Below are 49383 nucleotides of genomic sequence, written 5' to 3' on the forward strand. Positions count from 1 at the left end.
CAGCGGCGGCAGCGCCGCGAGTTGCAGCGGGCCAGGCCGCATCCAGTGCAGCACGTCGTTGGCCTGTGGCGCGCCCGTGGGCTGCGCCGGCTGGATCGGGAAGACCGTGGCCATCTGCGGCCTAGAACCAGCGCTCACGCATCAGCGCAAGCATCGCCTGCGCCGCGCGGCCGCGGTGGCTGTTGGCGTTCTTGACCTCGGGGGTGAGCTGCGCAAAGGTCTTGCCGAAGGCGGGCAGGTACATCACCGGGTCGAAGCCAAAGCCGTTGTCGCCGATGGGCGCCAGTGCGATCTCGCCGACCACGCGGCCGACGGCGATGAGCGGCTCGGGGTCGTCGTGACTGCGCAGCGCGACCAGCGTGCTGACGAGCGCGGCGCGGCGGTTGACGACGCCATCGAGTTGCTCGAGCAGCGCCTTCACGTTGTTCGCATCGCCCTTGGCGTAGCCGAACTGCGTGGCGTAGTACGCGGTGTCAACGCCCGGCAGGCCGCCGAAGGCATCGACGCACAAGCCCGCGTCGTCGGCGATGGCCGGCAGGCCGGTGGCGGCGCTGGCGTGGCGTGCCTTGGTGAGCGCGTTTTCGACGAAGGTGCGGAAGGGTTCTTCAGCCTCGCCCACGCCCAGCGCCGACTGCGGCACCAGGGTGACGGACAACGCCGCGAACAGTTGCTGGAGTTCGGCGAGCTTGCCTTGGTTGTTGGAGGCCAGGACCAGTTTCATGGATCGATCAAAGTGGCTGTGACGCCCGGCTGGCGGACGTCAGTAGCTGGGAGGATTTCAGTTCGACAGCAGTGCCTGCTTCTGCAGCGTCACGAGCTCGCCGATGCCCTTCTCGGCCAAGGCGAGCAGCAGGTTCATTTCTTCGCGCGTGAAGGCCACGCCTTCGGCCGTACCCTGCACTTCAACGAAGTGGCCGGCACCGGTCATTACGACGTTCATGTCGGTGTCGCAGCTCGAGTCTTCGGTGAATTCGAGGTCCAGCAGTGGCGTGCCGCCGACGATGCCCACCGAGATGGCTGCCACATGGCCCTTGATCGGCGATGCGGCCAGAGTGCCCGCAGCGATCAGCTTGTTGACCGCATCCTGCGCGGCAACGAAGGCGCCGGTGATGGCCGCGGTGCGGGTGCCGCCATCGGCCTGCAGCACGTCGCAGTCGAGGTGGATGGTGCGCTCGCCGAGCGCGGCCAGGTCGAACACCGCGCGCATCGAGCGGCCGATGAGCCGCTGGATTTCCTGCGTACGGCCGGTCTGCTTGCCCTTGGCGGCCTCTCGGCTGCTGCGGGTGTGGGTGGCGCGCGGCAGCATGCCGTATTCGGCCGTGACCCAGCCTTCGCCGCTGCCCTTCTTGTGCGGCGGCACACGCTCTTCGACCGAGGCGGTGCAGAGCACGCGGGTCTGACCGAACTCGATGAGCACCGAGCCCTCGGCGTGGATGGTGAAGCCGCGGGTCATGCGCACGGGGCGCAGCTGGTCGGCGGCACGGCCGCCGCTTCGGGTGAAAGCAGTCATTGTTGAAACTCGAAAAAGAAAAAAGGGAACCGCGCGCTCAGGTCTTGCGTGCAGCGGAGCGGCGGATGGCTTCGTTGATCTCGGCGATGGAGCGCTCGATGGCGTCTTCATCCATGTCCTCGATCTCGCCGTCCGACGGCATGCCGGCCTGGATGGTCGAGGCGAACACGCCGTCGTCGATGGTTTCGGTGGAAATGCCGCGGTCTTCACCGGGCGTTTCGGACATCTCCCACTCGAGCGCGATGAGCGTCACGTTGTCGCTGTGAGCGCCGCCCTTGCGCAGCGCCATCTCGGCGAGGTCGGGGGCCGCATCGGACACGGGCTTGCCGGAGGAGAGCGTGTGGACGATGAGCGCATCGTCGAGCACGCCCCACACGCCGTCGGAGCACAGCATGATGCGGTCGCCGCGCTGCAGTTGCAGCGGGGGCGAGATGTCGAACAGCGGCGTGGTCGGCGAGCCGAGGCAGGTCAGCAGCAGGTTGCGGTTGACCGGCATGTCCGAGCCATGGGGCTTCGGGCGCTCGGCGTGCGAATGGTCGCGCGTGCGGGTCAGCAGGCGACCGTCGCGCACGACGTACAGGCGCGAATCGCCGCAGTGCATCCAGGTAGCGGTCGTGCCCTGCAGCAGCGCCGCGACGACGGTGGTACGCGGCGTATCGAGCATCGCCTTGTGGCTTGCGTACCGCATGATCTGCTGGTGCGCAGCCATGGCCGATTCGGCCAGGAAGCCTTTCACGTCCTTCACGGTCGGGCGTGCCTCGCGCTGGTAGAGCGCGGCGATGGTCTGCAGGGCCAGCTGGGCCGCCACTTCGCCTTCGGGGTGACCACCCATGCCGTCAGCCAGCACGAACAGGCCCGACTCCCGCGTGTAGCAATAGCCCATGCGGTCTTCGTTCTTGAGACGTCCGCCTTTGCGGCTGACCTGGAAGACAGAGAATTTCATGTCGTCATGCGGGGCGCGTGGTGGGGGCAGCAGCCCGGGGCAGACTCTTCTTGTCGAAGGAGCGGATGTTGTCGATCGACAGCCGCACCTTCTCGCCGACAGTGAGCTTGGTGTAGCGGCGCTCGCCTTCGCGGCTCAGTTCCTTCTGCAACGCGAAGACCGACTGGGGGCGCGAGAGCGGATCGAGCGACATGCACCACTCGACCACCTCGATCAGGTTGTCGGAGTACACGCCGCGAAGGCGCGAGAGCGACAGGCTCAGGCGGTCTTTCTCGATGCGCTTGGGCGCGTCGTTGGGCGGGTAGCCCTGCATGCAGGCGTAGATGCAGGCGCCGATGGCGTAGATGTCGGTCCAGGGGCCCATCGACGAATCGCGGCGGTACATCTCGGGGGCGGCGAAGCCCGGGGTGTACATGGGGCGGATGAAGATGCCCTCTTTGCTCAGCACTTCGCGCGCGGCGCCGAAGTCGATCAGCACGGCGCGGTCGTCGTCGGTGACGAAGATGTTGGCCGGCTTGATGTCCAGGTGCAGCATCTTGTACTGGTGCACGATGCGCAGGCCGCGCAGGATCTCGTCGAAGAGCGATCGGATGGTCGACTCGCGGAAGACCTTCTGGCGCTTGAGGTCGCGCGCGGTGACCACGAAGTCCTGCAGGGTCGCGCCCTCCAGGTAGTTCATGACCATGTAGACGGTCTCGTTCTCGCGGAAGAAATTGAGCACGCTGACCACCGAGGCGTGCGAGATCTGCGCGAGGGAGCGGCCTTCCTCGAAGAAGCTCTTGAGCCCCAGCCGGTAAAGGGACAGTTTTTCGGGCGGCACCTGCGGATGCAGCTCGCCGGGCCCACGGGTGGCCAGCGAGGAAGGCAGGTATTCCTTGATGGCCACCTGCTGTCCGCTGGGGTCGATGGCGAGATAGACAACGCCAAAACCACCCGCCGAAAGCCGGCGAACAACGCGGTAACCGCCAATGACCGTATCGGGCAACAGGGGCGAAGGCTTGACCTTTGACATAATCCGGGAGTTTCGCCCGAAGGCGATGGTGCGGCAAGCGAACGCTGTACCGACGCCTCGGTGCATGCAAGCAAAACCACAGTGAGGCGCAATGCCAGTTTACAGCATGACCGGCTACGCCAGCGGCCAGAACGGGTCCGCAGGCAGCCACTCCGAAGCCGAGGCACGGCCTTCCGCCGCAGGTCGGCTCGGGGTAGAAATCCGCTCGGTCAACAGCCGCTTTCTCGACCTCACCTTCAAGTTGCCGGAGGAACTGCGCCAGCATGAGACGGCGCTGCGCGAGTTGCTCACGGGCAAGCTCAAGCGCGGCAAGGTCGAGGTGCGCGCGGCCATCGAGAACACCGCCCAGGCGGGCGTCGTCGAGCCTTCCGTCAAGCTGCTCCAGCGGCTCAACGGGGTTCAGGACGGCATCAAGGCCTGGCTGCCCGGAGCGCGCGAACTGAGCGTGGCCGACGTGATTCGCCTCGCCGGCGGCGACGGTGCCACCCGCGGCGACTGGGGGCCCGACCTGCTTGAGGTGGCCGGCAAGGCGCTCGAGGCGCTGATGTCGGCTCGCCAGCGCGAAGGCGCCCGGCTCGCCAAGATGCTTGAGGCGCACCTGGCCCAACTGCGCACCCTGGTGCAGCAGGCCGGTCCGCTGGTGCCGCAATTGGTCGAGCAGCAGCGCAACCGCTTCCTGGAGCGCTGGCAGGAAGCCATGGGCCTGACCGCAGGCACGGGCGGCACGCTGCCCGAAGCCGCCCAGGACCGCGCGCTGACCGAAGCCACCGCCTTTGCGATCCGCATCGACGTGGCGGAAGAGCTCACCCGGCTGAACTCGCACCTCGACGAGATCGAGCGCCTCCTCAAGAAGGGCGGCGAGATCGGCAAGCGCTTGGACTTCCTGATCCAGGAACTGCATCGCGAGGCCAACACCCTGGGTTCCAAGTCGGCAGCCCTGGAACTCACGCGCATTGGCGTGGACATGAAGGTCCTGATCGAGCAGATGCGCGAACAGGTCCAGAACATCGAATGACGACGACGAGTGAAAGAATGGACTACCCCGGCAACATCTTCGTGGTCGCCGCGCCCAGCGGGGCCGGCAAATCGAGCCTGGTCAAGGCGCTCATGGAACTCGACTCGGCGGTTCAGCCGTCGGTGTCACACACCACGCGGCCACCGCGCGGGCAGGAAAAGCACGGCCGCGAGTACTTTTTTGCCTCGCCCCCCGAATTCGACGCGCTGATTGCGGCCGACGGCTTCGTGGAATGGGCCCATGTGCACGGCCACCGCTACGGCACCTCCAAGAAAGCCATCGAGGAGCGGATCGCTCAAGGTGCCGACGTGATCCTCGAGATCGACTTCCAGGGCGCACTCCAGATCCGCAAGACCTTCGCCAACGCGGTGATGATCTTCATCCTGCCCCCCAGCTGGGAGGAACTGCGCTCCCGGCTCGAGCGGCGCGGCGAAGACAGCGCCTCGGTGATCGAATTGCGTCTGAAAAACGCCGCCGAAGAGATGGCCCGGGCCGGGGAATTCGACTTCGTTATAATCAACGAGTTATTTGAGCGGGCGCTTTTTGATCTCAAGGCGATTGTCCACGCTCAGCGGCTTCGGTATTCCGCACAGCGCCGTGCACGTGCCGACACCTTTGCCGCACTGAACATCCCCTGATCTCCTGCTCACCGACCGAAAGATACTCATCATGGCCCGCATCACCGTCGAAGACTGTCTGCTTCAGATCCCCAACCGCTTCCAGCTCGTGCTGGCCGCCACGTACCGTGCGCGCATGCTGAGCCAGGGCCACGCGCCCAAGATCGAGAGCAAGAACAAGCCCGCTGTCACGGCCCTGCGCGAAATCGCCGAAGGCAAGATCGGCATCGAAATGCTCAAGAAGGTGCCGGGTTGATCTGACGCAGCCCTGCAACGAAAAGGCACCGCAAAGCGGTGCTTTTTTTATGTCTGGACGCGTCCATGGAACGGTCACGCTAAAGTGGTAGCCATGAGCGCGGTTGCCAAACATCAGTCCCAAGCCCCTACGGGCGTGCCGAAGCCGAGCCCGGCGGCACTGAATGCGGCTGCCGCAAGCTTCGCTGCATTGACGGCGCGCCTCGACTACCTGGGCTCCGAAGACACCGAGCTGGTACGCCGCGCCTACCGTTTTGCCGATGAGGCCCACCTGGGCCAGCTGCGCAACAGCGGCGAGCCGTACATCACCCACCCCATCGCCGTGGCGGCGCAATGCGCCGAATGGAAGCTCGATGCCCAGGCGCTGATGGCGGCGCTGCTGCACGACGCCATCGAAGACTGCGGCGTCACCAAGCCCGAGCTGATCGAGCGCTTCGGCGCCCCGGTCGCCGAACTGGTCGACGGACTCACCAAGCTCGACAAGCTGCAGTTCAACACCCGCGAAGAAAACCAGGCCGAGTCGTTTCGCAAGATGCTGCTGGCCATGGCGCGCGATGTGCGCGTCATCCTCGTCAAGCTGGCCGACCGAACGCACAACATGCGCACGCTGGCCGATGCGCCGCGCGAAAAATGGGCCCGAATCTCGCGCGAGACGCTCGAGATCTACGCGCCCATCGCGCACCGCCTTGGCCTGAACCAGACCTACCGCGAGCTGCAGGAACTGTCGTTCCGGCACCTCAAGCCCTGGCGCTATGCCACGCTGTCCAAGGCAGTGGCCAAGGCACGCGGGCGACGTCGCGACCTGATCCAGAAAGTGCAGAAAGAAGTCGAGACCGCCTTCTCGGCCGCCGGCATGACGCTGCGGATCGCGGGCCGCGAGAAAACGCTCTATTCCATCTACCGCAAGATGGAAGAAAAACACCTGAGCTTCGCCCAGGTGACCGACATCTACGGCTTCCGCCTGATCGTGCCGAACGTCATCGCCTGCTACACCGGCCTTGGCATCCTTCACCAGATGTACAAGCCGCTGCCCGGCAAGTTCAAGGACCACATCGCGATCGCCAAGCTCAACGGCTACCAGTCGCTGCACACCACACTGGTGGGGCCGGCTGGCGTGAGCGTCGAGTTCCAGTTGCGTACCGAGGCGATGCACGTTGTTGCCGAATCCGGCGTGGCGGCGCACTGGCTCTACAAGGCGGCCGAGCCGAACGGGGCAAGCAATGATCGACTGGGCACCAAGTGGCTGCAGTCGCTGCTCGACATCCAGGACGAGACGCGCGATGCCGCGGAGTTCTGGGACCACGTCAAGGTCGACCTGTTCCCCGACGCGGTTTACGTCTTCACGCCCAAGAGCCAGATCATGGCGTTGCCGCGCGGCGCAACGGTGGTCGACTTCGCCTACGCCATCCACAGCAACATCGGCGACCACACCTCGGCCGCGCGCATCAACGGCGACCAGGTGCCGCTGCGCACCGAGCTCAAGAACGGCGACGTGGTCGAGGTGATCACGGCGCCGGTGTCGACGCCCAACCCTGCCTGGCTCGGCTTCGTTCGAACCGGCCGGGCGCGCTCCAAGATCCGCCACTACCTCAAGACGCTGGCGCATGCCGAATCCGAAGGCCTTGGCGAAAAGCTGCTCGCCCAGGCGCTGCGCGCCGAAGGCCTCGGCAAGCTGCCCGAAGACGACGACGAGCACCAGGCCCTGTGGGAAAAGCTGTTGCGCTTCACAGGCAACCGCACCCGCTCCGAATTGCTGACCGACATCGGCCTGGGCAAGCGCATCGCGAGCATCGTCGCCAAACGGCTCATGGCGCTGCTCGCCGAGCTGGGTGAGCGCCCCGATGCACTGCTGCTGAGCCGTGAACGCTTCATCCCGCACGAAGCCGTATCGCAGGGCGCGGTCACGCTTGATGGGAGCGAGAACTCGTCGGTGCGCTTTGCGCTGTGCTGCCGCCCCATTCCGGGCGACCAGATCGTTGGGTATCTCGGGCATGGCGAAGGCCTGGTGGTGCACACCGAGGACTGCGGCGTCGGCCAGCGGCTGCGCCACAAGGACAGCGAACGCTTCTTCGCGGTCGAATGGGCGGACGAGCCCACACGCGCCTTCGAGACCGGCGTCGTGATCACTGTGCGCAATGACAAGGGCGTGCTGGCGCGCGTAGCCGCCACGCTGGCGGACGCGGAAGCCGACATCACGCACGTGGAAATGGCCGACGAGACCCCGCAGGATTCGACCGACCTTCGTTTCGTGATCGCGGTGCGCGACCGCGCGCATCTCGACGCCGTGCTGCGTGCCGCTCGACGAACTGCGTCGGTGCTGACCGCAGCGCGAACAGTTCCGGCGCCCTGAAGAAGAACAGGCCGCGCGGCGCGTCAGTCTGCCACCGGACGCGGCGCCGGATAGCTCACCGACAGGATTTCCACCTCGTGCGCCCCGCCCGGCGTCACGAGCTTCACCACATCGCCTTCGCGTGACTTGAGCAGGGCCCGTGCGATCGGGGAGATCCAGCTGACCTGCGACTGGGCGCTGTCCGCTTCGTCGATGCCGAGAATCGTGATGATGCGCTCGTCGCCGCTCGTCTCGTCGACATAGCGAACCGTGGCACCGAAGAAGATCTGATCGCTGCCGTGGTGCACCGACGGATCTGTGATTTCCGCGATCTCGAGACGCTTGGTGAGAAAGCGAATGCGCCGATCGATTTCGCGCAAACGCTTCTTGCCGTAGAGATAGTCGCCATTTTCCGAGCGGTCGCCATTCTTGGCGGCCCAGTGCACCGCCTCGACGACCTTCGGACGCTCCTCGTCCATCAGCTGGAGCAATTCGTCGCGCAACCGTGCGTAGCCCGATGGCGTGATGTAGTTCTTGCTGCCGGTCGGCAGCGCAGGCGCAGCGCCGTCGGCGGTGTCGTCATCCGCGTCGTTGTCGGTTTCCTTGGTGAATGCCTTGTTCAACGAAGAACCTCTTGAATAGGAAATGCGGGTGGCACGTATCGCATCAGCCCAGGTCCGAGCGCTTGCAGTCGAAGGTCATGTTCGCCTCGACACCGCGCAAGGCGGGCACCTTGTTGACGAAGACGACCCCTACTCTGGCCAGTTGCCACTCTCCGGCCTTGAACAGCCTGAAGAGGCTCGTGACCTCGTCTCCGGCAGCGGGAATGGCGTTGAAGAGATAGACAGGCTCACCGGAGGATGTGCCGTCCATGCTCACCAGCTCGGCGCGCATCTTGCCCATGGTTTCCGTGTCCTTCGTTCTCGAGCGCACGATGTCCACGTTGACGGTGCGCGAGTGCTCGTCGATCGAGATCCTGCGGATCCAGTTGAATGAGCCGGCGGCGCCGCCTGGGCTCGGCACACAGGCAATGGTTCCAGCGAATGCCGATCCCGCCGCAGAGAGCAGCAACAGCAGTTGGAACGCGCGTCGCGCTGTTCGAATGTTCATGGTCGCCCTGCTTCGTTGACTTGAACGGACTTTAGCGCCCAGGCGCCAGGGCAGCAGTCGCCGCCGCTTGAGCGCTGGCTTCCGATTCACGACACCCAAAAGAAAATGGCCTAGAAGGTAAACCTTCTAGGCCATCAAGAGAGTGGTGCGGCTGGCAGGAATTGAACCCACGACCCCTTGGTTCGTAGCCAAGTACTCTATCCAACTGAGCTACAGCCGCACAGCTTGCAATTATAGCATGCGTTTTTTGACCTTCTGGACTTGCACGATCGAAAGTTGAAAATGCAGCGTTGGTAGGCCGTGATGGGCTTGAACCATCGACCAACGGATTATGAGTATACGGCTCGGCCCATCCCTCGGATGCCCGGGAGTTCTCAATCCCAATCTCCACGCCAACTGCAAGCGAAGTGACGCCTGCGGCAGGTTCCCGACCCTTCTCGATTTCTGAGCTCTTTTCCAGGCACGATTACACAGGAACTACACGACTGCCGGCCTTTGCCGCCCAGCAATGCCGCAGCTCAGTGAACCAAGCGCATCTGCATGCGAAGGCGGAGGAAATGTTCATCCGCCGCACTTTCATCGTCGTACTCAGCTACGCACCGGCCGTTCACGTACACGCAGAACGGTGCAACCATATCCATGGCGACGGTTGAGCCTGTACGGTTGAAGGCCTGCCCCAGGTCAGCTGGACTTGCTTGCCTAGCGGTGGCGGAGTGCGGTGCTTTAGCCACGGGCCACCTCCGCGCCGCTGATGGTATTGCGGGCCGTGTAGACCTTGTCCACGTAGCCCATGATCTGGACACCACCAGGCAGCGGACGCCATTCGTCGATGTCCAGCACCATCGGCCCCTCCAAGGTGTCGGCGAAGCGGCGCACGCCCGTCCAATTGCCGAGCTGCAGCACGTAGAAGCCGTCCTTCGACACCTGGTGCTGATCGAAGTCGATGCGCAACAAGTCGCCGGCCTCGATCTCGCCGCGAACAGTCGACGTCTCCACTTGAACCAGTTGCACGCCGGCCGTGGGTACGGAAACCATCTCGACCAGATCACGCACAGTGTTGTGATTGGTCATTGCAGTTCACCAATCTCGATCGCAAATTGGCGCTCCGCCGTGCGGCGCGATCGCATGCGAGAGACGATCAGGTCGCTGTTTCGGGTGATGTGAAACGAAGGCTGGATGGTCATACTGCCGCCCCTCTTCACACGGGAAGACCACAGACGGACATCGCAGCAGTGCCGCTCCAGAGTAAACACCACTCCGTCATCCAGTCGAAAGCCCTGTGCCAACTCAGCAGGTGGTACTGAGAAGAAGTGATCGACGATGCGATCACGGTCGGCATTCGGCAAACTGTCGAACAAGCGATCGGAGATGTCCTCGAGATCCAGTACGTACATGGGCCGGGCGCGACCGTCGCTGAACTCCACAATGACCAGGGGTCCGTGGTCTCCGACTTTGCAGTTGACGAGCCGGACGGCCAACAGTTCGGGCATCAGCGCCCGATAGGTTCCGGGGTAGAACAGGGAACGTTTCAAGCGCAACTGCCGCACCTGCTCAAAACCGTCAGGGATGGGCTCGCCGGGTTTGCCGACGTGCATCACGCCAGGTGTCGAATCGATATGATTGAAGGTAGCCATGATGTGCGTTTCCTTTCGCGGGTTGCACGTTGCGGTCTAGACGGCTGCGGAGTTCGTACCTCCGTGGCCGTCGCCTTTAGTGCCTCAGATCTGTACTGCAGATCGCAGTACTGGCCCTGAGGCGCGGCGCTCATTCCTTCGGCACCTTCGCCTTGTCGATGCGATCGCGCACCCATGGGGGGCCACCCAGCTTCGCCAGCTTGCCACGCTGCGTGGCCGTGAGCCTTAGCGTGATCGGCACGGTTTGATCGTCTTGCGCAAGCGCCGGACGGCCAGGACGCTTTGTAGGAGGTGTCTTGCTAGTCGCCATGGGAATAAGTGTAGCCGTTTACTCTTTCTTCGCAAGCATTATTCGTAGCCGTAAACCCTTAGAGCTACGATTCCTCCACAAACAACTTGGGGATCGGCAATGGCGGTAGAAAAACTTGAAGACGGAACTTACGTGGTCGGGAGCATCACTTTTGCCACGGCAGAGGAAGCCTTTGCATATGACTCCGCAAGAAAAGCGCCCTCAAATCTCCCAGCCCAGTCGGCACCTGATCCCCTCGCTGCGGCAGCCGCCGGTCGACGAGGGGCAGGAGGCAGGTCGACTCGTCCTGCGCCGAAGGCCAACTTCTTGCCGTATGCGATTGCTTTGGCAGTCGCTGTCATTGCCGCGACGCTGTACTTCGGCCCTCATTGGACTGTCTATCGAATGAAGGCAGCAATCGATGCAAAGGATGCGGCTGCCTTCTCGGATCACGTCGACTTCCCGTCACTGAAGGAGAGCGTCAAGGCTCAGCTTCTGGTGAAGATGGGACAAGTCATGAAGTCGGACGGAATGAAAGACAACCCCTTCGCGGGCATCGGCCAGATGATCGGCATGGGAATGATCAACCAGATGGTCGATACGCTGGTGTCACCTGCCGGCGTCATGTTGATGATGGAGCAAGGCAAGGCGGGAGCCCCCAGTGCCGCAGCGTCCGAGCCCACTTCGACTCCTAAGGGCTCGCCCAACTTTGCGATCGATTATGTGAACTACTCAACGGTGCAGATTCGATCGAGGGATGGCACGCCCGGTCGCTTCATCCTTCGTCGCGATGGCATTTTTGCTTGGAAACTCTCCGCGATTGAGATCCCGCTGTGACACGGCATGCCTTCATCAAAGTTCGGGAGCGCAACTAACCAACGATTCGCTCACGCAAGGTGTCGGACCAGATCGAATGTAAGGTCAGCTAGGATCGGCCGATCCTTTACGTTGACGCCAATCATGCGAACGTCCAAACCCGAATCGTTGCGCGAGAAACACCTGCGTGAAGCAGGCGACTTCACGAAGGGGTGGTCATGGGACCGCTTCTTGGACGACTGGCGTGAACGACTGGATGACTTCGGAGTCGACACCCATCCTATCTTCCGCGACGTGACCGCCCGTGATCCCGCAAGCTCGGGACAACGCGAACCGGCGCTCTCATGGTGGCCGAACAAGGATTTCGACAGCCTCCGCGCGAATATTCATCAGCACTTCGAACGCCATCCTGGGACCATCGGTCCGGTCCATCCTCAGCAGAAGATGCGACGTGGGGAGATCGAAACGCTAGAGCACCTCTGGGCGGTCAAGGACGATGCAGACAAGGTGGCGGCCGTATTAATTTCGGCGTCGCTCTTCTCACGGTTCGAAAGTCGGAGGGGCCCCAAGCCTGAAAAGTGGCCCCATTGGTTGAGCGTTGAATCTCCTCAGGAATGGGCCTACGCCTGTTGGCGGGAGCCTGGCCGTCGACGCGGCTGGCACTACGCCTGCACGTCCGTGCTGCCCTATGAGAGTCAGGACTATGTCTACACCATCGACAGCATGGACGCCCTGGTGCGATACATCGCTGAAGAACATGCCGCCCTCCTCCTGAAATACCGCCCCGTGGTCATCAATTTCGTGGCCGATTCCAAGCCTGCACTGCGCGCGATCTGAGGTTTCCCGGGGCCGGAATCGAACCGGCACATCTTCGCTGCGGGACATACGGGTTCGCCCCCCGTTCCGGGCACCAGGCTCCCGGCATTTCACCTTACGATGCCGGCACAACCGAGGAGAGAGAGATGCCAATTGAATGGCTGAAAACAGCAGAGACGGCCGGGCGCTATCTGATCGACAACCCGACCATCATTGCTGCGACGATCGCCGGAAGCCGTGCAATCGTCTGCTCTTGGGCAGCGACCTGCGAAGCGGTGTTGGAGTCCAGCAGCGCTTTCTTCTGCTCGTAGTAGTCGCCCTCTTCGACCAGGCCGGCTGATCGCATCGCCGCCAAGATCTTCTCGTTGTTCGAATAGGCGTAAGCGAAGGCCTCTTGCGCGTTCTTGATCGCGTCAAGGTCAGAGGCCAGTTGGGCTTTGGCTTCCTGCTCCGCGGAGCGATCTGTTTTTCCACCGGCCTTGGTAGTGGTGGTCGCAACCAGGTTCGGGCGATCAGCTGCAGCATGTCGCGTGCGGGATCGAAGGGAACCACCTCGCCGTTGATGCGGGCTGTACCCGCACCTCCTCGGCATCGTCGAACAGCGATTGGTACGTGCAGCCCGGGAAGCAAGCCAAATCCTAGGCGCACATCTCCGGACCCCTGGGAAAGATGAGAGAGAACGCGCCGAGCATGAAGCCGACGCGCTGCGCCCGTACTGGGACTACCTAAAAGAGGCCGCAGAGGAGGACCTTCCGATGGACCAAATCCTGGCGGAAGTGCTTGCGATAAAGGAAAACTTGAACGGAACCGGCCCGCTCACGGCGGAACGAATCGACAAACGGATCAACGCATTGCAATCCGACATCAAGAAGCTGCAGGCGATGAAAGAGGAGCTTAAAAATCCCAAATCGCCTGAACCGGCTGCCAAGGTGACGCCGGCGCTTCGGTTCCCAATGCCACCCAAGTAGAGGCGCCGTGGCCAAGTCTTTCGTCAAACTGGATCGCCGTGAGTTGCGCAAGCTCAAGGCCGGCGAAAAGGTGATGGAACGGGGGATCGAGTTCCAACGCCTGGCGGACGGCGATGGCCTCTATGTTGTGAACATCATGGTCGACGGAGTGCGGATCCATAGAGTCATCGGCCGCGAATCCGACGGCACGACGCGCACTCAAGCCGAAGAGTTCATCGAGAAGGCTCGAACTGATGCTCGCCATGATCGCCTCGCGCTTCCGCGCGGCCGAAAGATCGCTCTCTCCTTCAAGGATGCCGCCACCAAGTACCTCTTGAAGTTGAAGGAGTCGGGAGGAAAAAACCTCGGCGCCAAGCAACAGCACCTTGACCATCACTTGGTCCCGTTCTTTGGATCGACGCCCTTTTCGAAGGTGAGTTCGTTCGATGTGGATCGCTATAAGAAGCATCGTCTGGGCGAGGTGTCACAAGCCGGCGGCGCACGACGGGGCGCCGTGCGAGCCCCGCGCACTGAGGGCAAGAAGACCGCCCCAGGAACAGTGAACCGCGAACTCGCCACCTTGTCGCACCTGTTCAGCCAGGCGATCGAATGGGAGTGGATCACCACCGCAAAGCCCAAGATGCGGCGGATGAAGGAAGGGGATGGCCGAATCGTCTACCTGACCACAGATCAGGCTCAGCGCTTTCTTGCGGCCTGCGCTGATTCAGACAACGCGCAGCTGTATGCCTTCGTTTTGGTCGCCCTCGAGACCAGTATGCGCAAGAGCGAAGTGCTGTCTATCGAGTGCTCGAATGTCGACGTCGAGCGCCGCGTGATCTACGTGCCGAAAGCCAAGGCCGGCGCTCGTGAGCAGCCCATGACCGAACGGCTGGCGACGTTCTTGGGGAGGTACATGAACGAGTCCGTCAAGTCGACGGACATATGGCTCTTCCCTTCTGATCGATCCAAGACCGGGCACACCATTGCCATCGAGAAACCATATCGCAAGGCCGCCATCGCCGCGGGTTTGGACCCTACCCAAGTTGTGCGACACACGCTGCGCCATACGGCCGTGAGCCACCTGGTTCAATCGGGCGTGGATCTGCCCACCGTCAAGCGCATCAGCGGGCACAAGACGCTCCAGATGGTTGAACGCTATGCCCATCAGAACGGGCTGCATATCCAGGCTGCTATGGACAAACTGCAGGAGCGCTACTCCGACTCGAAGGCCGGCTGACCGCATCACCCTTTTCGGCCGTCCGCTGATTCGGCAGAATCACCTAGCAAACTCCATAAGGCTGCGATGAAGCAACGTGTTCCATGGTCAGGCCATTACTCTGTCACAGGCGCGGGGATGGGGACGATCACCGCATCACCAGGCCCACTGAAACGGCTTCAAGAACCAAAAGAAGGCGAGCCCCATATCCTGCACAACCTTGCCGGCGAGCAACTGGCAGCGATTGTTCAGGAGCAGCGTGAGCGCGACGCAAAGCTCATTAGCCCTGTAGGGAAGCTTGTGCGCGAGTGACACGATTACACGCAAACTACACCGAAGCAAAAAGCCTGCTATCTTATCGATAGCAGGCTTTCCTTATGATGCTTGGTAGGCCGTGATGGGCTTGAACCATCGACCAACGGATTATGAGTCCGCTGCTCTAACCAACTGAGCTAACGGCCCACTGGGTCACGATTCTATTCGCCGCCGCAGCCTACTTGCGGTGGCTCAACGCATTGCTGACCAGCCGCGACGTGATGTCGACGATCTGGATCATGCGCTCGTACGGCATGCGCGTCGGCCCGATCACACCCAGCGTGCCCACCACCTGCCCGTCGACTTCATAGTTGGCGCTGACGATGGAGAGCTCCTCGAACGGCACCACCTGGCTTTCGCCGCCGATGAAGATGCGCACGCCCTCGGCCTTGCTCGACACGTCGAGCAAGCGCATCAACTGCGCCTTCTGCTCGAAGAGTTCGAAGGCGCGGCGCAGCTGGCCCATGTCGCTGGAAAAGTCTGTCACCGCGAGCAGGTTGCGTTCACCGGAGATCACGACGTCGTCTTCCTGCGACTCGGTCAGCACTTCCGAACTCACCTGCACCGCCGCCTGCATGAGCGCGGCAATTTCGCCGCGCAGCTTCTCGACCTCAGACTGCAGGCGATCGCGTACCTGCTCGATCGTGAGACCCGCATAGTGCGCGTTGATGTAGTTGGAGGCCTCGACCAGTTGCGACTGCGAATAGTCGGCCTCCGGAAAGATCACCCGGTTCTGCACGTCGCCATCGGGCGAGACGATGATCACCAACAGCCGGTTCTCGGACAACCGCAGGAACTCGATCTGCTTGAACACCGAAGCGCGGCGCGGCGCCATCACCACGCCGACGAACTGCGAGAGGTTCGACAGGATGTTCGCCGCGTTGGCGATCACCTTCTGCGGCTGGTCGGGAGCCAGGCTCGGCGTGCTCATCTGCTCGCGTTGCGCGGTCAGCATGGTGTCGACGAACAAGCGGTAGCCGCGATGGGTCGGGATGCGGCCGGCCGAGGTGTGCGGGCTGGCAATCAGCCCCAGCGCCTCGAGGTCGGACATGACGTTGCGAATGGTCGCCGGCGACAGATCCAGCCCGGAGGAGCGCGACAGCGTGCGTGACCCGACGGGCTGCCCGTCGGCGATGTAGCGCTCGACGAGCGTCTTGAGCAGCAACTTGGCACGGTCGTCCAGCATTGCAAGATTTTAGTGTTGTAATTTGTGAGATATGACCTCTCGCTTCCGTCACGTCGCCCTGATCGGCAAATACCAGGCTTCCGGCGCCCGAGCGCAGGCCGATGCGCGCGACGGCGTCATGGAGACCATCGGCACTTTCCTTGAATCGCAGGGCTGCAAGGTCTTCGTCGAGCGCTCGACCTGCGAGGAGGAAGACACCGATGCCCCCGCCCACGCGCGCTACGAAGCCCTGTCGGTCGAAGAAATCGGCCAGCGCTGCGACCTCGGCCTGGTGGTCGGCGGCGACGGCACCATGCTCGGCATCGGTCGGCAGCTCGCCAGCTACGGCATCCCGCTGATCGGCATCAACCGCGGACGGCTCGGCTTCATCACCGACATTCCGCTCGACAACTTCCAGGCCACGCTCGTGCCGATGCTGGCCGGCGAATACGAGGAAGACCACCGCAGCCTGATGCATGCGCAGGTCATGCGCGACGGCGTCTCGGTGTTCGATGCGCTCGCCATGAACGACGTGGTGGTCAACCGCGGCGCCACCTCCGGCATGGTCGAGCTGCGCGTCTCGGTGGGCCGTCATTTCGTGGCCAACCAGCGCGCCGACGGCTTGATCATCGCCACGCCCACCGGATCGACCGCCTATGCGCTGTCGGCCGGCGGGCCTTTGCTTCATCCGGCGGTGCCCGGATGGGTGCTGGTGCCGATCGCGCCGCACACGCTCTCGAACCGCCCGGTGCTGCTGCCCGACGCCGACGAGATCGTGATCGAGCTGGTCGGCGGGCGCGACGCCAGCGCCAATTTCGACATGCAGTCACTGGCTTCGCTCGCGATCGGCGATCGCGTGGTGGTGCGCCGCTCCGACTTCCGGGTGCGCTTTTTGCATCCGAGGGGCTGGAGCTATTTCGACACGCTGCGCAAGAAACTTCATTGGAACGAAGGGGGCTCCTGACATGGCGCTGCGACGCATCGCACTGCGCGACTTCGTGATCGTGCGATCACTCGAACTCGACCTGTCCGGCGGCTTCACGGTGTTGACCGGCGAAACCGGCGCGGGCAAATCCATATTGATCGACGCGCTCCAACTGGCGCTGGGCAACAGGGCCGATGCGGGCGCCGTGCGCGAAGGCGCCGAACGCCTGGACGTGAGTGCCGAATTCGACGCCGATCCGGCCCTGGGCAGTTGGCTCGACGAAGGCGGCTTCGAAGCCGGCGACGCGCTGCTGCTGCGCCGTACCGTCGACCTGCAGGGCCGCAGCCGCGGCTGGATCAACGGCAGCCCGGCCACCGCGACGCAGTTGCGCGAACTGGGCGACCGCCTGCTCGATATCCACGGCCAGCACGCCTGGCAGAGCCTCACGCGCCCCGAGGCCGTGCGCGGCCTGCTCGACGCCTACGCAGGCGTGCGCACCGATGCGCTCGATGCCGCCTGGCAGGGCTGGCGCCAGGCCCTCTCCGCCCTCGAACACGCGCGCTCGGCGCAAGACTCGCTACAGCGCGAACGCGAACGGCTGCAGTGGCAGATCTCCGAGGTCGCCAAGCTCGCGCCGGGCGCCGACGAATGGGAAGAGCTGTCGACCAACCATTCGCGCATCTCCAATGCCCAGGCGCTGATCGACGCAGCCCAGGGCGCGAGCCAGGCGCTCGAAGACGACGACAACGGCGCGCTTTCCGCGCTCACGCGCGCGGCCACGCTGCTGCAGAACTGCGAGCACATCGAGCCCCAATTCCGCGCGCTGGGCGAAGTGCTGGCCTCCTGCGTGGCGCAGGCCTCGGACGCCGCCCACACGCTGCATGGCTACCTGCGCAACGCCGAGGCCGATCCGCAGAGCCTGGCCGAGCTGGACGAACGCATGGGCCTCTGGATGTCGCTCGCGCGCCGCTACAAGCGCACGCCCATCGAGCTGCCCGCGCTACTGGCCGGCTGGCAAGCCGAGTTGCAGGCGCTCGATGCGCAAAGCGATCTCGACGGCCTGGAACGCGCCGAGCAGAACGCTCAGCAGGCCTACCTGAAAGAAGCCAAGGCACTCGGCAAGGCCCGCAAGCAGGCCGCACCGCGCCTGGCCCAGGCTGTTACGCAAGCCATGCAGGGCCTGGGCATGCAGGGGGGGCGCTTCGAGGTCGAGCTGCAGCCGCTGGCGCAGCCCAGCCGCGCGGGCCTCGAAGACATCGCGTTCCTCGTGGCCGGCCACACCGGCAGCACGCCGCGCGCGATCGGCAAGGTGGCATCGGGCGGCGAGCTCTCGCGCATCGCGCTGGCCATCGCCGTGACAACCAGCCAGCTCGGCGCGGCACAAACGCTGATCTTCGACGAGGTCGATGCCGGCGTCGGCGGTGCGGTCGCCGAAACCGTCGGCCGCCTGATGAAGCAGCTCGGCCGCGACCGCCAGGTGCTGGCCGTGACCCACCTGCCGCAGGTCGCCGCCTGCGCCGACCATCACCTCGTCGTGGCCAAGCGCCAGACGGCGGGCGCCGGCAAGGACGGCCCGCGCACCGAGAGCGGCGTGTCGCGGCTGGACGACGACACCCGCGCCAACGAAATCGCCCGCATGCTGGGCGGTGAAAAAGTCTCGCAGACCTCGCTCGCGCATGCCCGCGAGATGCTCGGTCACAAGACCTCGGCGGCCACGTCATGAACCTGGACCTTGTGCTCATCACCGGCATGTCGGGCTCGGGCAAGTCCGTGGCGCTGCATGCGCTGGAAGACGCCGGCTACTACTGCGTCGACAACCTGCCGCCCGAACTCCTGACCTCGTTCATCGCCTTGCAGCACGAGCAGCAGGCCACGCGCGTGGCCATCGCGATGGACGTGCGCAGCGGCGTGTCGCTGCCGATCGTTCCGCAGCAACTCGAAGCGCTGCGCCACGACGGCGTGTCGTTGCGCTCGCTGTTCCTCGATGCGACCACCGACGCGCTGCTGCGCCGCTATTCGGAAACCCGACGTCGCCATCCGCTCTCGCGCCAGGAAGGCCGCACCGACGTGCCCGAGCAGCACCGCGTGCTGGTACAGGCCATCGAACTCGAGCGCGAGCTGCTGGCCGACCTGCGCGACGGCGCCGACGTGATCGACACCAGCCTCATTCGCCCCGCGCAATTGCAGAGCTACATCAAGGCGCTGATCTCCGCGCCGCAGAGCGCGCTCACGCTGGTGTTCGAGTCGTTCGCCTTCAAGCGCGGTGTGCCGCTGGATGCGGACTACGTGTTCGACGTGCGCATGCTGCCCAATCCGCACTACGTGCCCGCCCTGCGCGCGCTCACCGGCCGCGACACACCGGTGATCGAATGGCTGCGCGAGCATGAGGACGTGGCGCGCATGTACGACGACATCGAGCAATTCCTGTCGCACTGGCTCGACGCGCTGGCACGCGACCATCGCAGCTACGTCACGGTGGCCATCGGCTGCACTGGCGGGCAGCACCGCTCGGTGTTTCTGGTCGAGCAACTGGCGCACACCTTCGGGGCCCGCTGGGGTGCGCTCAAGCGGCACCGCGAGCTGGACGCCAGCTAGATCGCGCTGCGGCTCTCCAGCAGCTTGCGCACCGGCGCGGGCAGTCCTAGCCGGGCCCATTCTTCCGCTTCGACCCAACGCGCAACATCGCCCTGCGGCTGCACGCCTTCCAGCAGCACCGGGTGCAGGTGCAGGTCCTTGTGGGTCAGCACGTGCATGAACGGCGGGAGGTCGTGCGCGCCGCGCTGTGCAGCCGATGGCAGCGCAGCGAGCAGGTCGTCGCGGCTGTCGAACACCGGCAGGCAATGCAGCCCCGCCCAGATGCCCTTGGCCGGCCGCTTCTCCAGCCAGATGCGGCCCTGTGCATCGCGCGCCAGCAGCACCCAGAGGGACTGTGCACTGCGCTTGAGCTTGCGGGTCTTGACGGGATAGCGCTCGGGCGCCCCTTCGCGCAGGCCCACGCAGGTCTTGTCGACCGGGCAGATCATGCAGCTGGGCTTGCGCGGCAGGCAGACGGTGGCGCCGAGGTCCATCACCCCCTGCGTGTAGCTCGCGATCGCTTCGCGCTCTTCGGCGGGAGGAAGGAGTTGCGTCGCCCGGTCCCACAGCGCGCGCTCCTGCGCGGACGAAGACATGTCGCCGCCGAAACCGAGCACGCGCGTCAGCACGCGCTTCACGTTGCCGTCGAGGATCGCCACGCGCTCGCCGAAGCAGAACGCCGCGATCGCCGCCGAGGTGGAGCGGCCGATGCCGGGCAAGGTCACAAGCTCTGCTGCGGTGCGTGGAAACTCGCCGCCGAATCTCTCGACCACTTCCTGCGCGCAGCGATGCATGTTGCGCGCGCGGCTGTAGTAGCCGAGGCCGCTCCAGAGACCGAACACCTCGTCTTCGGTGCCTGCGGCCAGCGCCTTCACGTCGGGAAAGCGTTCGAGAAAACGTGCGAAGTAGCCGAGCACCGTCGTGACCTGCGTCTGCTGGAGCATCACCTCCGACAGCCACACGCGATACGGATCGCGGGTGTTCTGCCACGGCAGCTCGCTGCGCCCGTGGCTGCGCTGCCAGCTCACGATCTGCGCGGCGAAATCCGGCGGCATCTGCTGCGAACCGGCTGCCGCCGCGGAAGCGGAACGCTCAGGCCGCACGCAACTCGCTGACGGCGGCAACCGCGGCTTGCGGCTTGCCTTGCTGCGTGATCAGCGAGGTGAACTCACGCAGGCGGGCATGCAGTTCGGCCAGGTTGGTCTCCTGCGCAGCCAGCTCCAGCAGCCGCTCGTCGAGATTCCCCGCCGCGTTCTGGATGCGTTCGATTGCCTCGATGCGCTTGCTGAAATTGCGGCGACGCTCCTTGAGCTGCGCATCGATCTGCGCGCTCGCGCCCTTGCTCCAGCGCTCGACCTCGGTCATCGCGGCCTCGTTGACCAGGCGCAGGCGGCTGGCCAGCGCTCGAACCAGCTTGTCGCAGAAATCGGCCTGCGCAAGCTTCAGCAGATTGCCGACGCCCAGATAGTGGATGTGGCTGCGCTCGATCTGGCTGAGCTCCTGCTCGAAGCCCGTGAGATCGGGCTCGGCCGGCGCCTGCAGGGTGAAGCCCTGCTCGGCATTGAGCTGGCGAAAGGTGGCGTGCAGCATCGACTGGATCTCGGCCGTCGTCGCCTGCACTTCGCGCAGGTTGTTGCGCAGCGAATCGAAGGTCTCGCCATACACCTTGCGCACATTGAGCTTGATGCCGGGGCGCTTGAGCGCTGCCGACAGCCGCACCATGTCGGCCTTGAGCGCGGTGCGGCCCAGCACGGCGTACACCTCGCGCAGCAGCTTGCCCTGCACCGAGCGCAGCGCCAGGATGCGGGTGTTGCTGCCTTCGAACTCGGCGTGTTCCTGGTCGATGCGCGAGCGCATGTGGCGGATCACCGAGACGTTCTTGCCGCGCAGCCCCTGCAGTTCGAGCGCCTGCTCGGACAGGTCGCGCTGGCGCACCTTCAGGATGCGTTCGGCCTCGGTGCGCAGCGCGGTCATGCCGGCATCGACGGCCAGGCGCAGCATGGTCTCGCGCTTGCCGAGCACGCCTTCGCCCAGCAGCGCTTCGAGCGCGGGCAGGCGGCTGGCTTCGAGCAATCGAGGGTCGTGCTGGATCTTCGCCTGCAGGCCCTTCTGCGCGGACACCGGCAGCACCTGCGCGAGCGGCACTTCGAGCAGCCGGGCCGCACTGTCGCGCTGGCGCTCGATCTGCATTTCGATCTGCGCGTGGGTGCTCAGCGAGTCCCACATCGTGTCGATCTTGTTGAGGACCACGAAGCGCGTGTCGCCGCCTTCGTCCTCGGTGATCAGGTGTTCGCGCCAGATCGAGAGGTCGGAGCGCGTCACGCCGGTTTCGGCGCCCAGGATGAAGACCACGGCGTGCGCCTGCGGGATCAGGCTCACCGTCAGTTCGGGCTCGGCGCCGATCGCGTTCAGGCCCGGGGTGTCGAGAATCACCAGCCCCTGCTCCAGCAAGGGATGCGGCATGTTGAGCACGGCATGGCGCCAGCGCGGGATTTCGACGCGGCCTTCGGCGTCCTGCACCGGGTTGTCGTCGGGCGTCTCGGGATTCCAGAAGCCGAGCGCGCGGGCCTCGTCCTTGCTCACCCAACGCACTTCGGCCACCTTGCCCATGGCCTGGGCCAATTGCTCGGCATTGCCGACCTCGATCGGAATCTCGGTCCAGCGGGTCGACTTTTCGCGCCAGTGGGTCAGCGAATGCGGCTCCAGGCGGGTTTCGATCGGCAGCAGCCGCAGCTTGGGCGCGATGGCGGGGTCGTAGCCCAGCTCGGTCGGGCACATCGTGGTCCGCCCCGCGCTCGCGGGCATGATGCGGCGCCCGTAGTCGGCAAAGAAGATCGCATTGATCAGCTCCGACTTGCCGCGTGAGAACTCGGCCACGAACGCGACCATCACCTTGCTGGTGCGGATCTGCAGTTCGAGGCCCCGCAGGCGCTCGGCCACGGCCTGGTCGAGCAGCTCGTTCTCAGTCAGCCAGCGGGACAGCCACTGCAGCCGATGGGCGAAATTGCTCCGCCACGCACCGTGCTGATCGAGTTGTTGGTTGAAAGAGCGGCTCAAGGGAAATATGTAAGAAAGAGCTTACAAATATAGCATCGCAAACCGCACAGCGGCTGTTTGCAGGGTATTCATTCGAAGCCGCAACACGCTACTTTTGACAATTAGGACAAAAATATGTGGAGCGCTGCCCCTGGCGGAGCTGCTTGATCGGCGTTGCGCAGACCCGACACGGCTCGCCGGCCCGGCCATAAACGGTGGCTTCGAGCTGGAAATAGCCGTTTTGCCCGTCCACGTTGGAGAAGTCGCGCAGCGTGCTTCCGCCCTTTTCCACCGCCCTGGCCAAGATTTCGCGCACCGCCGCATGGAGCTTCGCCGCTCTCGGACGGCTGATGCGCGCGGCCGACAGCGTCGGGCGGATGCCGGCTTGGAACAACGCCTCGGACGCATAGATATTGCCGACCCCCACCACCACGTCGCCCGCCAGCAGCACCTGCTTGACAGCCGTCTTGCGCTTGCGCAGGCCCGCGTGGAAGGCATCGAGGTCGAAGGCGTCCCCCAGCGGCTCCATGCCCAGGCCGCCGAGCAGCTTGATGGCCCAGGGCGCGGCCTCGTCGTCCACGTAGACCACGGCGCCAAAGCGGCGCGGATCGTTCAGCCGCAGGGTGCCGCGATCGGTGACGAGGTCGAAGTGATCGTGCGTGCCGGGCGGCGGCAGCGCCGCGTCGAAGCGCAGGCTGCCCGACATGCCCAGGTGCAGCAGCAGCAGGCCCCGGTCCAGGTCGATCAGCAGGTACTTGCCGCGTCGCCGCACCTCGCGCACATGCCGCCCGACCAGTGCCTCGGGCACGACCATCAGAGCCCATCGGAGCGGTTTTCCGATGCGCACGGATTCGATGCGCGCGCCGGCGATGCGATCGGCAAATCCGCGGCGGGTGACTTCGACTTCGGGTAACTCAGGCATGAAAGTAAAACTCCGGCGAAGACGAAGCCCCACGCAACGCTCGTTCAAAAGCCTCGATTATCATGATTCGATGATTCCATCGCCCCGCCGACACCGCCTTGCGGCGGCCGCATCTCTCGTGTTGCTGGCTTGCGCGGTGCATGCGCAAACCTCTGATCCCGCCGCCCCCAACAGCCCGGCACCCATCATCGAGCGCAACGCGCCGCCGAGGCCGGCGGTCCGGCCCCGGGTCACAGCCCCGAAGCCCGCCAGCGAACCTGCCGCGCAGCCCTCGGCGCTGACCGCCGACCTGTTCTACGAAATCCTGATGGGCGAGATGACCGCCCGCTCCGGCGACCCCGGCTCCGGCTATGCGCTGGTGCTCGACGCGGCACGCCGGCTGCGCGACGGCAAGCTGTTCCAGCGGGCAGTCGAGATCGCGCTGCAATCGCGCTCGGGCGATGCTGCGCTGGCCGCAGCCCGCGCCTGGCAAGAGGCGCTGCCCACCTCGCGTGATGCACGGCGCATCGAATTGCAGATCCTGATCGCGCTGAACCGCATCGGCGAAACGGTCGAACCCCTGCGTGCCGAAGTGGCGGCCACCTCGCAGATCGAGCGTCCACTCCTCATGGCGGTGATCGCGCGCAACTATTCGCGCGCCTCCGACAAGAAGCTGGCCGCCTCGGTGGTCGAACGCGCACTGGTCGACGAACTCAAGAGCCCGACGACTGGCGGTTTGGCCTGGGCCACCGTGGGCCGGCTGCGCCTCAATGCCGGGGACAACTCCGGCGCGCTGGAAGCCGCGCGCAAGGGCCAGGAAGTCGATCCGGCCTCCGACGCCCCGCCCGCGCTGGCGCTCGAGCTGATCGATCCCCGCCAGCCGCTGGCCGAGCCGATCGTGACGCGCTACCTCGCGAGCAACACCAAGGCCACGCCCGATCTGCGCATCGCCTATGCGCGCGTGCTGGTCGAGAACCGCCGCTACAGCGACGCCCAGACGCAGCTGCAGGCGCTCACCACGGCACGGCCCGAACTGGCGGAGCCCTGGTTGCTGCTCGGCAGCCTGCAGATGCAGGCCAAGCAGGACGGCGCGGCGGAGACCTCGCTCAAGCGCTACATCGAGCTCTCCTCCAGCCAGAGCAACAAGGACGCCGACGCGGCCGATCGCAAACGCGGTGTGACGCAGGCCTACCTCGCACTCTCGCAGTTGGCGGAACGGCGCAAGGACCTCGTGGGCGCGGAGCGCTGGCTCGCGCGCATCGACAGCACCGAGGACCTGACCATCGCCCAGACCCGCCGCGCGGGCCTGCTGGCACGCCAGGGCAAGCTGCCCCAGGCACGCGAAATCATTCGTGCCCTGCCGGAGCGCACGCCCGACGACAAGAAGCAGAAATTCCTTGCCGAAGTGCAACTGCTGCGCGACGCCAAGCAATACCAGGCCGCCTACGACATGCTGGCGCAGGCCTCCGCGGCCGCACCCGACGACGGTGACCTGGTCTATGACCAGGCCATGGTGGCCGAGAAGTTGAACCGCCTCGATGACATGGAACGGCTGCTGCGCCGGCTGATCCAGCTGAAGCCCGAAAGCCAGAACGCCTACAACGCGCTGGGCTACTCGTTCGCCGATCGCAAGATCCGGCTCGACGAAGCCCGCACGCTGATCCAGAAGGCGGTGCAGCTGGCACCAGAAGACCCGTTCATCGCCGACAGCCTGGGCTGGGTCGAATTCCGGCTCGGCAACACGGCCGAGGCAATCCGCATCCTGGAGGCCGCCTACAAGACCCGGCCCGATCCCGAGATCGGCGCGCACTTCGGCGAAGTGCTGTGGAGCATCGGCCAGAAGGATCGTGCTGTGACGATCTGGAAGGAAGCGCTGCTGAGCGATGCGGAAAACGAGACGCTGCAGGAAACGCTGAAACGCCTGCGCGTCAAGCCGTGACGATGCTCGCCTCCGGACCGCATGCCGGTCGCCGGGCGTTTCTGTCGGCAGGCGGGGCAGCTCTTCTTTTGATAGCAGGTTGCGCCCAACTGACGGGCGGTTCATCAGCGCCGAGGGGTACGGACAGCTGGAGCGGCCGGATGTCGTTGCGCATCGACAGCGAACCGGTCCAGACCTTTGCCGCGCTCTTCGAGCTGCGCGGCTCGGCCGATACCGGCGAACTCACGCTGACGACCCCGATCGGCAATACCTTGGCCCAATTGCACTGGTCGCCGGGCGAGGCTCTTCTGAAGAACGGCAGCGACACCCGCCGCTACGAGTCCGTCGACGCGCTGATCGAAGCCGCGACCGGCGCGGCGATACCGGTGGGCGCGCTGTTCGGCTGGCTCGCCGGGCGCAACGAAAGCGTGCCCGGCTGGCGCCCCGACTTGGGCCAACTCGCAAGCGGGCGCCTGCAGGCCACGCGCGAGTCCCCGAGCCCCCGGGCGGACCTGCGCATCGTGTTCGAGCGGTCATGAAGGCCCTCTACGACCTTCCCGCACCGGCCAAGCTCAACCTGTTCCTGCACATCACGGGCCGGCGCGACGACGGCTATCACCTGCTGCAGTCGGTCTTCATGCTGATCGACTGGTGTGACACGCTGCATGTCGAGCTGCGGCGCGACGGCCAGCTGACCCGCGAAGACCTCACGACCGAGCTGCCTGCCGACGACCTCGTCCTGCGCGCCGCCCGTGCACTGCAGGCGCACGCCGCGCCCGGCCAGGGCGCGCACATCGGCGTCGCGAAGCATGTGCCGGCACAGGCGGGCATGGGCGGCGGGTCGTCGGATGCGGCCACCTGCCTGCTGGCGCTCAACCGCCTGTGGAACCTGAACCTGCCCTTGTCCCGTCTGGCGCAGATCGGACTGAAACTGGGTGCCGACGTGCCTTTCTTCCTCGGTGGCCATCACGCGTGGGTCGAAGGCATCGGCGAGGAAATCACGCCCGTCACCCTGCCGCCGGCGCGCTTCGCCGTGGTCAAACCCACCGAAGGATTGGATACCCGTCTAATTTTTTCAGCTGATGATCTTGAACGCTCAACTCCTGTTGCTATAATCTCGGGCTTTGCTGCAGATAGCGAACAGCTTGAAGCCCCAAACCTCGATAACAAGGTTTTCGACTTCGGCCACAACGACCTGCAGCCGGTTGCCCAGCGACTTTGCCCCGCGGTCACCGATGCCATCGAATGGCTCGGCGCCCAAGGATTGAAGGCCCGGATGACCGGCTCCGGAAGTTCGGTGTTCGCAAAATTGCCGCAAGGGCCGCATGAAGCGGAACTGGTCGAAGCCCCCGCGGGCTGGCAGGTTCGTCAATGCAGCAACCTGGCTGTTCATCCTCTCGTAGGGTGGGCAACCTGAAAATGGTCAGATCGCTTTTGTGGTCCGACGCGACATATATCGGTTGATGGTGCAAACCGTCGACCCGTGTAGGGGAGTCGCCAAGCTGGTTAAGGCACTGGATTTTGATTCCAGCATGCAAAGGTTCGAATCCTTTCTCCCCTGCCAAATTTTCTGAAACTGCGGCCTGATGGCCGCAGTGTTTCTTCTGCAGCACACCCGCTGCAATAATCGGCAGCCCACGGGCCGCCACGACTCAAAACCTTTTGGCGGCTTCCTCCAAGCCAATTTCGCACTGCCGGGACGCGCTCATGCAGGCTAATCACCCTGACTTCATGGTTTTCACCGGCAATGCCAATCCTGGCCTCGCCGCAGAAATCGCGCACAACCTCGGCACCTCGCTGGGCGCCGCACGCGTCGGTCGCTTCTCCGATGGAGAAGTCACTGTCGAAATCAACCAGAACGTCCGAGCACGCGACGTGTTCGTGGTGCAGTCGACCTGTGCACCGACCAACGAAAACCTGATGGAACTGCTGATCATGGTCGACGCGCTCAAGCGCGCCTCGGCCGAGCGGATCAGCGCCGTGATTCCCTACTTCGGTTATGCCCGCCAGGACCGCCGCCCGCGTTCGAGCCGCGTGCCGATCTCGGCCAAGGTGGTGGCCAACCTGCTGGAAACCGTCGGCGTCGAGCGCGTGCTCACGATGGACCTGCACGCCGACCAGATCCAGGGCTTCTTCGACATCCCGGTCGACAATATCTATGCCTCGCCGGTCCTCCTGGGCGACCTGCGCGCCAAGAACTACGAAGACCTGATCGTGGTCTCGCCCGACGTCGGTGGCGTGGTTCGTGCCCGTGCGCTGGCCAAGCAACTGAATTGCGACCTCGCGATCATCGACAAGCGCCGCCCGAAGGCCAACGTCAGCGAAGTCATGAACGTGATCGGCGAGATCGACGGCCGCAACTGCGTGATCATGGACGACATGATCGACACGGCCGGCACGCTGGTCAAAGCGGCCGAAGTGCTGAAAGAGCGCGGCGCCAAGAGCGTCTACGCCTACTGCACGCACCCGATCTTCTCGGGCCCGGCCATCGAGCGCATCACCAAGGGCTCGGCCCTCGATGAAGTGGTCGTGACCAACACCATTCCTCTTTCCGATGCGGCCCTCGCATGCGGAAAGATCCGCCAACTCTCCGTGGCACCGCTGATCGCCGAGACGATCCAGCGCATTGCCAAGGGCGAGTCGGTGATGAGTTTGTTCTCGGACCAGGACAACCTGTTCTGACCCGAGAACCAAAGAGCGGGCTTCCTTCCGGAAGCCTTTTTGAACCGGAGTCGCACTGGTCGCGGTGGACTCTCACAGGAGCTAGTTATGAAATTCGTCGCTTTTGAGCGCGCCAAGCAGGGTACGGGTGCGAGCCGCCGTCTCCGCATCTCGGGCAAGACGCCCGGCATCGTCTACGGTGGTGAAGGCCAGCAGCCCCAGCTGATCGAAATCGATCACAACGCGCTGTGGCATGCCCTCAAGAAGGAAGCCTTCCACTCGTCGATCCTCGAAATGGAACTCGGCGGCGCCTCCAGCAAGGTGCTGCTGCGCGACGTGCAGTACCACCCGTTCCGCCAACTGGTGCAACACATCGACTTCCAGCGCGTCGATGCCAAGACCCGCCTGCACATGAAGGTGCCGCTCCACTTCAAGGGTGAAGAAGAGTCCGAAGCCGTCAAGACCGCGCACAACCTGGTGAACCACGTGATCACCGAGCTGGAAATCAGCTGCCTGCCGACCGACCTGCCCGAGTTCATCGAAGTGGACCTCTCCGGTCTCACGAAGAACGCCACGCTGCACGTCAACGACATCAAGCTGCCCAAGGGCGTGAAGTACGTGAGCCACGGCAAGAACAACCCGGTCATCGTGTCGGCCGTGCCGCCGCTGGTCGCCGAAGAGCCGGCACCCGCCGCCGAAGGCGCAGCTGCTGAAGGCGCCGCACCGGCTGCCGGTGGCAAGGCTGCCGCCAAGACGGCCAAGCCCGCCGCGAAGAAGTAATTCTTCCCGTCCCCTGCAAAAGGCCCGCCTCGTGCGGGCCTTTTGCTTTGGGGGCGGCGAGATAATTCCAGCCATGATCAAGCTGTTCGTCGGCCTCGGGAACCCAGGCCCTGAGTACGAAGCCACGCGCCACAACGCGGGCTTCTGGTGGATCGACGCCCTCGCGCGCGACTGGAAACTCAACCTCGTGCCCGAGCGCGGCTACCACGGCCTCGCGGCGCGCGCCAGCATCGGCGGCCAGAGCATCTGGCTGCTGGAGCCGCAGACCTTCATGAACCTCTCGGGCAAATCGGTGGCCGCGCTCGCGCGCTTCTTCAAGATCGCGCCCGAGGAAATCCTCGTGGTGCACGACGAGCTCGACGTGGTGCCCGGTCAGGCCAAGCTCAAGTTCGGCGGCAGCCATGCGGGCCACAACGGCCTGCGCGACATCCACGCGCAGCTGGGCACCGGTGACTACTGGCGGCTGCGCCTGGGCATCGGACATCCCGGCGTGAAGTCGGAGGTCGTCAATTGGGTGCTCAAGAAACCGCTGAAGGAGCAGCGCGAGCTGATCGAGGACGCCATCGTCCGCACGCTGCATGCCGCGCCCGCGCTCGTGGCCGGCGAGATGGAGAAAGCGACCATGCTCATTCACACAAGCAAACCACCTCGGCCCAAACCGCCGCGGCGGGAGCCCGGCGAAGGGGGCACGCCTGCCGCCACCTAGCCGGCAACCGGAGCGCAGGAGGGAGAGAAATAAAAAATGAAGACGAGAAAAAGAGAAAAGAGGGCGGGGAAATTCGGACTGGCTATATTTTTAATAGCAGCCTGCGCGTATTCCAACGGCGTGGCCGCCCAGGGCTCCGCAAAGACCTGGCGATGCGGCAGCACCTACTCGGACCGCCCCTGCGAAGGCGGCAAGACGGTGAAGGTCGACGACCCGCGCAGCAACGAGGATCGGCGCGCTGCCGAAGCCAGCGCGAAGCACAACAGCGCACAGGCCGACAAGCTGGAGCACTCCCGCCTGTCGCTGGAGAAAGCAGCCTATGACCGCGATCGCCAGTCGGCGAGGGAAGCCAGGAGCGCCGCGCTGGCCGAAAGGCGCATGGCCCTGTCCGAGCAGCAGGCCCGCGAGCGCGCAAGCAAGGCGCTCGGCGATCCGCGCAAATCCACCATGAGCTTCAACAGCGGTGGGTCAGGCAGCAAGTCGGCCGGCGACGCCCCGGCGAAGAAAAAGAAGCGGAAGTCCCGCGACTCAGACGCCGGCTGAAGAAGGCGAAACCGCCGTCACCTTGATCGCCGTGAGGCGCTGGTACTTCTGCATCAGCGTCTCGCGGCTTTCCACGTGCTCGGGGTTCAGGGGAATGCACGCGACCGGGCAGATCTGCACGCACTGCGGCTCATCGAAGTGGCCGACGCATTCGGTGCACTTGTGTGGATCGATCTCGTAGTACTGCGCGCCCATGTAGATCGCATCGTTCGGGCACTCGGGCTCGCAGACATCGCAGTTGATGCATTCGTCGGTGATCATGAGGGCCATCCCCCGATTATCGGCGGACCGGCCGGGCCACCCGTCCGTGAATGACAAAGGCCACATTCACGGCACATTTGTTGCAGCACTCGGGTTATGCTGCGCCCCGCCCCATGAGTCTGTTTCTATTCAAGCGCCTCGCCACGCTGATCGGCACGTTGATCGGCGCTTCGGTCATCGTCTTCCTCGTCCTGGAGATCCTGCCCGGCAACGCCGCGCAGATGCTCATGGGCCCCGACGCCTCGCCCGACGCCGTCGCGGCGCTGGCCACCAAGCTGGGCCTGGACCAGCCCGCGTGGACGCGCTACTGGCACTGGATCGGGGGCCTGCTCACCGGCAACCTGGGCGACAGCTACGCCTACAGCTCGCCGGTGCTCGACCTCATCCTCGAGCGCCTCGCGCTCACCGTGCCGCTCGCCATGATGGCAATGGCCCTCACGGTGGTGATCGCGCTGCTGGTGGGCGTGACCGCCGCAGCGCGCCACAACAAGCTCGGCGACGTGGGCCTCATGGGCATGGCGCAGGTCGGCATCGCGATCCCTAATTTCTGGTTCGCGATCCTCTTGATCCTGGTGTTCTCGGTGCAGCTGCAATGGTTCTCGGCCGGCGGCTTCGAGGGCTGGGGCGAAGGCATCTTCGCGGGCCTCAAATCGCTGCTGCTGCCGGCGCTGTCTCTCGCGGTGGTGCAGGCGGCGATCCTTGCGCGCATCACGCGCTCGGCCGTGCTCGAAGTGATGCGCGAAGACTTCGTTCGCACCGCGCGCGCCAAGGGCGTGTCGCAGCGCATGGTGCTGTGGACCCACGTGCTGCGCAACGCCATGATCCCGGTCATCACGGTGATGGGCATGCAGTTCTCCGAACTGCTCGCCGGCACCATCGTGGTGGAGAACGTGTTCTACCTGCCGGGCCTGGGCCGCCTCATCTTCCAGGCCATCAGCAACCGCGACCTGATCGTGGTGCGCAACTGCGTGATGCTGCTCGCCGCGCTCGTGGTCATCGTGAACTTCGTGGTCGACGTGCTCTATGCCGTGATCGATCCGCGCATCAAGGCGAGCGACATATGAGCAGCAGCGTCGCCGTCCCGAGCGCTGCCGCGCTCAAGGTGCCGGGCTTCTGGCGCCGCGCGCTGCACCACCGCAGCTTCGTCATCGGCGGCGTGCTCACGCTGCTGCTTCTGCTGGCCGCCGCCCTCTCGCTCGTCTGGACGCCCTGGTCGCCCTACGAGATGGACATGGCCAACAAGCTCAAGCCGCCGACCGGCTCGCACTGGCTGGGCACCGATACCTACGGGCGCGATGTGGCCTCGTTGCTGCTCGTGGGCGCGCGCGCGTCCATCCTCGTGGGCGTGATCGCGGTGGGCATCGGCCTGGTGGTCGGCACCGCGCTCGGCCTGCTCGCCGCCGCGAAGCGCGGCTGGGTCGAGGAAGCCATCATGCGGCTGACCGACTTCTCGCTCGCATTCCCCGCGATCCTCTCGGCGATCATGATGACGGCCGTGTTCGGCGCCGGCATCGTCAACGCCATCGTGGCGATCGGCATCTACAACATCCCGACCTTCGCGCGCATCACGCGCGCCTCGGCCAACGCGATCTGGTCGCGCGAGTACATCGCCGCCGCGCGCGCCTGCGGGAAGGGCGCGTTCTCGATCACGATGCAGCACGTGCTGCCGAACATCTCGGCGGTGCTGATCGTGCAGATCACGATCCGCTTCGCCATCGCGATCCTGGCCGAAGCCGCGCTCTCCTACCTGGGCCTGGGCACGCAGCCGCCGCAACCGTCATGGGGCCGCATGCTCAGCGAAGCGCAGACGATGATGTTCCAGTCGCCCCTGCTCGCCGTGTTCCCCGGCATGGCCATCGCGCTGGCGGTGCTGGGCCTGAACCTGCTGGGCGACGGCCTGCGCGATCTGCTCGACCCGCGCCTTGCGCGCGCAAGGTAAGCGACATGCCTCTGCTCCAAGTCAAGGACCTGCACATCGAACTGCAAACGCAGCGCGGCCCGGCCGAGGCCGTGCGCGGCATCGATTTCACGCTGGAGCGCGGCGAAACGCTGGGCATCGTGGGCGAGTCGGGCTGCGGCAAATCGATCACCGTGATGTCGCTCATGGGGCTCCTGCCGTCGAACGCCAAGGTCACCGGCAGCATCCGCTTCGACGACACCGAGCTCGTCGGCCGCGACGAAAAGGACATGTGCCAGATCCGCGGCAACCGCATCGGCATGATCTTCCAGGAGCCGATGACGGCGCTGAATCCGGTGCACACGATCGTGCGCCAGGTCGGCGAGCCGCTCAGGCTGCATCGCGGGCTCTCGAAGGCCGAGGCGCGCAAGGAAGTGCTCGCGCTGCTGGAGCGCGTGGGCATTCCCGATGCCGCCTCGCGGCTCGATGCGTATCCGCACCAGTTCTCGGGCGGTCAACGCCAGCGCATCGGCATCGCGATGGCGCTGGCCTGCGGCCCCGACCTGCTGATCGCCGACGAGCCCACGACCGCGCTCGACGTGACCATCCAGAAGCAGATCCTCGAACTCATCCAGAGCCTGGTGCAAGAGCGCGGCATGGCGCTGATCCTGATCTCGCACGACCTGGGCGTGATCGCGCAGACCGTCTCCAAGATGCTCGTCATGTACGGCGGCAGCGTGGTCGAGAGCGGCCCGACCGAGGCCGTGTTCGCCCGCCGCGCCCACCCCTACACGCAAGGCCTGTTCGCTGCGCGTCCCGCGCTCGGCGCACCGCGCGGCGTGCGCCTGGCCACCATCCGCGGCAGCGTGCCCGAGCTGGTCGACCTGCCCAAGGGCTGCCCGTTCGCGGGCCGCTGCGGCTACACGATCGACGCCTGCCACATCACGCGGCCAGCGCCCGCGATGCTGCCGCACGACCATGCGGTGCGATGCATCCGGCTCGACGACATCGCGGTGGAAGCCGCCGTTGCCCCATGAGTGAATCCACCCTCGGCTCGCCGTTGCTGGAGGTGACCGACCTCGTGCGTCACTACGACCTGCCGCGCGAAAAACTCTTCGGCCCGCCGCCGACCGTCAAGGCGCTCAACGGCGTGAGCTTCAAGGTCCAAGCCGGCCGCAGCGTCGGCATCGTCGGCGAATCGGGTTCGGGCAAGTCGACCATCGCACGCCTCGTGATGGCGCTCGACACCCCTACCTCGGGCAGCGTGAAGCTGCTCGGCCGTGATCTGCATACATTGCCCAAGAGCGAACTGCGCACCGCACGCCGCGATTTCCAGATGGTCTTCCAAGACCCGTATGGTTCGCTCGATCCGCGCCAGACCGTCGCACGCATCGTCGCCGAACCGCTCGAGGCATTGGCAGAAGCATCGCGCCAGGAACAACGCGAACTCGCCGCCGAATCGCTTGCAGCCGTCGGCCTGCGCACGACCGACATGGACAAATATCCGCACGAATTCTCGGGCGGACAACGACAACGCATCGCCATCGCACGCGCGCTCATCACACGCCCCAAGCTCATCGTCGCCGACGAGCCCGTCAGCGCGCTCGACGTGTCGGTGCAGGCGCAGGTGCTCAATCTCATGCAGGACCTGCAGCAGCAGTTCGGCGTGAGCTACCTGCTCATCAGCCACGATCTTGCGGTGGTCAACCACCTGTGCGACGACGTGTGCGTGGTGTGGAAGGGCCTCATCGTCGAACAGGGCCCGCCGGGCGAGCTGTTCCGCAACGCGCAGCACCCGTACACGCGCACGCTCCTCGACGCGGTGCCGCGCACGCCCACCGGCGGCACCTTGCTCGCGGCCTGACACCGGAGCGTCGCCGACGCTTCGTAGGATGAGTCGGTCATAAGCATCTGGTTGCGCGCAGGCACCGGTCTCGCGGATGATGCTTGCCCCTTCCCGAGGCCACCGAGGACACCGCTCCATGCTCAAACGACGCACCTTGCTTGCCACCAGCGCCGCAGCCCTGACGCCGCTCGCATTGCCGATCGGCGCCTTCGCGCAAAAGAAAAAAGATTCGCTGGTCATCGGCCTCACGCTCGAACCCACGGGCCTGGACCCCACCGCCAAGGCCGGCGCCGAGATTTCCGAGGTGGTGCTCTACAACGTCTTCGAGACGCTCACCAAGATCAATTCCGACGGCAGCGTCACGCCGCTGCTCGCCAAGAGCTGGGAGGTTTCGCCCGACCTGAAGACCTACACCTTCAAGCTCAAGCGCGGCGTGAAGTTCCAGAACGGCGAGGCCTTCAACGCGCAGAGCGTGAAGTTCTCGTTCGACCGCGCGGCCGCGGCCACCAGCACCAACAAGGACAAGCGCACCTTCGCCAACATCGCCACGCAGGTGCTCGACGAACACACCGTGGTGCTGATCAACAAGGAGATCGAGCCCGACCTCTTGTTCCTGCTCGGCCAGGCGTCGGCCATCCTCGTGGAGCCCAGGACGGTGGAGACCAACGCCACCAAGCCCGTCGGCACCGGCCCCTACCGCCTGGACAACTGGGCCAAGGGCTCGAGCATCGTGCTCGCCAGGTGGGACGGTTATCGCCACGCCGATGCCGCGCAGATCCGCAAGGTGAGCTTCCGCTTCATCTCGGAGCCGGCCGCGCAGACCACCGCGCTGCTCTCGGGCGACGTCGATCTGTTCCCGCATGCCTCGGTGTCGCGCAGCCTGCCGCAGTTCCAGAACGACAAGCGCTTCCAAGTCGTCTTCAATGCCTCGCGCGGCAAGACCATCCTGGCCATCAACAACAAGCGCAAGCCGCTGGACGACGTGCGCGTGCGCCGCGCCATCTCCGCGGCCATCGACCGCAAGGCCGTCATCGAAGCAGCGGTGGACGGGCGCGGCATTCCGATCGGCAGCCACTACGTGCCGGGCGCGCCGGGCTACATCGACACCACGGGCATCAACGCCTACGACGTGGAGAAGGCCAAGAAGCTCCTGGCCGAGGCCGGCGTGAAGACGCCGCTCGAACTGGAGCTCGTACTGCCGCCCCCGCCCTATGCGCGGCAGGGGGGCGAACTCATTGCCGCGCAGCTCGCCAAGGTGGGCATCGTCGCGAAGATCCAGAACGTCGAATGGGCGCAGTGGATGAGCGGCACCTACGGCAACAAGAACTACGACCTCTCGCTGATCCTGCACGTGGAACCCTTCGACCTGGTGAACTACACCAAGCCCGAGTACTACTGGGGCTACCAGTCGGCCAAGTTCAACGAGGCCTTCGACAAGGCGCGCAATGCGCCGCGCGCAGCCGACCGGCTGCGCCACCTCGGCGATGCACAGCGGCTGCTGGCCGAGGACGCGGCCAACGTCTTCCTCTTCCAGCCGCAGTTCATCACCGTGGCGTCGCGCAACTTGCGCGGTCTCTGGAAGGACGCGCCGATCTTCGTGAACGACATCGCCGCCCTGTACTGGGCCTGACGACAGACGCGAAAAGCCCTGCGGTATCCGGGAACGTCCCGAGGAAAAACCGCCCTGCAGGCCAGGCGCCGGCCCACCCGCTGCGAGAGAATGATCTGCTGCGCAGGTGGCATCTTTCGTGCTGCGTGCCTTGTCTTTCGTGGCGCCGCGCCTCCCTTCGGGGCACGGCAGGCGCCCAAGCAGTCATTCGACCCCTGGCCGTTTTCCGGAGATACCCAAGTATGTTGAACCGTCGCACCCTCCTCACCACCGCCGGCGCCACCGTCGCGCTGGCCACCCCTCTGGCCGGCATGGCCCAAGGGCGGAAGGACGCCATCGTGATCGGCATGGCGCTCGAGCCACCGGGCTTGGACCCGACGGCCGGCGCCGCCGCGGCGATTGCCGAGATCGTGCAATACAACATCCTGGAGACGCTCACCAAGATCAATGCCGATGGCAGCGTCACGCCGCTCCTGGCCGAGAGCTGGGAAATCTCGCCTGATCTCAAGACCTACACCTTCAAGCTCCGGCGCGGCGTGAAGTTCCAGAACGGCGAGCCCTTCAACGCGGCCACCGTCAAGTTCTCGTTCGACCGCGCCGGCGGCGAGAAGAGCACCAACAAGGACAAGCGCACCTTCGCCAACCTCGCCACGCAGGTGGTGGACGACTACACCGTGGTGGTCATCAACAAGGAGATCGACCCCGACCTGCCCTTCGTGCTCGGCCAGGCCACGGCCGTGATCGTCGAGCCCAAGAGCGCCGAGGGCAACGCCACCAAGCCGGTCGGCACCGGCCCCTACAAGCTGGACGCCTGGGCCAAGGGCTCCTCGCTCACGCTGAGCAAGTGGGAGGGCTTCCGCAGCCCCGCCACCGCCAAGATCAACAAGGTGACCTTCCGCTTCATCGCCGACACCGCCGCGCAGGCGGCCGCGTTGATGGCGGGCGACGTCGATGTGTTCACCCGCATCGGCACGCGCGTGGTGCCGCAGTTCAAGGCCAACCCGCAGTTCCAGGTGATCCTGGCCGGCTCGCGTGCCAAGACCATTCTCTCGATCAACAACCAGAAAAAGCCGCTGGACGACGTGCGCGTGCGCCGCGCCATCCTCGCGGCCATCGACCGCAAGGCGGTGATCGAAGGCGCCGCCGACGGCTTGGGCGTGCCAATCGGCAGCCACTACGTGCCGGGCGCGGCGGGCTTCGTCGACACCACGGGCGTCAATCCCTTCGACATCGAGAAGGCCAAGAAGCTGCTGGCCGAAGCCGGCGTGAAGACGCCGCTCGAACTCAAGATGACGCTGCCGCCACCGCCCTACGCGCGCCAGGGCGGCGAGGTGATCGTGGCCCAGCTCGCCAAGATCGGCATCGTGGTGAAGGTGCAGAACGTCGAGTGGGCGCAGTGGCTCAGCGGCACCTACGGCAACAAGGACTACGACCTGTCGATCATTTCGCACGTCGAGCCCTTCGACCTGGGCAACTACGCCAAGTCGGACTACTACTGGGGCTACCAGTCGAAGGCCTTCAACACGCTGTTCGACAAGATCAAGTCCACCGCCAATGCCACCGAGCGCAACAAGCTGCTGGGCGATGCGCAGAAGATGCTGGCCGCCGACGCCGCCAACGGCTTCCTGTACCAGCCGCAGTTCCCGACGATCGCCAAGAAGAACGTGAAGGGCCTCTGGAAGGAGAACCCGATCTTCGTGAACGACCTGTCGGCCCTGTCCTGGGGATGAGCGTCACCGTGTCCGATGCCCCTTCATTGAGCGACCTGTCCGCGCAGGAACTCTCGGCCGCGTACCGCGACAAGCGCCTGTCGCCGGTCGAGGTGACGCAGGCCGTGATCGCGCAGATTGAGCGCTGGGAGCCGCACCTGCAGGCCACCTGGCTGTTCCGTCCCGAGGCCGCGCTCGAACAGGCGCGCGCTTCGGAGGCGCGCTGGCAGCGCGGCGATGCGCTCGGCCCGCTCGATGGCGTGCCGACCACCATCAAGGAAAACATCGCCACGCGCGGCGACCCGATGCCGGCTGGCACGGCCGCCGTCGACCTGAAGCCCGCCACTGCCGATGCACCGCCGGCCGCGCGCCTGAAGGAAGCCGGCGCGGTGATCGTGAGCAAGACCACCATGCCGGACTACGGCATGTTGTCATCGGGCCTCTCGAGCTTCCACACGCTGGCGCGCAACCCGTGGGACCTCGGCAAGACGCCCGGCGGCTCCAGCGCCGGTGCTGGCGCCGCGACTGCAGCAGGCTACGGCCCGCTGCACCTGGGCACCGACATCGGCGGGTCGCTGCGGCTGCCCGCGAGCTGGTGCGGCATCTTCACGCTCAAGCCGAGCCTGGGCCGCATTCCGATCGATCCACCCTACATGGGCCGCGCCGCAGGGCCGATGACCCGCACCGTCGGCGATGCCGCATTGATGATGCAGGCGCTCTCCAGGCCTGATGCGCGCGACAGCATGAGCCTGCCGGCGCAGGACATCGACTGGGCGGCCTTCGACGTGTCGCCCGACCATCTGCGCGGCTTGCGCATCGGGCTGCTGCTCGATGCGGGCTGCGGCCTCGCGGTCGAACCCGAGATCCAGACGGCCGTCGAACACGCCGCGCGCCTGTTCGAAAAAGCCGGCGCGGTCGTCGAGACGATGCAGCCCTTCATGTCGCAGGCCATGCTCGACGGCATGGACCACCTGTGGCGCATGCGCTCGCTCGTGGACATGAAGGCCCTGCGCGCCGACCAGCGCGCCAAGGTGCTGCCCTACATCCGCGAGTGGGCCGAGAGCGCGGTCGAGTTCAGCGGCGAGCATGTGTTCCGCAGCTTCAGCCAGTTCCATGCGACGCGCGTGGCGGCGGTGCAGGCGTGCGCGCGCTTCGACTACGTGATCTCACCGGTGTCGCCGAACATGCCTGCCGCGGCCGAGGCGCCGTCGCCCACCAACGATCCGCTGCGGCCGCTGGAGCACATCGGCTTCACGGTGCCGTTCAACATGTCGGAGCAGCCGGCCTCTTCGGTGAACTGCGGGTACTCGGCGGGCGGATTGCCGATCGGGCTGCAGATTGCCGGGCACCGGTTCGACGACCTCGGTGTGCTGCGCGTGTCGCGTGCGTTCGAGCAGATTCGCGAGTTGCAGCGGCCCTGGCCTGTGGTGCCTTCGCGCTAGGAAGCGCGTTGTTCAGGGCGGCGCTCATGTCCTGAACACGCGACCGACTCAAGTCGCCGCGTAACGCCCCGGCTTGTGGTTGATCCACAAGAAGAGCCCCATCACCACCGCAGCCAGCACCGACCATCCCACGCGCTGCGGTGGAATCACGAACAGCGCGAGCAGCACCACCGTGCAGTCGATGCCGATCTGCACCTTGCCGGCGGGCCATCCGCGCTTTTCCTGCAGGTACAGCGTCAACACCGTCGCGCCGCCCAGGCTTGCGCGGTGACGTGCGAGGAACAGGCAGCCCGTGCCCAGCAGCAGGCCGCCGAACACCGCAGCAAAAGCCGGATGGAGTGAATCGATCGACAGGTAGCGCGGCGCCCAATCGGTCATCACCGACAGCAGCGCGATCGCCGAGAAGGTCTTGAGCGTGAAGGTCCGGCCCATGTGGCGCCAGGCGAACCAGTAGAACGGCAGGTTCACCAGGAAGAACAGCTTGCCGAAGCTCACGCCGGTTGCGTAGTGCAGGATGAACGCGACACCCGCCGTGCCGCCCGTGAGCAGGCCCGCCTGGCCGAACAGCATCATGGCGATGGCGACGAACAAAGTGCCCGAAAAGATCGCCTGCGCGTCATCGAAACGGGAATGGCGCAGCAGATCCGGCAGGTTGTTGGGTTGTGGCGCGTCCATGGCGGGTATGACGCAAATCCCGCGCCACCCGGGCCGCCTCACACCAAGTGGGTGGCCAGCATCTCGCGGGCCCGGGTCACGAAACCCGTCTCGCCCCGGCGCCCAGGCAGGAACTGGAACGCAACCTTGGGCAAGGCCGGCAGGCCGTGCGGCGGCGCCAGCCGGGTCACACCTTCGCACACCGCGGATTCGTTCAGGCACGCGACCCCCAGCCCCGCAGCCAGCGCCGACTGCAAGCCCGCCACGCCCGACGCGACGTGAGCGAGCACATACGGCACGCGCCGCCGCCGCAAAAGCGCCACGGTGAACTGATGCAACGAGCAGGTGTCCGGCAGCGCGAGCAGCCGCACCGGCTCGCCCCGCGCCACGCGCAGGCCGGTCGCGCCCAGCCATGCGAGCGATTCGCGCCGGATCAGCGAGGCCTTGGCGCCCTGTGCCGAGGATGACGACGACGCGCTCGCGATGTCCATCGCCAGGCCGACGTCGAAGTCACCGTGCGCATAGGCGGCCCGCAGCGCGTCGCTCTTCAGGATGGTCACGTTCAGGCGCACCTGCGGATAGCTTTCGCCCAGGCGCCCCAGCAGCTGCGTGAGATCGCCGGGGCGGAAGTAGTCGGTCACGGCGAGCCTCAGCTCGCCCTGCAGCGTTTCGCCGTGCAGGTCGCGAAACGCCTCGTCGCTGAGCGCGAGGATGCGCCGCGCATACGCCAGCAGCCGCGTGCCCGCCTCGGTGGGCGCGACGCCGGCCTTGCTGCGCGTGAGCAGCGACTGCCCTGCCCGCTCCTCGAGCTTGCGCATCTGCTCGCTGACGGACGACTGCGAGAGGAACACGCGGGGCGCGGCGGCCGTGAGGCTGCCCGCGTCGATCACCGCGGCCAGGGTGCGAAGTTGTTCGAGGTCGAAGGTCTGCATGGCGCTATCCATCCGTTGAACCGATGGATGCCATCATATCTTCCCGCTTTTCCGATGACCATCGGAATCCCACAATCACCCCATCGTTCATTCATTCCACAGGAGTCCACCATGCCCCACATCGTTGTCCACCTCTCCGGCGAACCCGACGCAGCCCTCACCCGAAAGACCGTCGACACCGTCGCCGAACTCACGCAGAGCGTGCTCGGCAAGCAACTGCCTGTGATCGCCATCACGGTGCAGTACATCGCCGCCGACGCCTGGTTCATCGGCGGCCAGACGCTGGCGTCGCTGGGCAAGTCGGCCTTTCACCTGGACATCAGCATCACCGACGAAACCAACACCAAGGCCGAGAAGGCGCGCTACCTGCGCGAGGTGCACGCCGCCATGGCGAAGATCCGGCCCGACCTGCACGAGGTGTCGTACATCCACGTGATCGATGCGCGCGGCGCCGCCTACGGCTACGGCGGAAAGACCCAGGAGTACCGGCACCAGCAGGCCGGGGTTTGAAGCCCTTCCCGGTGCCCCGGGGGCATGGCACCATGCCGCCATGCCCTCTGGAAATCCGCCAGTCGCCGACAGTCTCGGCAATCCGCTCACCCTCGACGACCCCGTCAGCCTCGCGCTGGTCGACGACTTCGTCATGGGCTTCATCTCGACCGAGGCGCGCGCCGTCAATCTCATCGCGCTGGGCGACACCGATGCGAGCCCCATCGTGCAGGCGTACTGCGCGACGCTGCACCTGTTCGCCGAATCGCGCGATGCCGTGGCGAATGCGCGGCCGTTCCTTGCGAAAGCCCGGGCCGGCGTCGCGCGTGCCACACCGCGCGAGCAGCGCTACATCGCCGCCATCGAGGCATGGGCCGATGGCGACATCGCCCGCGCCATTGCGCTGCACGCGGAGCAGGCGCGCGAATTTCCGCGCGACCTCGTCTCGGTCAAGCTCGGCCAGTACCACTGCTTCAACACCGGCGACTGCCCCGGCATGCTGCGGCTCGCGCTCGCGGTGCTGCCTTCCACCGCCGACGTGCCCTACGTGCACGGCATGGCGGCCTTCGGCTACGAGCAGTGCCACCTGATGCGCGAGGCTGAGGCCAGTGCGCGTCGGGCCATCGCCATGTGCCGCAAGGAGCCGTGGGCGCACCATGCGCTCGCGCACGTGATGCTCACCGAAGGCCGACTCGCCGAAGGGCTGGCGTTCATGGAGAGCGTGAGCGACACCTGGACCGGTCTGAACTCCTTTATGGTCACGCACAACTGGTGGCACGTGGCGCTGTTCCTGATCGACCTGGGCCGCGATGCCGAGGCGCTCGCGGTGTACGACGTGCATGCCTGGGGCGTGGTCAAGGACTACTCGCAGGACCAGATCGGCGCGGTCTCATTGCTCGCGCGGCTGGAGCTCGCAGGCATCGACGTGGGCAAACGCTGGGACGACGTGGCCGGCTACCTGCTGCAGCGGCAGGCCGACCATGTGCTGCCCTTTCTCGACCTGCAATACCTCTACGGTCTCGCGCGCGCCGGGCGGCCCGAGGCTGATGCGCTGCTGCGCAACATCGAGGCCTTCGCACCCGGCGCACCGCCTTCCACGCGTGCCGCATGGCAGCGCGTCTGCGTGCCGGCCGCGCACGGGCTCGTGGCCCATGCGCGTGGCGACTTCACGGGCGCCATCGACGGTCTGGGCGTCGCGTTGCCGCGCATGATCGAGATCGGTGGCAGCCATGCACAACGCGACCTGTTCGAACAGGTGTACCTCGATGCATTGGTGCGCACCGGCAGCGAGTCCACGCTCGCCGCGGCACAGGGAATCCTGCAGCAGCAGCTCAACGGCCAGCCCGAGTCGCTGAGGCTGCGGCGGCAGACGGGAGCCGTTTATGCACGGCTCGGCCTCGGGCAACTCGCCGCGAGCCTTCCCTTGCGCGGCTGATTGCGAAGGCCGCAGCCATGCCTTCCCGTCATGGGAGGTGGCGCAAAAGGAATTAGCGGCGGCGCGGATGCGACTCCTAAACTGGCCGCACCACTCCGACTCGATTCCTCTCCCCCATGCAGAAGTCCCTGGTCATGCTGGCCGTGCTCGCGGCCCTCGCTCCGCTCCCACCCGCACTTCACGCCGCCACCGACAGCCCTGTCGAACTCGACCTCCTGCTGCGCGGCGGCACCGTCTACACAGGCGATGCCGACACGCCGGTCGTGGGTGACGTCGGCATCGTGGGCGACCGCATCGTCTTCGCGGGCAAGGCTGCACCCGCGCAGTTCAGGGCGCGGCGCGTCATCGCTGCGAAGGGCATGGTCGTCGCACCGGGCTTCATCGATGCGCACACGCACGCCGACACCGACCTGCATTCCACCGATGCACACAAGCGCCTGAACATTCCGTTCCTCACGCAAGGCGTGACCACCGCGGTGATCGGCAACGACGGCTTCGGTGGCTTCGACATCGCGGCGCAGGCGCAGCGCCTGCGCGCCACGCCGGTGGGCACCAACGTCGCGATGTACGTGGGCTTCGGGCCGGTGCGCCTCGACCAGCTCGGCGAGGCCAACCGCGCGCCGACGCCCGCGCAGCTCGAGGCCATGAAGCAGCATGTGGGCCGCGCGATGTGCGAAGGCGCGCTGGGCCTGTCGACCGGCCTTTTCTATCCGCCGCAGAACTTCTCGAAGACCGAGGAGGTCATCGAACTCGCGAAGATCGCCGCCCGGCACGGGGGCCTCTACGACAGCCACATCCGCGACGAGTCGATGTACAACATCGGCCTGAAGGGTGCGATCGACGAGGTGATACGCATCGGCCACGAGGCGCACCTGCCGGTGCATGTGGCGCACATCAAGGCACTGGGCGTGGACGTGCAGGGTCAGAGCGGCGACATCATCCGCCGCATCGAGAAGGAACGCGCCGCGGGCCTGGACATCACGGCCGACCACTATCCCTGGACGGCTTCGAGCACGCGCTTCTCCGCCGCGCTGGTGCCGCCGTGGGCAGTCGACGGCGGCCGCGCGGCGATGCTGCAACGCTTCGACGATGCGGCCGTGCAGGAGCGTCTTCGCACCGGCATGCGCGAGAACCTGCGCCTGCGCGGCGGGCCGGACACCATCCTGTTTTCCGCCGGCAGCACCAAGTACGTCGGCAAGACGCTGGCCGACGTGGCCAAGGGCGCGAACGCCGATCCGGTGGACGCTGCCATCGCGGTGCTGCGCGACGGCGACCTGATGATCGCCTCGTTCAACCAGAGCGACGACGACGTGCGGACGTTCATGAAGCGGCCGTGGGTCATGACCTCTTCCGATTCGTCGCAGGGCCACCCGCGCGCCTACGGGACTTTCGCGCGCAAGTACGACCAGTACGTGGTGAAGGAGCGCACCATTTCGATGGGGCAGTTCATCCGCAGCAGCTCGTCCCTCACGGCCGACACGCTGGGCCTGCAGCAGCGCGGACACCTGCGGCCCGGCTACTACGCCGACGTGGTGGTGTTCGACCCGGCGCGCTATGCGGCGAAGGCCACGTACACACAGCCGACCCTGCTGTCGGAAGGCGTGGTCACGGTGCTGGTGAACGGCCAGCTCGCGGTCGATGGCGGAAAGCCCACGGGCGTGGGGGCCGGGGTGCCGCTGCTGCGCGTGCCGAAGGCGGGCAGCTGCGGCTGACGAGAGGTCGAGGCCGAGGGCCTCAGTCCTTGCTCTTGAGATGTCGCGTCTGGTCGTACGTCGGCTGCGGCGGCAGGTCGGCGAGGTGGCGCGTGTCGGCCCACTCGACGATCTCGATCGCATCCGGCGCCGCCGGGTCGGCGATGCGGATGCGGTTGAAACCCGCATTGGGAATATCGCTCTGGCGCGGTCCGCTCAGGCTCAGCCCCTTCGCGGTGCGCCACACCATGTCGAGCACGCCGCCATGGGTGACGACGATCAGGTGCTGTCCCTTGTGGGCGGTGGCAATCGTGCCGAGCGCCGCGACGATGCGCGCATGGAATTCGCGCGCCGTCTCGCCCTCGGGCATCGCGTGGTCTTCGCGGAATTCCAGCCACTCTTCCCACGCGCGTGGATGCAGGCTCTGGATCTCGTCGGAGCGCATGCCTTCGACGATGCCGAAGTACTGCTCCCGCAAGCCCGCCGAGGTGACCACCGGCAGCGACAGCTGCAGCGCCGCCGGGGCCGCCGTCTGCTGGGCGCGCATGAGGTCGCTGCTGATCAGCTGCTGCGCCGTCTCGCCCGCCAGGCGCAGGCCGATGCGTCTGGCCTGTTCATGGCCGATGTCGTTGAGCGGCACATCCGCATGCCCCTGGAAGCGCAACTCGCGGTTCCAGGCGGTTTCGCCGTGACGGATCAGGATGATGTCGGTGGTGGTGTCGGGTTTGGGCGTTGGCATTGCCGCCCATTTTCCACCGAGCGCGTGACGCTCAGGTTTTTGCGGCTGCCAGTTGTTGCACAGCCGCCACCGCCTCGCTTGCGAAGCCCATCCCGACGCGCGCCGGTGACGGCGTGAGCAGCGCCAGCACCCAGGCGATCACGAAGCCACCGACGATGGCGCAGATCACCACCACCGCGGTGTACGCAATGGCCTTGTCGGGCGGGCACTTCATCAGCACCGGCAGGCCCAGGTAGAGCAGATAGATGCCGTAGAGCGCAGCCACTGCACCCAGCACCGACAGCGAAGGCAGCAGGCTGAAGATGCCGCCGACGAAGCCCGCCGTGCTCGCATAGGCCGAGAGCTTGAGCGCGCTGATCTGGCTCTTGGTCCCCTCGAAGGTCGGCGCCATGGCATCGATGATGAGCGCCAGCACGAACACCATCACCAGCGACAGCACATAGCCCACCACCATGTTGGCAAGCCCCGCGACGATCGGCACGCGGAAGTTGACGCCGAACATCCCGAGGCCGACCACAGAGAGGCCGATGAAGCTCGCCACCGCCGGAATGAGCGCAAGGATCATCACGTAGTTCTTGTAGAGCGAAGCGGCATCGGCCGGCTCGGCGTCGATCACGGGCCAGGTGGCCCTGGGCTTGAGCAGGATGTCCTGCACGCGTTGAACCAGGTTCATTTGTTGTCCTCGACATGAAGCACGAATGCGCGCGCGGAGTGCATCGCGCAGCGCCGGAAAGTATGTCGATCAAGACCCGCAATGGCTGCTGGCCATGAAGCCTATGCCGCGACCTATGCCGCGACCTATACCGTTCTGCCGGCTTTCCGAGATCGCGCAAAATCGCCCCATGCCCCACCTTGTTCTGCTGCCCGGCCTCGCCTGCGACGAGCGCCTCTGGGAGGCCCAGCGGCCGGCCCTTCCCCCCGCCTTCGACGCCCGCGTGAGCGACGTTCAGACGCGCAACGACACCATCGAAGCCATGGCCGCGGCCGTGCTGCGCGAGCACGCGGGGCCGCTGGTGCTCTGCGGTGCCTCGATGGGCGGCATGGTCGCGATGGAAGCGGCCCGCCAGGCGCCCGAACGCATCGCCGGGCTCGCCCTGCTCGGCACCAGCGCGCGGCCCGAGACGCCCGAGATGTTCACGCTGCGCGAGGGCGCCGTCGAACTCTTCGAACGCGGCGAGGCCCGCGACGTGATCGAGGCGAATGTCTATTTCGCCTTCCATCCCACGCAGGCCGACGACCCGGTGCTGGTGCGGCGCTATCTCGACATCGTGCTGGGCGCCGGCACGGCCCAGCTCATCAGCCAGAACCGCGCGGTGATGCGACGCCCCGATGCGCGCACCCACCTGGTCTCGCTGCGCGCACCGGTGTTGCTGATGTGCGGCGACGACGACAAGCTCGCGCCGCCCGAGCACACGCGCGAGATGGCGGCACTGCTGCCGCAGGTCGAGGTGGTGTGGGTGCCGCAGTGCGGCCACATGCTGACGATGGAGAAGCCTGAATTCGTCAACGCGGCGTTGAACGCCTGGCTCGCGAAGACGTTTCCGTCTGCCTGAAAGGGCTCAGTGCAGCTGGCCGCCTGTCTCGGCCACGTCCTGCTTCACCGCGAGCGCGGTGGCGACCGCGATCCGCAGCGCCTCGGTCATCGTGGCGAGCGACATGCTCGGCGCACCCGGAAAGCGCGCCGCCTGCTCGGGCAGGTAGGGAATGTGGATGAAGCCACCCCGCAAGCCCGGCAAGCCGGGCACGGGATGCGTCGCGATGCGGTGCATCAGGCCATAGAAGATGTGGTTGCAGACGAAGGTGCCCGCGCTATTCGACACCGAAGACGGAATGCCGGCAGCGCGCAGGTCGCGCACGATGGCCTTGATCGGCAGCGTCGAGAAATACGCGGCGGGCGCGCCAGCCACCACCGGCAGGTCGATCGGCTGGTGACCCGCGTTGTCGGCGATGCGCCCGTCGTCGATGTTGATCGCGATGCGCTCGGGCGTGATCTCCGAGCGTCCGCCGGCCTGGCCGACGCAGAGCACCAGTTGCGGCTTCAGTTCGTCCATGGCGTTGGCCAGCGCCTCGATAGCGTCACCGAAGACACAGGGCATCTGGCGGGCATGCACGGTCGCACCGCCGATCTTCGCGCCATCGAGGGCGCGCACGGCCTCCCATGAGGGGTTGATGGCTTCGCGGTCGAAGGGGTCGAAGCCGGTGAGCAACACATGCAGCGGCGGGGAGGATCTGGGTGACTTCGAGGGGGTCATGGGCCCGAAGTTACCGCAGAAAAGCTTCCCGGCGGGTGCCGCTATTGGATGCCGCTATTTCTTGGGTGCCAGGTCGAGCGGGCTGGCGGGGAGGTCGCTGCGCCGCGTCTTCGGTTTTTCTTCGATCTTGCAGTCGCTGTCCTGGAACGGGCCGGACACCCGGTCCCAGTCGGAGTTGATGACCTGCTGGTAACACACGACCTTGCCGCTCTCCTTGTGCTTGAACAGGTAGAACCCGCCGACCGGTTGGGCCAGCGCGGTGTTGCAGGCGGCAACGCCACCGAGAATGAATATGAGGGTCGCGAATTTCATGGTCTTCCTTCTGGAAATCAAGGTGCGGGCGACGTTGCCAGGCTTTTCGCCAGCGCAAAAATCAGATTGCGTGACTGCGCGACGATCTTGTCGCGATTGGCCTCGAAGCCCGCACTGGTGACTCCGCTTGGCGTCTGCATGGTCGGCGTGTGGATATGGCCTGCCGGAATGGTGAGCCCAAAAATGTCGCGCATCAAGGTGTTGCGATAGGCACTGGCGTTGGAGAGATAGTTGCCTCCGCCGCCATTGAGTGCGCAGTTGGTTTCCAGGGGACTTGGCCTGGCAGCCGCCTGGGCGACGCCATACGCTTCGAAGTACTTTTGAAGCGCGGCCGGCTTGTCCGCCGCCGAGGCTGCATAGTAGGCGTCGAGGGCCGCCTTTTCGTTCGCCTTGGCCAGGTTGTAAGCCGCTTCCGTGTCCGAGGCTGCCTTGGTACATGGCGTGACGTCGTAGTCGTCATTCCGAGCCACGGCCCAACCGTCTCCTTCCAGGCCCGCTCCGGTTTTGGCATCGATGAGTTTCTGGAACGGCAAGGTTGCGACGACGAACTGCGGCGGTGCATCCTTGCGCCAAGGCGAAGGCGCATAGCCCAACCACCGCTGCGGTGGATTGATGTCGCACTCGAGCGTCGCAGGGAAACCTTCGCCTTCGCAGGGCGGATTCAAGTTGTCGTTGCCCTCGAAGTTCGCGAAGTGATAGCGCCCGTTGTAGTGCTCTAGGTCGAAACTGGAACGCCCTTGACTCATGGTGACGGACGCATCGACGCGCTTGCTGCCGGGCTTGAACCACGGCCCCAGCGTGTCCTCCTGCATGCCGGCAATGAAGGGTCCGTAGTTGACGGGCAGGATGAAGGTGTGGATCACCGCCGTGGTGCCATCGGCCAGCGCCACGGTATTGCCGTCCAGTGACAGGATGGTCGCCCCCGAAGGATTGCCCTTGAGCATCCCCAGTTGCCCGTCCTTGCCGGCGGCACCCAGCGTGAACGGATCGAAGCCGCTCACAAGAATGCGCTTGTACTGCGGCCCCTCGGGGAAATCGATGGCGTACTGGCCGCGGGAGGCGCGTTCGAACTCGTTCTGCAATGCGGCGCGCTGGTCGTCCGCGAGCGGGAAGTCGGGCTTCCATTGACGCAGTGCCAGCGTCATCATGAGGCGCGCCCAGTACAGCATGCGGTCGTCGCTCTTGGGCAGGGTGCCCTGCACGACGCGCCCCTGAACGCGGTCCAGCGCGGCCTGCCAGAGCTTCGCGCCCTCGCTCCTGAGCAGCGTCACCGCCTCGTCGTAGCTCGATGCGCCAGCCATGCCGTTGTTGCACAGCTTCGCGGCGAAATCGGGGCCAAACTTATCGAATCCGCTGGCCTGCAGAAGCTGCTGCGAGAAGCTCAGGGCGTCGCTGCTGGAGAGCTTGTTGGGCAGGCGCTGTTCCTCGTAGGACGCCGTCACGGTGCTGTCCATCGCGCACTTGGCCTGGATCGCGGGTGGCGGCGCGGGCGGCACAGACGGGGGCGGAGGCGGGGATGGGGGCGGCGCCGTGTTTGCCGAATTCGCCGCGGCGATGGCCGCGAGCGTGGCCGGGTCGACGCCGCCTCCGCCACCTCCGCCGCCACAGCCGGCGACGAAGGCTGCGACAACGGACGAAACGGCCAGGAGCCTGAAGGATGTTCGAGTCTTCTTTTCCATGATGTGTGACAGTCTTGGTTTGTGAGTTGCCTGCGCTCGAAAGCGCGGCGGCGAATGCCGGCAATGCGTGTCAAGTACGCGTGGTTCCTCCCCCGCAGGGTCGACATCGCTCCTGCAGCGGCGGGGCAAAGCGGAAGGGATGCGTCATGACTAGCGCTCCTTGCCCATCACCACGTCGGGCAGGATCGTCACGATGCTGGGGAAGAGCGTGATCAGCACGATGCACAGCACCAGGCAGAAGAAGAACGGAATCGCCGCCTTGGCGATCACGTTGCTGTCTTTGCCTGTCATGTTCTGCAGCACGAAGAGGTTGAAGCCCACCGGCGGCGTGACCTCGGCGATTTCCACCAGCAGCACGATGAAGATGCCGAACCAGATCAGGTCGAAGCCCGCCTTCTGGATC

Annotated in this window: 53 protein-coding genes and 3 tRNA genes (1 of these 56 running past the window's edge); 31 read left to right on the forward strand and 25 right to left on the reverse strand. The window is 65.6% G+C overall.

Annotated elements, in window-relative coordinates:
• The 5 genes in view from hemW to ACSFA7_RS26330 are tightly spaced (at most 57 nt apart) and all read right to left on the reverse strand, a layout consistent with a single transcriptional unit that may run on beyond the window.
• Positions 1-114, reverse strand: partial view of a radical SAM family heme chaperone HemW gene (gene hemW, locus ACSFA7_RS26310; RefSeq protein ID WP_435502071.1) — the start only. 1149 nt of this gene lie to the left of the window's left edge; only the first 114 of its 1263 coding nucleotides appear in the window; the start codon lies at positions 112-114; its stop codon lies beyond the left edge, outside the window.
• Between the two features lie 7 nt (positions 115-121).
• On the reverse strand, positions 122-721 hold the full coding sequence (gene rdgB / locus ACSFA7_RS26315; RefSeq protein WP_435502072.1) for an RdgB/HAM1 family non-canonical purine NTP pyrophosphatase: 600 nt from the start codon (positions 719-721) through the stop codon (positions 122-124).
• A gap of 57 nt (positions 722-778) precedes the next feature.
• Positions 779-1510 carry a ribonuclease PH gene (gene rph, locus ACSFA7_RS26320; protein WP_435502073.1) on the reverse strand — a complete coding sequence of 244 codons (732 nt, stop codon included), beginning with the start codon at positions 1508-1510 and terminating at the stop codon, positions 779-781.
• 37 nt (positions 1511-1547) lie between these two features.
• On the reverse strand, positions 1548-2453 hold the full coding sequence (locus ACSFA7_RS26325) for a PP2C family protein-serine/threonine phosphatase (protein ID WP_206175284.1): 906 nt from the start codon (positions 2451-2453) through the stop codon (positions 1548-1550).
• Between the two features lie 4 nt (positions 2454-2457).
• Complete coding sequence (locus ACSFA7_RS26330; RefSeq protein ID WP_176659267.1) at positions 2458-3465, reverse strand: serine/threonine protein kinase; 1008 nt, start codon at positions 3463-3465, stop codon at positions 2458-2460.
• A 91-nt stretch (positions 3466-3556) separates the two neighbouring features.
• Between ACSFA7_RS26330 and ACSFA7_RS26335 the strand changes: the two genes are divergently transcribed.
• The 4 genes from ACSFA7_RS26335 (at position 3557) to ACSFA7_RS26350 (ending at position 7702) form a co-directional block, all read left to right on the forward strand.
• Positions 3557-4480 (forward strand): YicC/YloC family endoribonuclease, encoded by a 924-nt coding sequence (locus ACSFA7_RS26335; RefSeq protein ID WP_435502074.1) that lies wholly within the window; start codon positions 3557-3559, stop codon positions 4478-4480.
• A gap of 17 nt (positions 4481-4497) precedes the next feature.
• On the forward strand, positions 4498-5118 hold the full coding sequence (gene gmk, locus ACSFA7_RS26340; protein ID WP_013543329.1) for a guanylate kinase: 621 nt from the start codon (positions 4498-4500) through the stop codon (positions 5116-5118).
• A gap of 31 nt (positions 5119-5149) precedes the next feature.
• A complete protein-coding gene (gene rpoZ / locus ACSFA7_RS26345) occupies positions 5150-5353 on the forward strand; it encodes a DNA-directed RNA polymerase subunit omega (RefSeq protein ID WP_021009011.1) in 204 nt (67 codons plus the stop codon).
• A gap of 93 nt (positions 5354-5446) precedes the next feature.
• Entirely contained in the window at positions 5447-7702 is a 2256-nt protein-coding gene (locus ACSFA7_RS26350; protein WP_206175286.1) for a RelA/SpoT family protein, read from the forward strand.
• A 23-nt stretch (positions 7703-7725) separates the two neighbouring features.
• Here the strand turns inward: ACSFA7_RS26350 and greB are convergent, their stop codons facing one another.
• The 5 genes from greB to ACSFA7_RS26375 all read right to left on the reverse strand — a co-directional run bounded on the left by greB (position 7726) and on the right by ACSFA7_RS26375 (position 10425).
• Entirely contained in the window at positions 7726-8304 is a 579-nt protein-coding gene (gene greB, locus ACSFA7_RS26355; RefSeq protein WP_435502075.1) for a transcription elongation factor GreB, read from the reverse strand.
• A gap of 43 nt (positions 8305-8347) precedes the next feature.
• On the reverse strand, positions 8348-8791 hold the full coding sequence (locus ACSFA7_RS26360; protein WP_435502076.1) for a hypothetical protein: 444 nt from the start codon (positions 8789-8791) through the stop codon (positions 8348-8350).
• A gap of 143 nt (positions 8792-8934) precedes the next feature.
• A tRNA-Arg gene (locus ACSFA7_RS26365) sits at positions 8935-9011 on the reverse strand.
• A gap of 503 nt (positions 9012-9514) precedes the next feature.
• The gene (locus ACSFA7_RS26370) at positions 9515-9862 is read right to left on the reverse strand and encodes a hypothetical protein (protein WP_435502077.1); all 348 of its coding nucleotides are present in this window, start codon (positions 9860-9862) and stop codon (positions 9515-9517) included.
• Entirely contained in the window at positions 9859-10425 is a 567-nt protein-coding gene (locus tag ACSFA7_RS26375; protein ID WP_435502078.1) for a hypothetical protein, read from the reverse strand. Before ACSFA7_RS26375 ends, ACSFA7_RS26370 begins: the two co-directional genes overlap by 4 nt.
• Positions 10426-11041: 616 nt before the next feature.
• Between ACSFA7_RS26375 and ACSFA7_RS26380 the strand changes: the two genes are divergently transcribed.
• Positions 11042-11551, forward strand: a complete 510-nt coding sequence (locus ACSFA7_RS26380) for a DUF2939 domain-containing protein (RefSeq protein ID WP_435502079.1) — start codon at positions 11042-11044, stop codon at positions 11549-11551.
• Between the two features lie 123 nt (positions 11552-11674).
• A complete protein-coding gene (locus tag ACSFA7_RS26385) occupies positions 11675-12367 on the forward strand; it encodes a hypothetical protein (RefSeq protein ID WP_435502080.1) in 693 nt (230 codons plus the stop codon).
• Positions 12368-12533: 166 nt separating this feature from the next.
• On the opposite strand, the gene ACSFA7_RS26390 is transcribed toward ACSFA7_RS26385, so the two are convergent.
• Positions 12534-12938, reverse strand: a complete 405-nt coding sequence (locus ACSFA7_RS26390; RefSeq protein WP_435502081.1) for a hypothetical protein — start codon at positions 12936-12938, stop codon at positions 12534-12536.
• A gap of 163 nt (positions 12939-13101) precedes the next feature.
• On the opposite strand from ACSFA7_RS26390, the gene ACSFA7_RS26395 reads away from it, so the two are divergent.
• The 3 genes from ACSFA7_RS26395 to ACSFA7_RS26405 all read left to right on the forward strand — a co-directional run bounded on the left by ACSFA7_RS26395 (position 13102) and on the right by ACSFA7_RS26405 (position 14821).
• Positions 13102-13314, forward strand: coding sequence for a hypothetical protein (locus ACSFA7_RS26395; protein WP_435502082.1), 213 nt, complete (start codon positions 13102-13104; stop codon positions 13312-13314).
• 7 nt (positions 13315-13321) lie between these two features.
• Positions 13322-14530 carry a tyrosine-type recombinase/integrase gene (locus ACSFA7_RS26400; protein WP_435502083.1) on the forward strand — a complete coding sequence of 403 codons (1209 nt, stop codon included), beginning with the start codon at positions 13322-13324 and terminating at the stop codon, positions 14528-14530.
• A gap of 66 nt (positions 14531-14596) precedes the next feature.
• Positions 14597-14821: a hypothetical protein gene (locus ACSFA7_RS26405; RefSeq protein WP_435502084.1), complete on the forward strand. Its 225-nt coding sequence runs from the start codon at positions 14597-14599 to the stop codon at positions 14819-14821.
• Positions 14822-14894: 73 nt separating this feature from the next.
• On the opposite strand, the gene ACSFA7_RS26410 is transcribed toward ACSFA7_RS26405, so the two are convergent.
• Positions 14895-14971 (reverse strand) — tRNA-Ile (locus ACSFA7_RS26410).
• Between the two features lie 31 nt (positions 14972-15002).
• A complete protein-coding gene (gene hrcA / locus ACSFA7_RS26415; RefSeq protein ID WP_435502085.1) occupies positions 15003-16010 on the reverse strand; it encodes a heat-inducible transcriptional repressor HrcA in 1008 nt (335 codons plus the stop codon).
• Positions 16011-16041: 31 nt separating this feature from the next.
• On the opposite strand from hrcA, the gene ACSFA7_RS26420 reads away from it, so the two are divergent.
• Genes ACSFA7_RS26420 through rapZ form a run of 3 tightly spaced genes read left to right on the forward strand, consistent with a single transcriptional unit; the run spans position 16042 to position 19509 of the window.
• The gene (locus ACSFA7_RS26420) at positions 16042-16953 is read left to right on the forward strand and encodes an NAD kinase (protein ID WP_435502086.1); all 912 of its coding nucleotides are present in this window, start codon (positions 16042-16044) and stop codon (positions 16951-16953) included.
• A 1-nt stretch (position 16954) separates the two neighbouring features.
• Positions 16955-18637 carry a DNA repair protein RecN gene (recN, locus tag ACSFA7_RS26425; RefSeq protein WP_435502087.1) on the forward strand — a complete coding sequence of 561 codons (1683 nt, stop codon included), beginning with the start codon at positions 16955-16957 and terminating at the stop codon, positions 18635-18637.
• Positions 18634-19509: an RNase adapter RapZ gene (rapZ, locus tag ACSFA7_RS26430; RefSeq protein WP_435502088.1), complete on the forward strand. Its 876-nt coding sequence runs from the start codon at positions 18634-18636 to the stop codon at positions 19507-19509. The genes recN and rapZ overlap by 4 nt, the downstream gene beginning before the upstream one ends.
• On the opposite strand, the gene mutY is transcribed toward rapZ, so the two are convergent.
• The 3 genes from mutY to mutM form a co-directional block, all read right to left on the reverse strand.
• Positions 19506-20543: an A/G-specific adenine glycosylase gene (gene mutY / locus ACSFA7_RS26435; protein ID WP_435502089.1), complete on the reverse strand. Its 1038-nt coding sequence runs from the start codon at positions 20541-20543 to the stop codon at positions 19506-19508. The two genes, rapZ and mutY, sit on opposite strands and share 4 nt — an antisense overlap.
• A 37-nt stretch (positions 20544-20580) precedes the next feature.
• Complete coding sequence (locus tag ACSFA7_RS26440; RefSeq protein WP_206175293.1) at positions 20581-22545, reverse strand: dynamin family protein; 1965 nt, start codon at positions 22543-22545, stop codon at positions 20581-20583.
• Positions 22546-22633: 88 nt separating this feature from the next.
• Entirely contained in the window at positions 22634-23446 is an 813-nt protein-coding gene (mutM, locus tag ACSFA7_RS26445) for a bifunctional DNA-formamidopyrimidine glycosylase/DNA-(apurinic or apyrimidinic site) lyase (protein WP_435502130.1), read from the reverse strand.
• Between the two features lie 70 nt (positions 23447-23516).
• Between mutM and ACSFA7_RS26450 the strand changes: the two genes are divergently transcribed.
• The 8 genes from ACSFA7_RS26450 to ACSFA7_RS26485 all read left to right on the forward strand — a co-directional run bounded on the left by ACSFA7_RS26450 (position 23517) and on the right by ACSFA7_RS26485 (position 30033).
• Positions 23517-25364, forward strand: coding sequence for a tetratricopeptide repeat protein (locus ACSFA7_RS26450; RefSeq protein ID WP_435502090.1), 1848 nt, complete (start codon positions 23517-23519; stop codon positions 25362-25364).
• Between the two features lie 140 nt (positions 25365-25504).
• Positions 25505-25882: a lipoprotein insertase outer membrane protein LolB gene (locus ACSFA7_RS26455; protein WP_435502091.1), complete on the forward strand. Its 378-nt coding sequence runs from the start codon at positions 25505-25507 to the stop codon at positions 25880-25882.
• Positions 25879-26760: a 4-(cytidine 5'-diphospho)-2-C-methyl-D-erythritol kinase gene (gene ispE, locus ACSFA7_RS26460; RefSeq protein WP_435502092.1), complete on the forward strand. Its 882-nt coding sequence runs from the start codon at positions 25879-25881 to the stop codon at positions 26758-26760. Before ACSFA7_RS26455 ends, ispE begins: the two co-directional genes overlap by 4 nt.
• Positions 26761-26830: 70 nt before the next feature.
• Positions 26831-26907: transfer RNA gene (locus ACSFA7_RS26465), tRNA-Gln, on the forward strand.
• A 143-nt stretch (positions 26908-27050) separates the two neighbouring features.
• Entirely contained in the window at positions 27051-28025 is a 975-nt protein-coding gene (locus ACSFA7_RS26470; RefSeq protein ID WP_042582779.1) for a ribose-phosphate pyrophosphokinase, read from the forward strand.
• 87 nt (positions 28026-28112) lie between these two features.
• On the forward strand, positions 28113-28784 hold the full coding sequence (locus ACSFA7_RS26475; protein ID WP_435502093.1) for a 50S ribosomal protein L25/general stress protein Ctc: 672 nt from the start codon (positions 28113-28115) through the stop codon (positions 28782-28784).
• Between the two features lie 73 nt (positions 28785-28857).
• Positions 28858-29490: an aminoacyl-tRNA hydrolase gene (gene pth, locus ACSFA7_RS26480; RefSeq protein WP_435502094.1), complete on the forward strand. Its 633-nt coding sequence runs from the start codon at positions 28858-28860 to the stop codon at positions 29488-29490.
• Positions 29491-29688: 198 nt separating this feature from the next.
• The gene (locus ACSFA7_RS26485; protein ID WP_435502095.1) at positions 29689-30033 is read left to right on the forward strand and encodes a hypothetical protein; all 345 of its coding nucleotides are present in this window, start codon (positions 29689-29691) and stop codon (positions 30031-30033) included.
• On the opposite strand, the gene ACSFA7_RS26490 is transcribed toward ACSFA7_RS26485, so the two are convergent.
• Positions 30019-30303 (reverse strand): YfhL family 4Fe-4S dicluster ferredoxin, encoded by a 285-nt coding sequence (locus ACSFA7_RS26490; RefSeq protein WP_435502096.1) that lies wholly within the window; start codon positions 30301-30303, stop codon positions 30019-30021. The two genes, ACSFA7_RS26485 and ACSFA7_RS26490, sit on opposite strands and share 15 nt — an antisense overlap.
• 104 nt (positions 30304-30407) lie before the next feature.
• On the opposite strand from ACSFA7_RS26490, the gene ACSFA7_RS26495 reads away from it, so the two are divergent.
• The 7 genes from ACSFA7_RS26495 (at position 30408) to ACSFA7_RS26525 (ending at position 38797) form a co-directional block, all read left to right on the forward strand.
• Positions 30408-31358: an ABC transporter permease gene (locus ACSFA7_RS26495; protein ID WP_435502097.1), complete on the forward strand. Its 951-nt coding sequence runs from the start codon at positions 30408-30410 to the stop codon at positions 31356-31358.
• Complete coding sequence (locus ACSFA7_RS26500) at positions 31355-32233, forward strand: ABC transporter permease (protein ID WP_435502098.1); 879 nt, start codon at positions 31355-31357, stop codon at positions 32231-32233. The genes ACSFA7_RS26495 and ACSFA7_RS26500 overlap by 4 nt, the downstream gene beginning before the upstream one ends.
• Before the next feature lie 5 nt (positions 32234-32238).
• Positions 32239-33228: an ABC transporter ATP-binding protein gene (locus tag ACSFA7_RS26505; protein WP_435502099.1), complete on the forward strand. Its 990-nt coding sequence runs from the start codon at positions 32239-32241 to the stop codon at positions 33226-33228.
• Positions 33225-34055: an ATP-binding cassette domain-containing protein gene (locus ACSFA7_RS26510; protein ID WP_435502100.1), complete on the forward strand. Its 831-nt coding sequence runs from the start codon at positions 33225-33227 to the stop codon at positions 34053-34055. The genes ACSFA7_RS26505 and ACSFA7_RS26510 overlap by 4 nt, the downstream gene beginning before the upstream one ends.
• A gap of 118 nt (positions 34056-34173) precedes the next feature.
• Positions 34174-35667, forward strand: a complete 1494-nt coding sequence (locus tag ACSFA7_RS26515; protein ID WP_435502101.1) for an ABC transporter substrate-binding protein — start codon at positions 34174-34176, stop codon at positions 35665-35667.
• A 221-nt stretch (positions 35668-35888) separates the two neighbouring features.
• Complete coding sequence (locus tag ACSFA7_RS26520) at positions 35889-37376, forward strand: ABC transporter substrate-binding protein (protein ID WP_435502102.1); 1488 nt, start codon at positions 35889-35891, stop codon at positions 37374-37376.
• On the forward strand, positions 37373-38797 hold the full coding sequence (locus ACSFA7_RS26525) for an amidase (RefSeq protein ID WP_435502103.1): 1425 nt from the start codon (positions 37373-37375) through the stop codon (positions 38795-38797). Before ACSFA7_RS26520 ends, ACSFA7_RS26525 begins: the two co-directional genes overlap by 4 nt.
• A 48-nt stretch (positions 38798-38845) precedes the next feature.
• Here the strand turns inward: ACSFA7_RS26525 and ACSFA7_RS26530 are convergent, their stop codons facing one another.
• Together ACSFA7_RS26530 and ACSFA7_RS26535 are read right to left on the reverse strand one after the other, a co-directional pair.
• Positions 38846-39472 (reverse strand): YitT family protein, encoded by a 627-nt coding sequence (locus ACSFA7_RS26530; protein ID WP_435502104.1) that lies wholly within the window; start codon positions 39470-39472, stop codon positions 38846-38848.
• A gap of 38 nt (positions 39473-39510) precedes the next feature.
• A complete protein-coding gene (locus ACSFA7_RS26535; protein WP_435502105.1) occupies positions 39511-40383 on the reverse strand; it encodes a LysR family transcriptional regulator in 873 nt (290 codons plus the stop codon).
• 111 nt (positions 40384-40494) lie between these two features.
• On the opposite strand from ACSFA7_RS26535, the gene ACSFA7_RS26540 reads away from it, so the two are divergent.
• The 3 genes from ACSFA7_RS26540 to ACSFA7_RS26550 all read left to right on the forward strand — a co-directional run bounded on the left by ACSFA7_RS26540 (position 40495) and on the right by ACSFA7_RS26550 (position 44019).
• Positions 40495-40893 (forward strand): tautomerase family protein, encoded by a 399-nt coding sequence (locus ACSFA7_RS26540; RefSeq protein WP_042582792.1) that lies wholly within the window; start codon positions 40495-40497, stop codon positions 40891-40893.
• Between the two features lie 40 nt (positions 40894-40933).
• Positions 40934-42307: a tetratricopeptide repeat protein gene (locus tag ACSFA7_RS26545; protein ID WP_435502106.1), complete on the forward strand. Its 1374-nt coding sequence runs from the start codon at positions 40934-40936 to the stop codon at positions 42305-42307.
• 116 nt (positions 42308-42423) lie between these two features.
• Entirely contained in the window at positions 42424-44019 is a 1596-nt protein-coding gene (locus tag ACSFA7_RS26550; protein ID WP_435502107.1) for an N-acyl-D-amino-acid deacylase family protein, read from the forward strand.
• A 22-nt stretch (positions 44020-44041) separates the two neighbouring features.
• On the opposite strand, the gene ACSFA7_RS26555 is transcribed toward ACSFA7_RS26550, so the two are convergent.
• Together ACSFA7_RS26555 and ACSFA7_RS26560 are read right to left on the reverse strand one after the other, a co-directional pair.
• Positions 44042-44737: a histidine phosphatase family protein gene (locus tag ACSFA7_RS26555; protein WP_435502108.1), complete on the reverse strand. Its 696-nt coding sequence runs from the start codon at positions 44735-44737 to the stop codon at positions 44042-44044.
• A 31-nt stretch (positions 44738-44768) separates the two neighbouring features.
• Positions 44769-45410, reverse strand: a complete 642-nt coding sequence (locus ACSFA7_RS26560) for a Yip1 family protein (protein WP_435502109.1) — start codon at positions 45408-45410, stop codon at positions 44769-44771.
• Between the two features lie 169 nt (positions 45411-45579).
• On the opposite strand from ACSFA7_RS26560, the gene ACSFA7_RS26565 reads away from it, so the two are divergent.
• Positions 45580-46290: an alpha/beta fold hydrolase gene (locus ACSFA7_RS26565; RefSeq protein ID WP_435502110.1), complete on the forward strand. Its 711-nt coding sequence runs from the start codon at positions 45580-45582 to the stop codon at positions 46288-46290.
• Between the two features lie 6 nt (positions 46291-46296).
• Here ACSFA7_RS26565 and pcp read toward each other — a convergent pair whose 3' ends face one another.
• From pcp to ACSFA7_RS26585, 4 genes are all read right to left on the reverse strand, one after another.
• On the reverse strand, positions 46297-46989 hold the full coding sequence (gene pcp, locus ACSFA7_RS26570; RefSeq protein ID WP_435502111.1) for a pyroglutamyl-peptidase I: 693 nt from the start codon (positions 46987-46989) through the stop codon (positions 46297-46299).
• Between the two features lie 54 nt (positions 46990-47043).
• A complete protein-coding gene (locus tag ACSFA7_RS26575; RefSeq protein ID WP_435502112.1) occupies positions 47044-47301 on the reverse strand; it encodes a hypothetical protein in 258 nt (85 codons plus the stop codon).
• A 17-nt stretch (positions 47302-47318) separates the two neighbouring features.
• Positions 47319-48980 carry a hypothetical protein gene (locus tag ACSFA7_RS26580; RefSeq protein ID WP_435502113.1) on the reverse strand — a complete coding sequence of 554 codons (1662 nt, stop codon included), beginning with the start codon at positions 48978-48980 and terminating at the stop codon, positions 47319-47321.
• 150 nt (positions 48981-49130) lie between these two features.
• A partial coding sequence (locus tag ACSFA7_RS26585; protein ID WP_435502114.1) for a TRAP transporter large permease subunit occupies positions 49131-49383 on the reverse strand: 253 nt, incomplete at its 5' end.

The sequence above is a fragment of the Variovorax trehalosi genome, from assembly GCF_051216415.1.
Taxonomy (GTDB): Bacteria; Pseudomonadota; Gammaproteobacteria; order Burkholderiales; family Burkholderiaceae_C; genus Variovorax.

Excerpts from the sequence above, each read along its gene's own strand:
- ACSFA7_RS26490 (WP_435502096.1), bottom strand. The coding sequence starts at position 30,303 with ATGGCCCTCATGATCACCGACGAATGCATCAACTGCGATGTCTGCGAG.
- ACSFA7_RS26535 (WP_435502105.1), bottom strand. The coding sequence starts at position 40,383 with ATGCAGACCTTCGACCTCGAACAACTTCGCACCCTGGCCGCGGTGATC.
- ACSFA7_RS26525 (WP_435502103.1), top strand. The coding sequence starts at position 37,373 with ATGAGCGTCACCGTGTCCGATGCCCCTTCATTGAGCGACCTGTCCGCG.
- rdgB (WP_435502072.1), bottom strand. The coding sequence starts at position 721 with ATGAAACTGGTCCTGGCCTCCAACAACCAAGGCAAGCTCGCCGAACTC.
- ACSFA7_RS26390 (WP_435502081.1), bottom strand. The coding sequence starts at position 12,938 with ATGCCGAGGAGGTGCGGGTACAGCCCGCATCAACGGCGAGGTGGTTCC.
- ACSFA7_RS26550 (WP_435502107.1), top strand. The coding sequence starts at position 42,424 with ATGCAGAAGTCCCTGGTCATGCTGGCCGTGCTCGCGGCCCTCGCTCCG.
- ACSFA7_RS26370 (WP_435502077.1), bottom strand. The coding sequence starts at position 9,862 with ATGACCAATCACAACACTGTGCGTGATCTGGTCGAGATGGTTTCCGTA.
- gmk (WP_013543329.1), top strand. The coding sequence starts at position 4,498 with ATGGACTACCCCGGCAACATCTTCGTGGTCGCCGCGCCCAGCGGGGCC.
- ACSFA7_RS26565 (WP_435502110.1), top strand. The coding sequence starts at position 45,580 with ATGCCCCACCTTGTTCTGCTGCCCGGCCTCGCCTGCGACGAGCGCCTC.
- ACSFA7_RS26495 (WP_435502097.1), top strand. The coding sequence starts at position 30,408 with ATGAGTCTGTTTCTATTCAAGCGCCTCGCCACGCTGATCGGCACGTTG.
- ACSFA7_RS26450 (WP_435502090.1), top strand. The coding sequence starts at position 23,517 with ATGATTCCATCGCCCCGCCGACACCGCCTTGCGGCGGCCGCATCTCTC.
- ACSFA7_RS26470 (WP_042582779.1), top strand. The coding sequence starts at position 27,051 with ATGCAGGCTAATCACCCTGACTTCATGGTTTTCACCGGCAATGCCAAT.
- ACSFA7_RS26385 (WP_435502080.1), top strand. The coding sequence starts at position 11,675 with ATGCGAACGTCCAAACCCGAATCGTTGCGCGAGAAACACCTGCGTGAA.
- ACSFA7_RS26555 (WP_435502108.1), bottom strand. The coding sequence starts at position 44,737 with ATGCCAACGCCCAAACCCGACACCACCACCGACATCATCCTGATCCGT.
- ACSFA7_RS26505 (WP_435502099.1), top strand. The coding sequence starts at position 32,239 with ATGCCTCTGCTCCAAGTCAAGGACCTGCACATCGAACTGCAAACGCAG.
- ACSFA7_RS26515 (WP_435502101.1), top strand. The coding sequence starts at position 34,174 with ATGCTCAAACGACGCACCTTGCTTGCCACCAGCGCCGCAGCCCTGACG.
- ACSFA7_RS26520 (WP_435502102.1), top strand. The coding sequence starts at position 35,889 with ATGTTGAACCGTCGCACCCTCCTCACCACCGCCGGCGCCACCGTCGCG.
- recN (WP_435502087.1), top strand. The coding sequence starts at position 16,955 with ATGGCGCTGCGACGCATCGCACTGCGCGACTTCGTGATCGTGCGATCA.
- ACSFA7_RS26475 (WP_435502093.1), top strand. The coding sequence starts at position 28,113 with ATGAAATTCGTCGCTTTTGAGCGCGCCAAGCAGGGTACGGGTGCGAGC.
- ACSFA7_RS26580 (WP_435502113.1), bottom strand. The coding sequence starts at position 48,980 with ATGGAAAAGAAGACTCGAACATCCTTCAGGCTCCTGGCCGTTTCGTCC.
- pcp (WP_435502111.1), bottom strand. The coding sequence starts at position 46,989 with ATGACCCCCTCGAAGTCACCCAGATCCTCCCCGCCGCTGCATGTGTTG.
- ACSFA7_RS26500 (WP_435502098.1), top strand. The coding sequence starts at position 31,355 with ATGAGCAGCAGCGTCGCCGTCCCGAGCGCTGCCGCGCTCAAGGTGCCG.
- pth (WP_435502094.1), top strand. The coding sequence starts at position 28,858 with ATGATCAAGCTGTTCGTCGGCCTCGGGAACCCAGGCCCTGAGTACGAA.
- rpoZ (WP_021009011.1), top strand. The coding sequence starts at position 5,150 with ATGGCCCGCATCACCGTCGAAGACTGTCTGCTTCAGATCCCCAACCGC.
- mutY (WP_435502089.1), bottom strand. The coding sequence starts at position 20,543 with ATGCCGCCGGATTTCGCCGCGCAGATCGTGAGCTGGCAGCGCAGCCAC.
- ACSFA7_RS26575 (WP_435502112.1), bottom strand. The coding sequence starts at position 47,301 with ATGAAATTCGCGACCCTCATATTCATTCTCGGTGGCGTTGCCGCCTGC.
- ACSFA7_RS26510 (WP_435502100.1), top strand. The coding sequence starts at position 33,225 with ATGAGTGAATCCACCCTCGGCTCGCCGTTGCTGGAGGTGACCGACCTC.
- ACSFA7_RS26395 (WP_435502082.1), top strand. The coding sequence starts at position 13,102 with ATGGACCAAATCCTGGCGGAAGTGCTTGCGATAAAGGAAAACTTGAAC.
- ACSFA7_RS26360 (WP_435502076.1), bottom strand. The coding sequence starts at position 8,791 with ATGAACATTCGAACAGCGCGACGCGCGTTCCAACTGCTGTTGCTGCTC.
- ACSFA7_RS26350 (WP_206175286.1), top strand. The coding sequence starts at position 5,447 with ATGAGCGCGGTTGCCAAACATCAGTCCCAAGCCCCTACGGGCGTGCCG.
- ACSFA7_RS26560 (WP_435502109.1), bottom strand. The coding sequence starts at position 45,410 with ATGAACCTGGTTCAACGCGTGCAGGACATCCTGCTCAAGCCCAGGGCC.
- ispE (WP_435502092.1), top strand. The coding sequence starts at position 25,879 with ATGAAGGCCCTCTACGACCTTCCCGCACCGGCCAAGCTCAACCTGTTC.
- ACSFA7_RS26545 (WP_435502106.1), top strand. The coding sequence starts at position 40,934 with ATGCCCTCTGGAAATCCGCCAGTCGCCGACAGTCTCGGCAATCCGCTC.
- mutM (WP_435502130.1), bottom strand. The coding sequence starts at position 23,446 with ATGCCTGAGTTACCCGAAGTCGAAGTCACCCGCCGCGGATTTGCCGAT.
- ACSFA7_RS26540 (WP_042582792.1), top strand. The coding sequence starts at position 40,495 with ATGCCCCACATCGTTGTCCACCTCTCCGGCGAACCCGACGCAGCCCTC.
- ACSFA7_RS26375 (WP_435502078.1), bottom strand. The coding sequence starts at position 10,425 with ATGGCTACCTTCAATCATATCGATTCGACACCTGGCGTGATGCACGTC.
- ACSFA7_RS26455 (WP_435502091.1), top strand. The coding sequence starts at position 25,505 with ATGTCGTTGCGCATCGACAGCGAACCGGTCCAGACCTTTGCCGCGCTC.
- rph (WP_435502073.1), bottom strand. The coding sequence starts at position 1,510 with ATGACTGCTTTCACCCGAAGCGGCGGCCGTGCCGCCGACCAGCTGCGC.
- hrcA (WP_435502085.1), bottom strand. The coding sequence starts at position 16,010 with ATGCTGGACGACCGTGCCAAGTTGCTGCTCAAGACGCTCGTCGAGCGC.
- ACSFA7_RS26420 (WP_435502086.1), top strand. The coding sequence starts at position 16,042 with ATGACCTCTCGCTTCCGTCACGTCGCCCTGATCGGCAAATACCAGGCT.
- ACSFA7_RS26530 (WP_435502104.1), bottom strand. The coding sequence starts at position 39,472 with ATGGACGCGCCACAACCCAACAACCTGCCGGATCTGCTGCGCCATTCC.
- ACSFA7_RS26335 (WP_435502074.1), top strand. The coding sequence starts at position 3,557 with ATGCCAGTTTACAGCATGACCGGCTACGCCAGCGGCCAGAACGGGTCC.
- ACSFA7_RS26330 (WP_176659267.1), bottom strand. The coding sequence starts at position 3,465 with ATGTCAAAGGTCAAGCCTTCGCCCCTGTTGCCCGATACGGTCATTGGC.
- ACSFA7_RS26405 (WP_435502084.1), top strand. The coding sequence starts at position 14,597 with ATGAAGCAACGTGTTCCATGGTCAGGCCATTACTCTGTCACAGGCGCG.
- ACSFA7_RS26325 (WP_206175284.1), bottom strand. The coding sequence starts at position 2,453 with ATGAAATTCTCTGTCTTCCAGGTCAGCCGCAAAGGCGGACGTCTCAAG.
- rapZ (WP_435502088.1), top strand. The coding sequence starts at position 18,634 with ATGAACCTGGACCTTGTGCTCATCACCGGCATGTCGGGCTCGGGCAAG.